The sequence below is a fragment of the Mesorhizobium waimense genome (genome assembly GCF_003601975.1).
Taxonomy (GTDB): Bacteria; Pseudomonadota; Alphaproteobacteria; order Rhizobiales; family Rhizobiaceae; genus Mesorhizobium; species Mesorhizobium waimense.
In genome coordinates this window covers 1-55,759 of record NZ_QZWZ01000027.1, presented here as the reverse complement: position 1 = coordinate 55,759, position 55,759 = coordinate 1, and the positions used below count along the sequence as shown (strand labels likewise).

At 63.5% G+C, this 55,759-nt stretch carries 53 protein-coding genes and 1 pseudogene (1 of these 54 cut by a window edge); 29 read left to right on the top strand and 25 right to left on the bottom strand.

Features of this window, described 5'->3' with window-relative positions; translation table 11 throughout:
* From D3227_RS27220 to D3227_RS27210, 3 genes are all read left to right on the top strand, one after another.
* Window positions 1-7, top strand: the final stretch of a protein-coding gene (locus tag D3227_RS27220; protein WP_120017347.1) for an NADH:flavin oxidoreductase/NADH oxidase. The gene continues 1,097 nt to the left of window position 1, outside the view; 7 of the gene's 1,104 nt are visible here — the last part of the coding sequence; the start codon falls outside the window, past its left edge; it ends in the stop codon at window positions 5-7.
* Between the two features lie 135 nt (window positions 8-142).
* Window positions 143-421 (top strand): DUF982 domain-containing protein, encoded by a 279-nt coding sequence (locus D3227_RS27215; protein WP_120017346.1) that lies wholly within the window; start codon window positions 143-145, stop codon window positions 419-421.
* 28 nt (window positions 422-449) lie between these two features.
* Entirely contained in the window at window positions 450-689 is a 240-nt protein-coding gene (locus tag D3227_RS27210; RefSeq protein WP_120017345.1) for a DUF2188 domain-containing protein, read from the top strand.
* 72 nt (window positions 690-761) lie between these two features.
* On the opposite strand, the gene D3227_RS27205 is transcribed toward D3227_RS27210, so the two are convergent.
* Both D3227_RS27205 and D3227_RS27200 read right to left on the bottom strand, forming a co-directional pair.
* Window positions 762-1,052 (bottom strand): hypothetical protein, encoded by a 291-nt coding sequence (locus D3227_RS27205; RefSeq protein WP_120017344.1) that lies wholly within the window; start codon window positions 1,050-1,052, stop codon window positions 762-764.
* A gap of 158 nt (window positions 1,053-1,210) precedes the next feature.
* Window positions 1,211-2,203: an alpha/beta fold hydrolase gene (locus tag D3227_RS27200; protein WP_120017343.1), complete on the bottom strand. Its 993-nt coding sequence runs from the start codon at window positions 2,201-2,203 to the stop codon at window positions 1,211-1,213.
* A 153-nt stretch (window positions 2,204-2,356) separates the two neighbouring features.
* Between D3227_RS27200 and D3227_RS27195 the strand changes: the two genes are divergently transcribed.
* From D3227_RS27195 to D3227_RS27175, 5 genes are all read left to right on the top strand, one after another.
* Window positions 2,357-3,106 (top strand): competence/damage-inducible protein A, encoded by a 750-nt coding sequence (locus D3227_RS27195; protein WP_120017391.1) that lies wholly within the window; start codon window positions 2,357-2,359, stop codon window positions 3,104-3,106.
* 90 nt (window positions 3,107-3,196) lie between these two features.
* The gene (locus D3227_RS27190; RefSeq protein WP_120017342.1) at window positions 3,197-4,030 is read left to right on the top strand and encodes a universal stress protein; all 834 of its coding nucleotides are present in this window, start codon (window positions 3,197-3,199) and stop codon (window positions 4,028-4,030) included.
* A gap of 215 nt (window positions 4,031-4,245) precedes the next feature.
* Entirely contained in the window at window positions 4,246-4,746 is a 501-nt protein-coding gene (gpt, locus tag D3227_RS27185) for a xanthine phosphoribosyltransferase (protein WP_120017341.1), read from the top strand.
* 209 nt (window positions 4,747-4,955) lie between these two features.
* A complete protein-coding gene (locus D3227_RS27180) occupies window positions 4,956-5,444 on the top strand; it encodes an NUDIX hydrolase (RefSeq protein WP_120017340.1) in 489 nt (162 codons plus the stop codon).
* A 107-nt stretch (window positions 5,445-5,551) separates the two neighbouring features.
* Window positions 5,552-5,863, top strand: a complete 312-nt coding sequence (locus tag D3227_RS27175) for a PilZ domain-containing protein (RefSeq protein ID WP_120017339.1) — start codon at window positions 5,552-5,554, stop codon at window positions 5,861-5,863.
* A 68-nt stretch (window positions 5,864-5,931) separates the two neighbouring features.
* On the opposite strand, the gene D3227_RS27170 is transcribed toward D3227_RS27175, so the two are convergent.
* The 3 genes from D3227_RS27170 to D3227_RS27160 all read right to left on the bottom strand — a co-directional run bounded on the left by D3227_RS27170 (window position 5,932) and on the right by D3227_RS27160 (window position 10,624).
* Complete coding sequence (locus D3227_RS27170; RefSeq protein ID WP_120017390.1) at window positions 5,932-7,737, bottom strand: ABC transporter ATP-binding protein; 1,806 nt, start codon at window positions 7,735-7,737, stop codon at window positions 5,932-5,934.
* Between the two features lie 411 nt (window positions 7,738-8,148).
* Window positions 8,149-9,825: an NAD+ synthase gene (locus tag D3227_RS27165; protein ID WP_120017338.1), complete on the bottom strand. Its 1,677-nt coding sequence runs from the start codon at window positions 9,823-9,825 to the stop codon at window positions 8,149-8,151.
* A gap of 85 nt (window positions 9,826-9,910) precedes the next feature.
* Entirely contained in the window at window positions 9,911-10,624 is a 714-nt protein-coding gene (locus D3227_RS27160; RefSeq protein ID WP_120017337.1) for a DNA-3-methyladenine glycosylase I, read from the bottom strand.
* A 90-nt stretch (window positions 10,625-10,714) separates the two neighbouring features.
* Here D3227_RS27160 and D3227_RS27155 point away from each other — a divergent pair, with 90 nt between their 5' ends.
* Both D3227_RS27155 and D3227_RS27150 read left to right on the top strand, forming a co-directional pair.
* Window positions 10,715-11,275: a DUF1003 domain-containing protein gene (locus D3227_RS27155; protein ID WP_120017336.1), complete on the top strand. Its 561-nt coding sequence runs from the start codon at window positions 10,715-10,717 to the stop codon at window positions 11,273-11,275.
* The gene (locus D3227_RS27150; protein ID WP_120017389.1) at window positions 11,275-11,871 is read left to right on the top strand and encodes a DedA family protein; all 597 of its coding nucleotides are present in this window, start codon (window positions 11,275-11,277) and stop codon (window positions 11,869-11,871) included. The genes D3227_RS27155 and D3227_RS27150 overlap by 1 nt, the downstream gene beginning before the upstream one ends.
* A gap of 3 nt (window positions 11,872-11,874) precedes the next feature.
* Here the strand turns inward: D3227_RS27150 and D3227_RS27145 are convergent, their stop codons facing one another.
* The 3 genes from D3227_RS27145 to D3227_RS27135 all read right to left on the bottom strand — a co-directional run bounded on the left by D3227_RS27145 (window position 11,875) and on the right by D3227_RS27135 (window position 13,361).
* Window positions 11,875-12,462 (bottom strand): hemerythrin domain-containing protein, encoded by a 588-nt coding sequence (locus D3227_RS27145; protein WP_120017335.1) that lies wholly within the window; start codon window positions 12,460-12,462, stop codon window positions 11,875-11,877.
* A 40-nt stretch (window positions 12,463-12,502) separates the two neighbouring features.
* Entirely contained in the window at window positions 12,503-12,862 is a 360-nt protein-coding gene (locus D3227_RS27140; RefSeq protein WP_006202019.1) for a diacylglycerol kinase, read from the bottom strand.
* 79 nt (window positions 12,863-12,941) lie between these two features.
* Window positions 12,942-13,361 (bottom strand): GFA family protein, encoded by a 420-nt coding sequence (locus D3227_RS27135; RefSeq protein ID WP_120017334.1) that lies wholly within the window; start codon window positions 13,359-13,361, stop codon window positions 12,942-12,944.
* A 342-nt stretch (window positions 13,362-13,703) separates the two neighbouring features.
* Between D3227_RS27135 and D3227_RS27130 the strand changes: the two genes are divergently transcribed.
* The 3 genes from D3227_RS27130 to D3227_RS27120 all read left to right on the top strand — a co-directional run bounded on the left by D3227_RS27130 (window position 13,704) and on the right by D3227_RS27120 (window position 16,002).
* The gene (locus tag D3227_RS27130; RefSeq protein ID WP_120017333.1) at window positions 13,704-14,774 is read left to right on the top strand and encodes a GGDEF domain-containing protein; all 1,071 of its coding nucleotides are present in this window, start codon (window positions 13,704-13,706) and stop codon (window positions 14,772-14,774) included.
* Between the two features lie 117 nt (window positions 14,775-14,891).
* On the top strand, window positions 14,892-15,275 hold the full coding sequence (locus D3227_RS27125) for an antitoxin Xre/MbcA/ParS toxin-binding domain-containing protein (protein WP_425374555.1): 384 nt from the start codon (window positions 14,892-14,894) through the stop codon (window positions 15,273-15,275).
* A complete protein-coding gene (locus D3227_RS27120; protein WP_120017332.1) occupies window positions 15,235-16,002 on the top strand; it encodes an RES family NAD+ phosphorylase in 768 nt (255 codons plus the stop codon). The genes D3227_RS27125 and D3227_RS27120 overlap by 41 nt, the downstream gene beginning before the upstream one ends.
* A gap of 9 nt (window positions 16,003-16,011) precedes the next feature.
* Here the strand turns inward: D3227_RS27120 and D3227_RS27115 are convergent, their stop codons facing one another.
* From D3227_RS27115 to D3227_RS27100, 4 genes are all read right to left on the bottom strand, one after another.
* The gene (locus D3227_RS27115) at window positions 16,012-16,716 is read right to left on the bottom strand and encodes a hypothetical protein (RefSeq protein WP_120017331.1); all 705 of its coding nucleotides are present in this window, start codon (window positions 16,714-16,716) and stop codon (window positions 16,012-16,014) included.
* A 198-nt stretch (window positions 16,717-16,914) separates the two neighbouring features.
* On the bottom strand, window positions 16,915-18,288 hold the full coding sequence (locus tag D3227_RS27110) for a class II 3-deoxy-7-phosphoheptulonate synthase (RefSeq protein ID WP_120017330.1): 1,374 nt from the start codon (window positions 18,286-18,288) through the stop codon (window positions 16,915-16,917).
* Window positions 18,289-18,446: 158 nt separating this feature from the next.
* Window positions 18,447-21,938, bottom strand: coding sequence for a transcription-repair coupling factor (gene mfd, locus D3227_RS27105; RefSeq protein WP_120017329.1), 3,492 nt, complete (start codon window positions 21,936-21,938; stop codon window positions 18,447-18,449).
* A gap of 14 nt (window positions 21,939-21,952) precedes the next feature.
* Complete coding sequence (locus tag D3227_RS27100; RefSeq protein ID WP_120017387.1) at window positions 21,953-22,240, bottom strand: FAD assembly factor SdhE; 288 nt, start codon at window positions 22,238-22,240, stop codon at window positions 21,953-21,955.
* 92 nt (window positions 22,241-22,332) lie between these two features.
* Here D3227_RS27100 and recG point away from each other — a divergent pair, with 92 nt between their 5' ends.
* The gene (gene recG / locus D3227_RS27095; protein WP_120017328.1) at window positions 22,333-24,441 is read left to right on the top strand and encodes an ATP-dependent DNA helicase RecG; all 2,109 of its coding nucleotides are present in this window, start codon (window positions 22,333-22,335) and stop codon (window positions 24,439-24,441) included.
* Here the strand turns inward: recG and D3227_RS27090 are convergent.
* The 4 genes from D3227_RS27090 to D3227_RS27075 form a co-directional block, all read right to left on the bottom strand.
* Window positions 24,393-25,151 carry a DUF502 domain-containing protein gene (locus D3227_RS27090; protein WP_120017327.1) on the bottom strand — a complete coding sequence of 253 codons (759 nt, stop codon included), beginning with the start codon at window positions 25,149-25,151 and terminating at the stop codon, window positions 24,393-24,395. The genes recG and D3227_RS27090 overlap by 49 nt on opposite strands.
* 83 nt (window positions 25,152-25,234) lie before the next feature.
* Entirely contained in the window at window positions 25,235-27,058 is a 1,824-nt protein-coding gene (gene glmS, locus D3227_RS27085) for a glutamine--fructose-6-phosphate transaminase (isomerizing) (protein WP_120017326.1), read from the bottom strand.
* A 188-nt stretch (window positions 27,059-27,246) separates the two neighbouring features.
* Window positions 27,247-28,605, bottom strand: a complete 1,359-nt coding sequence (gene glmU / locus D3227_RS27080) for a bifunctional UDP-N-acetylglucosamine diphosphorylase/glucosamine-1-phosphate N-acetyltransferase GlmU (RefSeq protein ID WP_120017325.1) — start codon at window positions 28,603-28,605, stop codon at window positions 27,247-27,249.
* Window positions 28,606-28,701: 96 nt separating this feature from the next.
* Window positions 28,702-29,448 carry a cytochrome c biogenesis CcdA family protein gene (locus tag D3227_RS27075; RefSeq protein ID WP_120017324.1) on the bottom strand — a complete coding sequence of 249 codons (747 nt, stop codon included), beginning with the start codon at window positions 29,446-29,448 and terminating at the stop codon, window positions 28,702-28,704.
* 184 nt (window positions 29,449-29,632) lie between these two features.
* On the opposite strand from D3227_RS27075, the gene D3227_RS27070 reads away from it, so the two are divergent.
* The 8 genes from D3227_RS27070 (at window position 29,633) to rpmG (ending at window position 38,779) form a co-directional block, all read left to right on the top strand.
* Entirely contained in the window at window positions 29,633-30,010 is a 378-nt protein-coding gene (locus D3227_RS27070; protein WP_120017323.1) for a COG4315 family predicted lipoprotein, read from the top strand.
* 381 nt (window positions 30,011-30,391) lie between these two features.
* A complete protein-coding gene (gene topA, locus D3227_RS27065) occupies window positions 30,392-32,998 on the top strand; it encodes a type I DNA topoisomerase (protein ID WP_120017322.1) in 2,607 nt (868 codons plus the stop codon).
* 6 nt (window positions 32,999-33,004) lie between these two features.
* Entirely contained in the window at window positions 33,005-35,311 is a 2,307-nt protein-coding gene (rnr, locus tag D3227_RS27060; RefSeq protein ID WP_120017321.1) for a ribonuclease R, read from the top strand.
* A gap of 17 nt (window positions 35,312-35,328) precedes the next feature.
* Window positions 35,329-35,763, top strand: a complete 435-nt coding sequence (locus tag D3227_RS27055; protein ID WP_425374557.1) for a DUF983 domain-containing protein — start codon at window positions 35,329-35,331, stop codon at window positions 35,761-35,763.
* A gap of 168 nt (window positions 35,764-35,931) precedes the next feature.
* Window positions 35,932-36,672: an NUDIX hydrolase gene (locus D3227_RS27050; protein WP_120017385.1), complete on the top strand. Its 741-nt coding sequence runs from the start codon at window positions 35,932-35,934 to the stop codon at window positions 36,670-36,672.
* 16 nt (window positions 36,673-36,688) lie between these two features.
* Window positions 36,689-37,864, top strand: a complete 1,176-nt coding sequence (locus tag D3227_RS27045; protein WP_120017320.1) for an MFS transporter — start codon at window positions 36,689-36,691, stop codon at window positions 37,862-37,864.
* Between the two features lie 98 nt (window positions 37,865-37,962).
* On the top strand, window positions 37,963-38,421 hold the full coding sequence (locus D3227_RS27040) for a YqfO family protein (RefSeq protein ID WP_120017319.1): 459 nt from the start codon (window positions 37,963-37,965) through the stop codon (window positions 38,419-38,421).
* A 190-nt stretch (window positions 38,422-38,611) separates the two neighbouring features.
* On the top strand, window positions 38,612-38,779 hold the full coding sequence (rpmG, locus tag D3227_RS27035) for a 50S ribosomal protein L33 (RefSeq protein WP_006201775.1): 168 nt from the start codon (window positions 38,612-38,614) through the stop codon (window positions 38,777-38,779).
* Between the two features lie 520 nt (window positions 38,780-39,299).
* On the opposite strand, the gene D3227_RS27025 is transcribed toward rpmG, so the two are convergent.
* Together D3227_RS27025 and D3227_RS27020 are read right to left on the bottom strand one after the other, a co-directional pair.
* Window positions 39,300-40,673 carry a PleD family two-component system response regulator gene (locus D3227_RS27025; protein ID WP_120017318.1) on the bottom strand — a complete coding sequence of 458 codons (1,374 nt, stop codon included), beginning with the start codon at window positions 40,671-40,673 and terminating at the stop codon, window positions 39,300-39,302.
* A 27-nt stretch (window positions 40,674-40,700) separates the two neighbouring features.
* Window positions 40,701-41,072 (bottom strand): response regulator, encoded by a 372-nt coding sequence (locus D3227_RS27020; protein WP_006201772.1) that lies wholly within the window; start codon window positions 41,070-41,072, stop codon window positions 40,701-40,703.
* A 222-nt stretch (window positions 41,073-41,294) separates the two neighbouring features.
* On the opposite strand from D3227_RS27020, the gene D3227_RS27015 reads away from it, so the two are divergent.
* Together D3227_RS27015 and D3227_RS27010 are read left to right on the top strand one after the other, a co-directional pair.
* Window positions 41,295-41,594: a DUF3572 domain-containing protein gene (locus D3227_RS27015; protein WP_120017384.1), complete on the top strand. Its 300-nt coding sequence runs from the start codon at window positions 41,295-41,297 to the stop codon at window positions 41,592-41,594.
* Window positions 41,591-42,244, top strand: coding sequence for a hypothetical protein (locus tag D3227_RS27010; RefSeq protein ID WP_120017317.1), 654 nt, complete (start codon window positions 41,591-41,593; stop codon window positions 42,242-42,244). Before D3227_RS27015 ends, D3227_RS27010 begins: the two co-directional genes overlap by 4 nt.
* An 11-nt stretch (window positions 42,245-42,255) precedes the next feature.
* On the opposite strand, the gene D3227_RS27005 is transcribed toward D3227_RS27010, so the two are convergent.
* Window positions 42,256-43,791: a hypothetical protein gene (locus tag D3227_RS27005; protein ID WP_120017316.1), complete on the bottom strand. Its 1,536-nt coding sequence runs from the start codon at window positions 43,789-43,791 to the stop codon at window positions 42,256-42,258.
* Between the two features lie 107 nt (window positions 43,792-43,898).
* Window positions 43,899-44,474 carry a GNAT family N-acetyltransferase gene (locus tag D3227_RS27000; protein WP_120017315.1) on the bottom strand — a complete coding sequence of 192 codons (576 nt, stop codon included), beginning with the start codon at window positions 44,472-44,474 and terminating at the stop codon, window positions 43,899-43,901.
* 68 nt (window positions 44,475-44,542) lie between these two features.
* Here D3227_RS27000 and D3227_RS26995 point away from each other — a divergent pair, with 68 nt between their 5' ends.
* The gene (locus tag D3227_RS26995) at window positions 44,543-45,871 is read left to right on the top strand and encodes a DNA polymerase IV (RefSeq protein ID WP_120017314.1); all 1,329 of its coding nucleotides are present in this window, start codon (window positions 44,543-44,545) and stop codon (window positions 45,869-45,871) included.
* 32 nt (window positions 45,872-45,903) lie between these two features.
* Here D3227_RS26995 and D3227_RS26990 read toward each other — a convergent pair whose 3' ends face one another.
* Window positions 45,904-46,407 carry a hypothetical protein gene (locus tag D3227_RS26990; RefSeq protein ID WP_120017313.1) on the bottom strand — a complete coding sequence of 168 codons (504 nt, stop codon included), beginning with the start codon at window positions 46,405-46,407 and terminating at the stop codon, window positions 45,904-45,906.
* Between the two features lie 201 nt (window positions 46,408-46,608).
* On the opposite strand from D3227_RS26990, the gene D3227_RS26985 reads away from it, so the two are divergent.
* Window positions 46,609-47,490 (top strand): DMT family transporter, encoded by an 882-nt coding sequence (locus D3227_RS26985; RefSeq protein WP_120017312.1) that lies wholly within the window; start codon window positions 46,609-46,611, stop codon window positions 47,488-47,490.
* Between the two features lie 10 nt (window positions 47,491-47,500).
* On the opposite strand, the gene D3227_RS26980 is transcribed toward D3227_RS26985, so the two are convergent.
* The 3 genes from D3227_RS26980 to dnaE all read right to left on the bottom strand — a co-directional run bounded on the left by D3227_RS26980 (window position 47,501) and on the right by dnaE (window position 52,446).
* On the bottom strand, window positions 47,501-48,304 hold the full coding sequence (locus tag D3227_RS26980; RefSeq protein WP_120017311.1) for a potassium channel family protein: 804 nt from the start codon (window positions 48,302-48,304) through the stop codon (window positions 47,501-47,503).
* A 58-nt stretch (window positions 48,305-48,362) separates the two neighbouring features.
* Complete coding sequence (locus D3227_RS26975; protein ID WP_120017310.1) at window positions 48,363-48,761, bottom strand: nuclear transport factor 2 family protein; 399 nt, start codon at window positions 48,759-48,761, stop codon at window positions 48,363-48,365.
* Between the two features lie 157 nt (window positions 48,762-48,918).
* Window positions 48,919-52,446 carry a DNA polymerase III subunit alpha gene (dnaE, locus tag D3227_RS26970; protein ID WP_120017383.1) on the bottom strand — a complete coding sequence of 1,176 codons (3,528 nt, stop codon included), beginning with the start codon at window positions 52,444-52,446 and terminating at the stop codon, window positions 48,919-48,921.
* 164 nt (window positions 52,447-52,610) lie between these two features.
* Between dnaE and D3227_RS26965 the strand changes: the two genes are divergently transcribed.
* Both D3227_RS26965 and D3227_RS26960 read left to right on the top strand, forming a co-directional pair.
* On the top strand, window positions 52,611-52,838 hold the full coding sequence (locus D3227_RS26965; RefSeq protein ID WP_120017309.1) for a hypothetical protein: 228 nt from the start codon (window positions 52,611-52,613) through the stop codon (window positions 52,836-52,838).
* 118 nt (window positions 52,839-52,956) lie between these two features.
* Window positions 52,957-53,295 (top strand): hypothetical protein, encoded by a 339-nt coding sequence (locus D3227_RS26960; RefSeq protein ID WP_245451896.1) that lies wholly within the window; start codon window positions 52,957-52,959, stop codon window positions 53,293-53,295.
* A 57-nt stretch (window positions 53,296-53,352) separates the two neighbouring features.
* Here the strand turns inward: D3227_RS26960 and D3227_RS26955 are convergent, their stop codons facing one another.
* Window positions 53,353-55,365 carry an acetyl-CoA carboxylase biotin carboxylase subunit gene (locus tag D3227_RS26955; RefSeq protein ID WP_120017307.1) on the bottom strand — a complete coding sequence of 671 codons (2,013 nt, stop codon included), beginning with the start codon at window positions 55,363-55,365 and terminating at the stop codon, window positions 53,353-53,355.
* A gap of 255 nt (window positions 55,366-55,620) precedes the next feature.
* Here D3227_RS26955 and D3227_RS26950 point away from each other — a divergent pair.
* A pseudogene (locus D3227_RS26950) lies at window positions 55,621-55,759 on the top strand (S-(hydroxymethyl)glutathione dehydrogenase); the annotation flags it as partial.

The window sequence follows — 55,759 nt, the reverse complement described above, 5'->3', positions numbered from 1 at the left end:
GGGTTGATCGACTGCGTCGACAACGAGCTGATCCGACTTCGTCGGCAGCTAGATGACCGCGCCGGATTGCGGCTACTGAGACGTTTGGGCGCACGCTGGCAGACACGATTGCAACCAAATTGGCTGCTTTGCGTTGGCGGCCATGATGGACAGCAAACCTTTTGAGAAGCCGGTGGTGGTCGAACTCGGCCATGTCGGCAAATATCGCCAGATCCGCAGCACCCGGGAAGCCGCGGAGTGCCTGATGACAGTGTGGCCGCTCAACCGCGGCCCTCGGCATCGTGATGCCCTCGACACTTGCCTCAAAGTGCTGGAAGGATATCGTTCGACCGCCGATGCGCGCCGGGCATTGATCGAAGCGGCCAAGGAATCGGAAGTGCTGGTTCCCGACGACAGGCTGCTCGATAGCAAGCTGCATTGAGCAACGAGCCTTTCACCAGGAGGACTTCATGGCGAAGCTGACTTACAAGATCGTCGAGCATGATGGCGGCTGGGCCTACAAGGTCGGCTCGACCTTTTCGGAGACGTTCCCCAGTCATCAGGACGCGTTGCGCGCCGCCGAGATCGCATCGGCCGAGCAGCAGATTGCCGGCACCACGGACGGCATCCAGTACGAGGACGCGGACGGCAAGTGGCATGACGAACTGGCTGACGGCCGGGATCGGCCGCAAACTGAAGTTTCCGATTAGCCCGGTATTGGTAATTGCGGCGGCTGCGGATGCCCGCGAGAGCATCCGGCCAGCCACCCGCAGTGCGGTCGATCACTTGCCGCAGTAGTGATCGTTGACGTTCAACCCGGCATTGGCGTCGGGTCCAGTCGTGTTCGAGGCACAGGGCCCGACCGGACCGTGATTGCCCAGCGTGTTCAGGCCCGAAACATCGCCGCCGACGTTGACGCTGCTTGTGGTGTTCGGATCAACGGTCATCGACTGTTCGTTCGTGGCAGCAGGGCGATGGCGGGTGTGCGATGTGTAGACGTCGCTCGATTGCGCCATCGCCGCGGTGGCGAGACCAGCAGTGAGGACCGAGGCTGCGAGAAGTCTGCTAAGCATGGAGATGCTCCATTTCGTCTAGGGTTCGATTGCGTCGCTTTGCACGACAGGGCTAGAACCCATGCACTGGCTCGAAGTTCCGCGGTAAAAGCCGTTAAAGCGCTGAAACTTCGACACCTTTTTGTGAGTGATGCGTGAAGTCGCGGCCAGCCGTTCGGTCAGGCTCGATCGGCGCCCGAAAGGCTCCTGGCGGCAAACGCGCGCTCGGCAATGCGTTTGACGAAAGTGATGACGCGCTCCGGATCGGCGAATTGCGGCATGTGGCCAAGGCCATCGACGGCCTCGAAATCGAGCCCTTTGATCCTGTCCCGCATCGGCTCGCCATGGGCAGCGATGCCAATGACGCGGTCCACAGTGCCGAACAGGATGCCGGCCGGCATGGCGATCTCGCCATAGCGCTGCTCGATGCGGCCGAGATCTTGCTCCACCGCCACGACGTCGGTCGAAGTCGCATGATAATGGGCGGGCCGCAGCCCGAGCCAGCCGCCGCCTCCGATCATGTAGTCGTCGGTAACGGCCTGTGGTGCGAAGATGAATTTCATCGTCGGCTCCGCATATTTCAAGCTTGCCGGTATCGCCACCGTATAGGCCATGATCCAGCGCACCAGGCATGAAGGAACATAGAGCAGGTCGAATTTCTGGCGCACCCTGGGTTCCAGATGCGTCAATGGCGCCAGCAGGGCTATGCCCGAAATTGTCTCGGGATGTTCCACCGCCAGGGTCAGCGCGATGGCGCCGCCAAGCGAATGCCCGACGATCAAAGGCTGCTCCAGCCCTAGCTCCTCGATGAAGCGCCGCACCAGCTGCGCCTGCTCCGGCAGCCGGCCAGTCGCTCCGCTTGCCCGTGGCGAATGGCCCGAGCCCGGGCGGTCGAGCGCGATCAGACGGTAGCCCGCGCCGAAACGCCCGAACAGCGTGTAGCGGAAATGGTGAAGCTGCGCGCCAAGCCCATGCAGGAAGACGATCGGCCTGCCCTCGCCTTCCTCGACATAGTGGATGCGGTTGCCGTCGATTTCGATGAATTTTCCGCTCGCTGGCACCAGCCTCCCGGCCTTCGCGGCAATCCACCATGTCGCCAGAACCAGGCCGGCGACCACGATCACCGCCAGCAGCAGGCCGCCGAACAGCCACGACAGAACAGACAGAAGCATTTTTCACCCGAAGCGAACGCCCCGCACCATACCTGCCGCCGGTGCCACCGCAAGGCTATCGACGCGCGATCCGTGGCGCATTGCCGCCGGCCGCCCGCCGCGCTATCTCAGGCGACCCAGTCTTCCCAAGGCGACATGTTGCCGGAGCCTCTCATGCCTGAAATCGTCACCGCCGCCATGCTTGTCATCGGCGACGAGATCCTGTCCGGCCGTACCAAGGACCGGAACATCGGCCATCTCGCCGACATCATGACAGCGATCGGCATCGACCTGAAGGAAGTGCGCATCGTTCCCGACGAGGAGGACGAGATCGTCGCCGCGGTGATTGCCGTGCGCGCCCGCTACACCTACGTCTTCACCACCGGCGGCATCGGCCCAACGCACGACGACATCACGGCGGATTCGATCTCCAAGGCCTTCGGCGTGCCGTGCGAATATGACGCCAAGGCCTATGCCATGCTGGAAGCGAGCTACGCCGCGCGCGGCATCGAATACACCGAAGCACGCAAGCGCATGGCGCGCATGCCACGCGGCGCCGACCATATCGACAATCCCGTCTCGATCGCGCCCGGCTTTCGCATCGGCAACGTCCATGTCATGGCCGGTGTGCCGTCGATCTTCCAGGCCATGCTGGACAATGTCGTGCCGACGCTGAAGGCAGGCACCAAAATGCTCTCGGCCACCGTGCATTGCCCGTTCGGCGAAGGCCTTGTCGGCGGACCACTGGGCGACATCCAGAAAGCCCATCCGGACACGATCATCGGCTCCTATCCGAAATATGGCGACGGCAAGTTCTGGACCGAGCTCGTCGTCCGCGCCCGCAGCAAAGAGGCGTTGGAGGCGGCAAGCAAGGATGTCGAAGCCATGGTGGCCGGCATCGCCGCCGGCGCAACCGAACCGTGATCCCCGGGCGGTGATCGGCCCGGAACCAAGCATGGCATTCTGACGTTTCCCTCGGGCGCACGCAGCGCCAGCAGATTTTGAGGGATTCCCATGCGCTTCAAGACCATCGTCGCGATATTGCAGAACGAACAGGATGCCGAGCGCGTGCTCGACTGCGCCATCCCGCTTGCCGACCGCTTCCAGAGCCATCTCGTCGGCATCCATGCCGAGGCGCTTCCCGTCCCCTACACCTCCGCGACGGGCTTTCCCGACACTGAGTTCCTGCAGGTCTCCGCCGAAATGAACAAGGAGCGGGCCGAAAAATTGCAGGCGCTCTTTCTCAAGCGCATCGAGGAGTCCGGCCTGTCCTTCGAATGGCGCAGCCTCGAGAGCTTTTCCGGCGACAGCGCACTGACCGGTATCTCCAACGTCCGTGCCGCCGATCTGGTTATCGCCGCGCAGCGCGACACCGGCGGCGATCCGAGCGCCGACGTCGACACGCTGGTCTACGATGCCGGCCGGCCCGTGCTCGTCGTGCCGCATGCCGGCCCTCTTGTCACCACCTTCAAGCATGTGCTGCTGGCCTGGAACGGCAGCAAGGAGGCCGCCCGCGCGGCCTTCGACGCCCTGCCCTTCATCATAGAGGCCGAAAAGACGGACATACTGGTCATCGATCCGCCGGAGACGCTGGACGAGAGCCCGGACGCCGCCGGCGCCGAAATCGCCGCCGCGCTTTCCAGGCATGGTGCCACCGTCAGCGTCTCCGTGCAGCAGTCGGGCGGCATCTCGGTCGATGACCTCATCCAGACCAGGATCGCCGAAACCGGCGCCGACCTTTTGGTGCTCGGCGCCTACAGCCACTCCTGGCTGCGCCAGCTTCTTTTCGGCGGCGTGACGCGCACAGTGCTGCGCACAGTGCAGGTTGCGGCGTTCCTGTCGCGGTAATGCCTGTCGCCCAAAAGTGCGTAGCGGTTTTTGGGATAACGACATGCACACACAAAGAACTTGAAGCGCGTCGCATAGGGCCGTTTGAATGCGACGCGCTTCAAGTCCACAGCCAATAGCTGGGACGCCCTTGCCAATGCCAGCGCTTTCCGGCTAATTCCGCCCGCATTCCATCGTGACTGCGCGCGGCCAGCGCGCCTGCGGAGTGCGCGACCATGTCTCTTCCCGAAAAAGCCTTCCCGGTCTCCTGGGATCAGTTCCACCGCGACGCCCGCGCGTTGGCCTGGCGGCTTGCCGGCGCCAACAAAGGACAATGGAAGGCGATCGTCTGCATCACGCGCGGAGGTCTGGTTCCGGCCGCCATCATCTCGCGCGAACTCGGCATCCGGGTCATCGAGACGGTCTGCGTCGCCTCCTATCACGACTACACTTCGCAAGGGCAGTTGCAGGTGCTGAAGGAGATCACGCCGGCGCTGCTCGTCGACGACGGCGCCGGTGTGCTGATCATCGATGACCTCACCGACACGGGCAAGACGGCGGGCATCGTGCGCGCGATGATGCCGAAGGCGCATTTCGCCACGGTCTACGCCAAGCCGAAAGGTCGCCCGCTGGTCGACACCTTCGTCACCGAGGTCAGCCAGGACACCTGGATCTACTTTCCGTGGGACATGGGTTTTACTTACCAGAAGCCGATCGCCGACGACCACGCCGGCTGATTCGTCGGAACCCATTTTTTCCGTCCAGCCCGCCTCGGCGAGCACCCTTTGCTCCACAAAAAGGATCGCAGGGCACGATATTCCGTGGAACCAGTCCGTCTTGCTGGAATTTAACCAATCCGAGTGAAGTTTTTTACTTTTAATGCCCAAGATACGTCGTAAGATTCATCAGGCGGCAAATGATTCTGGAGGCTGGGGCAGCTTCTCCGATGTTGACGAGGCCAACGACGCACAACCATCTGGTCGAAAGAGTCCGGCGACTCTTCGGCACCGCGCCGTGTCGCCTGCAGGTTGCTGCCCTGCCCTGGCGAGAGGCCGGGAATGGCGTCGAGATCATGCTGATCACCAGCCGCGACACCGGCCGTTGGGTGCTGCCCAAGGGCTGGCCCGAGGCCAGGGAGCCGCTTTGCGAGGCGGCGGCGCGCGAGGCCGGCGAGGAAGCCGGATTGCGCGGAACGGTCTCGCATTTCGAGGCCGGTCGCTATTTCTACGCCAAGGCGCTGGCTTCCGGCGAGGAAGTGCCTTGCGAGGTGCTGGTCTTTCCGCTGCAGGTCGACCGCGTCGCCGAGCGCTGGAAGGAAAAGCGCGCGCGCACCCGCAAATGGGTAAGCTCGGCCGAGGCCGTGCGCATGATCAACGAGCCGGACCTCTGCCAGATCATCGCCCATTTCTGCGCCGATCCGCACGGATACGCCTGATTTGGAGCTAACAACCCCGGCCAGACGTCGCCAGGCGCCGGGACGGATGCTTTGCTATTGCGGCTATTGCGCTTAGGATCGATTCGGCTGCTTTGGCGTTCTTATCGATGGCGAACAACACTCAACCACTCCAAGAGAATTCTGGCGAACACAAGCGCGAGCATCGCCAGCGCGTGCTCAAGGGTGGCACGATCATCACCGGCATCCAGAATTCCGAAGTCAGCTGCACCTTACGCAACCAGCATGTCGGCGGCGCCGAGTTGAAGCTTGCTCCCGATTCGCGGGTTCCTAATAATTTCCTGCTCTATGTGCCGGTCGATGGAATTGCCTATCGCGCGGAAGTCCGCTGGCGCCGCAATGACCGTGTCGGTGTCCGCTTCACCGGCACCGCCCCGAAGCCGAAGCTCCACTACGGCTGACGCCATTCCCGTCAAAGGCACCCGGACCATTTCGATCCGGGTGCTCTTTATCCGGGTATCAGGCGAAATCAGACCACCAGTCCCTTGGTCAGTTCGAGCGCCTGACGCTCGAACAGCCGGCGGTAGATGCCGCCATTCAGCCGGATCAGCTCGTCATGCGAGCCCTCTTCGACGATGCGGCCGCGATCGAACACCAGCAGCCTGTCCAGCGCCCGCACCGTCGACAGCCGGTGCGCGATGACCAGCGTCGTGCGGCCGACCATCAGCCGCTCCATCGCCTGCTGGATGAGCACTTCCGATTCCGAGTCGAGGCTCGACGTCGCCTCGTCGAGGATCAGGATGCGCGCATCGGCGAGGAAGGCACGCGCTATCGCCACCCGCTGGCGCTCGCCGCCCGACAGCTTCACGCCGCGCTCACCGACCAGCGTCCCGTAGCCCTTCGGCAGGTTGGCGATGAAGTCGTGCGCGCTCGCCAGCCGCGCGGCATGCTCGATCTCGGCCTGGCTGGCGTTCGGGCGGGCATAGGCGATGTTTTCCGCCAGCGACCGGTGAAACAGGATCGGTTCCTGCTGGACGATCGCGATCTGCCCGCGCAGCGACGCCTGCGCCACCGCGGAAATATCCTGGCCGTCGATCAGGATCGTTCCGACGCTCACGTCATAGAGGCGCTGGATCAGCTTGACGAAGGTCGTCTTGCCCGAACCGGAATGGCCGACCAGGCCGACGCGTTCGCCGGGCGCGATGTCCACCGAAAAGTCGCGATAAAGCGGCAGCCGGTGGCTGCCATAGTGGAAGGTGACCTTGTCGAAGGTGATGCGTCCGTCGCCGATGCGGATCGGCCCGGCGCCGGGCCGGTCCTCGATGCCGAGCGGTTCGGACTGGAAGTCGACCAGTTCCTCCATGTCGTTGATCGAGCGCTGCAGATTGCGGATATGCGTGCCGATGTCGCGCAGATAGCCCTGCAGCACGAAGAATGAGGTCAGCACAAAGGCGACATCGCCGGCGCTGGCCTCACCCCACGCCCACAGCATCAGTGCCAAGCCGATCACCGCCGTCCTGAGCAGCAAAAGCATTGTGCCTTGCGTGGTGCCGTTGACGGTACCGCGCACCCAGGTGCGGCGCGTACGCGCCCGCCACTTGGCGACCACCCTCGCAAGGCGGCCTTCCTCCCGCGCCTCGGCGCCGAACCCCTTGACCACGGCGTTGCAGCTGACAGCATCTGCCAGCGAGCCGCCGAGGCGGGTGTCCCATGTGTTGGCAAGCCTTGCCGCCGGCGCGACATAGCCGAGCGACAGCATCGCCGTGACCGCGATGAACAGCACCGATCCAACGGCCACCACCGCGCCCATCAGCGGCCAGAACCAGCCGAGCAGCAGCGTCGAGCCGACGAGCATGACCACGGATGGCAGCAGCGCGATCAGGATCGTATCGTTGAGCAGGTCGAGCGCCCACATGCCGCGCGTGACCTTGCGCACCGTCGATCCGGCAAAGCTGTTGGCGTGCCAGTCGGTCGAAAAGCGCTGGACGCGGTGGAAGGCGTCGGCTGCGATATCCGCCATCATCTTCAGCGTCAGCTCGACGATGGCCATGAAGGCGGCGTTGCGCAGCACGACGCCGGCCAACGCCAAGGCCACCAGCATCGAAAAGGCCGCGATCGCCGCATTCCACGCGACCTCGTCCGCAGCAGCACTGCTGGCAACTGCGTCGACCAGCCGTCCCGAATAGAGCGGCGTCAGCACATCGGCCAGCGTCGAGAGCAGGAAGGCGCCCATGATGAGCGAAAGCCGCCACGGCTGACGCCGCCAATGGATGAGCGTGAAGCCGAGAACACTGCGGAAGGCGTCGGCGCGCAGGTCGATTCGAAAACGAGCCATGATGTACATCCGGGCGCAAAAATGCCCGGTCCCGGTAAGGTACAAATTGAAAAAACCGCGCTGGCGCCATTGGCGTCTGGAAATGCGGAGGTTCGGCATATCTGGCGGCTCGCCCGTACAAGGGGCGGCGACCGGCAGCGGCAAATGCCTGTTCTCGGCCCAGCTTCTGTCGCGAAGGCGGACCCTCGCGGCATGCTGATCAAGACCTAGGCTTCGCGGCCTCGCATAGCGATGTCAAATCGTGGCATTCGGTTCCTCCTGAAGGGGAAGCGCGGAGGAGTTCTTATAGAGACGCCGTGGCGCATCGCCAAGGCAGGCCGCGGCCAAAAGTGCAACTGGTCCAAGCAGTGAGACGATTTTGCAACAATGGCCGGTTGCGCCGTTACTGTTCAGGCTGCACCCGACGATGATCTATCCACGGTCCCTGAATCTGTTGGTGATCGGATAGCGGCGGTCGCGGCCAAAGTTCTTCCGGGTGATCTTCACGCCCGGCGCCGCCTGCCGGCGCTTGTACTCAGCGATGTAGAGCAGGTGCTCGATCCGCGTCACCGTCGCCCGCTCATGGCCGCGCGCGACGATGTCGTCGACGCCCATCTCGTGCTCGACCAGGCATTCCAGAATGTCGTCCAGCACTGGATAGGGCGGCAGCGAATCCTGGTCGGTCTGGTTCTCGCGCAATTCCGCCGACGGCGCCTTGTCGATGATGTTCTTCGGGATCACCTCGCCGGAAGGTCCGAGCGCGCCGGGCGGCACATGGCCATTGCGCCAGCGCGACAGCGCATAGACCTGCATCTTGTAGAGATCCTTGATCGGATTGAAGCCGCCATTCATGTCGCCGTAGAGCGTGGCATAACCGACCGACATCTCGCTCTTGTTGCCCGTGGTGACCACCATCGAACCGAACTTGTTGGAGATCGCCATCAGGATCGTGCCGCGCGCACGGCTCTGCAGATTCTCTTCGGTGATGCCTTCCTTGGTGCCTTCGAACATCTGCGTCAGCGCGTGCAGAAAACCTTCGACCGGCTCGAAAATCGGCACGATGTCGTAGCGGCAGCCGAGCGCGCGGGCGCAGTCCTCGGCATCTTTCAGCGAATCCTTCGAGGTGTAGCGGTAAGGCATCATCACCGCACGCAGCCGTTCCTCGCCGAGCGCATCGACGGCAAGGGCTGCGCAGATCGCCGAATCGATGCCGCCGGAAAGGCCGAGCACGACGTTCTTGAAGCCGTTCTTGTTGACGTAGTCGCGCAGGCCGAGCATGCAGGCGCGATAGTCGGCTTCCTCCCTCTCGGGGATTTTCGACATCGGCCCTTCCGAGCAGATCCAGCCGTTGGACGTCCTCTTCCAAATGGTGACGTCGACCGCCTGCTCGAACTGGCTCATCTGGAAGGCCAGCGTCTTGTCGGCGCCGATGGCGAAGGACGCTCCGTCGAAGATCAGCTCGTCCTGGCCGCCAAGCTGGTTGGCATAGATCATCGGCAGGCCGCATTCGATGACCTGGCGGATGACGACCTGGTGGCGGACGTCCATCTTGGCGCGGTAATAGGGCGAGCCGTTCGGTACCAGCAGGATTTCCGCCCCGCTCTCGGCCAGCGTCTCGCAGACGGCGACCTCGCCCCAGATGTCCTCGCAGATCGGGATTCCGATGCGTACGCCGCGGAAATTCACCGGTCCTTGCAGTTCCGGCCCAGCCTGGAAGACGCGCTTCTCATCGAATTCGCCGTAGTTCGGCAGGTCGAGCTTGTAGCGTTCGGCCAGGATCTTGCCGCCATCGGCGACGATGATCGAATTGTGCGTGCCGCTCTTGCGCTTCAGCGGCGTGCCGATGATGACGCCCGGCCCGCCATCGGCCGTGTCCTTGGCGAACTCTTCCGCCGCCCGTTCGCAGGACTTCAGGAACGCCGGCTTCAACACCAGATCCTCCGGCGGATAACCGGCAAGGAACAGCTCGGTGTAAAGCACGATGTCGGCGCCCTGGCGGGCGGCATCCGCCCGCGCCTCGCGCGCCTTGGCGAGATTGCCGGCGACGTCGCCGACAGTCGGGTTGAGCTGGGCAACGGCGATGCGCAGTATGTCGGGCTTCTTGGTCATGTCTGAGGGTTTAGCGTGGCGGAATTGCCCGGGCAATGGCGTTTGCTTGTACCAATCGTACTCGTGTGACGGGTATCGATCAGGGCTACTCGCCCATATATTCGCGCAGCGCTTCCGGCGAATGGTTTTCGCCGATCGACATCGCCAGGATGCGCGAAATGTGCCGGCGCGGCAGGCCGGTTTGCGCGACCCATATGTTGATCTGAGCCTGGATCTTGTCGAAATCCTTCTTCGAGGTCGGGCTTTCGGCCATGTCGAGGCCGGCATCGCGCAATGCGGCCGCCATGTCGGACGAGACGATGAAGGCGTCCCACTCCAGCCAGCGCAGGAAATACTGGCCGGTGTTACCGCCGAGCCGGCTGCCATGCTTACCGAGCCAGGCCATCAGCCCGACCTGGTCGTCGGCAGGCCAAGCGGCGAGGAACTTGCCGAAACCGCCATGTTCTCTCGACACGCACTCGACGAAAGCGGCATTGTCGCGGACGGATTTGATCTTCTGCGGATTGCGCACAATGCGCCTGTCGGAGGCCAGATCGTGCCAGAAATCGTCGGGCTGGAACAACAGCCGCTTCGGCTCAAAGCCGAGGAACGCTTCCTCGAAGCCCGGCCATTTCTGCTCGACGACGCGCCAGACGAAGCCGGCGGCAAAGACGCGCTCAGCCATGGTCGACAGGATGCGATCGTCCGTCACCTTCGCTACGGCAGCGTTGTCGGGCATGGGCCCGAGCAGCGAAACCAAAGCCGCCTCACCGCCTTTGCGTTTTGCCGCACGGGCGCGGATTTTCTGGAAATCGGCCATTTGGTCCTCGCGGGTCGCGTCAATCTACCACTTCCCGTTCGAACCGGCAGCCTCTACGTCTATCGCGGACGACGCTGACGGAGGCGAGACATGAACAAGACCGTCGAAGATCTGGCAAGCCGCTGGCTGAAGCGAAGGCCGGATGCCTTGAGCAAGCTCGAAAACCGGGTGCTGCAATCAACGCTCGAACGCACCACCATATCGAAGGACACCAACAAGGCCGTCGCCTTCCATCAGACGCTCGGCGACCGCGTCGCCGACACCATCGCCCGGATCGGCGGCTCGTGGTCCTTCATCCTCGGCTTCATCGCCTTTCTGATCCTGTGGACCGCAGGCAATGTCTGGCTCTTGTCGCGCGACGCCTTCGACCCCTACCCCTTCATCTTCCTCAACCTGGTTCTCTCCATGGTCGCGGCGCTGCAGGCGCCGGTCATCATGATGTCGCAGAACCGCCAGACCGAGCGCGACCGCATCGACGCCGCCCACGACTACGAAGTCAACCTCAAGGCCGAGATCGAGATCATGGCGCTGCATGAGAAGCTGGACGAATTGCGTCACAGCGAGATCATCAGCCTGCGCGATGAGATCGTCCGGCTCGCCGAACAGGTCAAACGGATCGACGAGAAATTGTCGGCGCGGCAAGCCTCATGATGACCGAGGCGATCCACCATCTTATCGAGCAGTATGGGCTGTTCGCGGTTTTCCTGGGCTGCGTGGCCGAAGGCGAAAGTGCCGCCATCCTCGGCGGCTTCTTCGCCCATCAGCACGTTTTCGTCCTTTGGCAGGCCTTCCTGGTGGCCGCCTTCGGCGCCTTCGTCGGCGACACCTTCTTCTTCATCCTCGGCCGTAGCTTTGCCGATCATCCCTATGTCCTCAAGCTGAAGGCAAGGCCGGGATTCAGCCACGCCTTCCGTCTCGTCTCCTCGCACCCCAACATCTTCGTGCTGTCGAACCGCTACATCTACGGCATGCGCCTGGTCGGCGGCATCGCCGCCGGTTTCGCCAGCATTACGGCGACGCGCTTCATCATTCTCAACGCCGTCTCATCATTGGTCTGGGCCGCCCTGTTCGGCACTGTCGGCTACGTCTTCGGACTGGGTGCCGAGCGCATTGTTGGCCAGGCGCTGCATCGCCACGAGCGGCTGCTGATCGCCCTGGCCATCGGCCTTGCCGTGGCCGGTCTTGCCTGGTTCCTTGCCCACCATGTTGCGGGCAAGGAACGCGCCAAGGATGCCGGGGAAACGTGAACGTCAGTCGGGGTCGAGCGCGCGATCGCCCCGGTCGAGGATCAGCGGAATGATCAGATCCTCCTCGTCGGCCAGATGCCTTGCCAGCATCGCGATCAGCCGGCTGTTCTCGTCGGCATAGGCATCGGCGGCAAAGCGCTGCCTGTCCTCGCTCTCCTGCAGCGTTCGGATGAAGGCGTTCGCCGCCTCGGCATTGCGCTCCAGCCCTTCATGGATCGTGTGATGGTCGGCGTCCAGGATCTCAAAGCCGCGCTTCAGCCGGCTCTCGGCCTTGGCAAAGACGGGGAAATAGTGATGGTCCTCGACATTGTGGTGACCGTCCAGATTGCCGAGGAAATGGTTGAGGCGCGGCGCGAACCAGCGCGCGAATTCCGGCGCCGTCAACTTGCCCTCGCGATAGTCGCCAATGCCTTTGGTGAGCATGCCGCCTAGTTCGCGGAACATATCGTGCCGCTGCAGCCACGTAGTGGCCATGCCGTGGATGTTTGCGTGGCCCTGCCACATCTCGCGCGGATATCTTTCAACCAGCCAGCGTAAATCGTCCGGCAGGCCGGCTCGGTCAAGCAGTTGAAAATCGGCGGCCTCGGCCATGTCGGTCTCCTTTGGTAACCGACATATGGTGGTTGCAGCGCTAGATCGGTAGCCCCGTGATGCGCTCGATGATGGCGATGCCCCAGACGCCGGCGACGATCACCACCGAAATCAGCACCGCCAGCGAGCCGCAATCCTTGGCCAGCTGGATGTCGACGTTGAATTCGCGGCTGAAGGCATCGCACGCCGCCTCGATGCCGGTGTTGAGCACTTCGACCATGATCAACAGCAGCACCGCGCCGATCAGCAGCGCGTAGCCACGCCAGGACGTCGAAACGAACCAGCCGAGCGGCAAGGCAAGCACCAGCAGCATCAGCTCCTGCTGGAAGGCCTTTTCGCTGGCGGCCAGCTTGCGAAACGCCCGCACCGAATTATAGAAAGCATCGATCAGCCGTTGCATGCCCAACGTCCCTTTCCGAGTCACCGGCAGGGGATATCGCAACCGCTGGATCAAGGGAATAAGGCAGGCCCCGCAAAAATCATTCGTCCGCGACCCTGAGCGACGGCGTCGATTTTTCGAATTGCGGCAGCCCGTCGTCGATCGTGTAGTAGTCGCCCTTGTCGCCGACGAAGATGTGACTCTCACCTTGAAGCTCGGTTGGCGCGTCGAACAAGCCGGCCATGACCGAAACATAGGCATCCTTGTGAGGCTTCCAGAACAGCACCGAGCCGCATGTCTTGCAGAAGCCACGCCTGGCAAACGACGACGCTTCGTACCAACTGATGTTCTCGGCGCCCGCTATTGTGATGTTTTCATCGGGGACGTTGGTTGCGGCGTAATAGTGCCCGCTCTGTTTGCGGCACTGCGAACAATGGCAGTAGATCACGCCGCGCAAGGCCCCCCGTGTCCTGAAGCGCACAGCTCCGCACAGGCATGATCCGCTGTGATCGTCGCTCATCTTGGCCTCCGTCTGATTTCGCTGCCAGAGTCAGTTTCGCCGGCAGGATTCCAGTTTTGCGCCGGCCAGGCATAGACAAAAGCGACACCGCAAGGACGCGTTCCGAAATCCTCGACGCCCGCTCATGAAAAACCTCTTGCATCCTGAGGTAGAGGAAAATGCGTTGCAATGCAGGCGCATTAAGGAAACTTTAGCGCGCTCGCATCTATTGTTCCTGCAAGCGGAGGTCGTGATTTGGGGACGCATTTCTTCGCATGACTGGAATTTCGGTCGCACTCCCCGCATCGGCGACGTCCGGCACTCGCAGGTCCGCGGTGGCTCTTAGGGTAGAGTGAACAGAACATGCAGCCGGCAGCCGCCCCGACCGACAGGAACACCGACATTGCAAGCACCGTCGTGGCAACCATGCGCCAGCTTGGCGTGCTTGGCCTGCCGCGCAACTACGAGATCTTCTACGAGGCGCTGAGCGGCAGCAACCATGAGCTCAGCCTTGCCGTCGTCTCGCTGAGCAACCGGCCGACGCAGGAAGACCTCGACCGCATCGGGCGCACCTTCTTTGCCCAGAATCACGGTCCGGGCATCGTCGAGCACGCCCGGGACGTCATCGCCAAGGAACTCGAGGACATCGCCTCGCTTCTGCGAAGCGAACGCACCCATATCGAGAAATACGGCAGGATCCTCGACGAGACATCGAGCGGACTGAGCAACCGCAGCCTGCTGTCGCAGGATCTGCTGCAGAAGATCGTCGGCGCCATGTCGGCCGCCACCAATTCGACGATCGACCACGGCAGGCAGGTGGCGAGCACGCTCAGCGACAAGACGGCCGAACTCGAGAGCGTCAAGTCGAAGCTTGAGGAATACAAGCGTCTCGCCGACACCGATCCCCTGACCCATATCTGGAACCGGCGCGCCTTCGACAAGGAAATCACCAAGATCTACAACAGCAACAAGGGCATCCTGTTCAACGCCCTGATTCTCGCCGATATCGACCGCTTCAAGGACATCAACGACCGTTACGGCCACCCGGTCGGCGACAGGATCATCCAGATCATCGCCGAGATCCTCCAGACCAGCATCCGCGGCGACATGTTCGTGGCCCGTACCGGCGGCGAGGAGTTCGCGCTGATCGTCGAAGGCGCCAGCGAGGACACCACCTACGAGATCGCCGAGCGCATACGCATGCTGATCGAACAGACCCCGTTCACCAGCAGCCAGACCGGCACCAATTATGGCACGGTGACGGTGTCGATGGGCATCTGCATGGCATCCGAGGCTGAAAGCCCCGAGGATCTCTATACCAAGGCCGACCGGGCGCTCTATCGCTCGAAGGTCAGCGGGCGCAACCGCGTGACCCGGCATTCGGCGATGGCGGGCCGCGCCGGCAAGAGCTGGCTGCTCTACAAGAAGGATTGAGGCGCCGCGGGCGGCCCGTCCCCGACGAGCGAATGCCCGCCGGAATTCAGAAAAATTGTTGCCGCCACCTTTCCATGTAAATTTTTGTGGCCTATATTTTCCATGGAAATGGAAACCATGCCGATGATACAGCCTCAAATCGCTGCAAGCGCAGCCGAAAACGCAGTTCTGACCAAGGCCACGCTGCGCGCCGCTGAACTGCTCGATGTCACCGCCCGGATACTGGCTTCGATCATCGGGGTCTCGGAAGCCACGGTTTCGCGCATGCGCAAACAGGAATTCCTGCTGGAGCGCGGCACCAAGCCATTCGAGCTCGCGGTGCTGTTCGTCCGATTGTTCCGTTCGCTCGACGCCATTGTCGGCGGTGACGAGACGATCGCCCGGGCATGGCTGAAGAATGCCAACACGGCTTTCGACGGCGCGCCAGCCGAGAAAATCCAGACAATATCAGGGCTCGTCGATGTCATCGCCTACCTGGACTCCCGCCGCGCTCTCGTCTGAGGCCGTTCCACTCGACGGCAAGTACTGGCGCATGGTCGAGGCACAGCACCGCGTCTCGACCTTGAAGGTCGTCGACACGCTCGACGAACAGGCCCTGCTCGAGGACCTGATCGAGGAGACCAAGCCGCAAATCCCGCTCGAATGCCGCCATCTCCACTATCTGCTGGCGACGCCTTTCCGCTATGGCTCGGTCTATCCGCACGGCTCGCGCTTCCGCCGCGCTGGCAGAACCCTGGGCGTCTACTATGCCGCCGAGACGATGCTGACGGCGGTCGCCGAAATGGCGTTCTACCGGTTGCTGTTCTTCGCGGAATCGCCTGACACGCCCTGGCCGCGCGACGCCGCCGACTACACCGCCTTCGCCGCCGCCATCAAATGTTCCAACGCCATCGACCTGACACAGCCGCCGCTCGATCGCGACCACGCCGCATGGACGCATCCGACCGACTACAGCGTTTGCCAGTCCATTGCCGATGTCGCGCGCGAGGCCGGGCTGCAGGCGATCCGCTATCGCTCGGCGCGCGACCCGAAAGGCGCCAACATCGCGCTGCTGACCTGCAAGGGTTTTGTCAAGGCAAAGCCGCTGGAGCCGCAAACCTGGCGCATCCGCCTCGGCGCCTTCGGCATCCAGGCGATTTGCGAATTCCCGGAAAAGCGGATCGAATTTTCAAGGACGGCCTTTTCCGACCCGAGACTTGCCGGTCTACGCTGGGAACGTGGACGCTAGGAACCGGCTCTAAGCCAGAATGTTGACGGCCCGCGCGGCCACCAGCGCGATCGTCAGCAGCGAGATCATCGCCTCCGCCATCATCAGCACCTTGGCACGCTGGGTGAGCGGCAAAGTGTCGGTCGGCGAGAACGCCGTCGCATTGGTGAACGCCAGGAAGACATAGTCGACGAAACCCGGCAGCCAGCCCTGGATTTCGCGATCGGGCAGCGTCATTTGCGGGAACAGGAAGTCTGCCTGCGCACGCTTGACGAGGCCGCAGGTCGGCGGTCCGCCCCGGTCGGTGCTCCAGAACCAGAGCGCAAAGACGATGACATTGGTGACCCAGATGTTCAGCGCGTCGACGAGAAGCGTCGTTCCGGGGCCGGCATGGCCTCCCAGCAGCGCGCGCACCAGGAAGGCCAGCGAACCACAATTCACGATGCTGATGACGCCGGTCATCACCAGCGCCATCCGACGGATGAACACGCGAAACCGGCCGATCGCGTACCATTGATCATGCTCGACAGCTGTCTGGGTCGCGACTTGCGTCCAGGCCGTCGCAATCGACAACGGCAAAAGCAGCGCTGCCTCGATCGCCGGAGCCAGCCACCGCGGGCCGAACGAGAGGTCGTTGATGACGAGAAGCTGCAGGCAGATGATGACGAGGACCGCTGCGCGCGCCGACCAGAAATCAAGCCCGCGGTGGTGAATGATGGCATGCTCGTGGCGCATGGTGCTGGCGATCGCATCGAGAGGGCTCGGAGTGGCTCGTGCGTTCCACCTCAATCTTGGTTTTGCGATGGTCGTGTGAGAACACATTTTCGTAAGCGCTGATGTGATCAGCGGCCGGTCATGCGTCGCCGCGAAACGAGAAAAGCGCCGGATTTCTCCAGCGCTTCTTTCTTCAATCCATTCTGCTTGCGGACAGGATCAGCCGTTCGCGGCCTGCTTATGCTGGACCGGATGGCTCTTCTTGAGCAGATCCGAGACCAGGAAGGCCAGCTCGATCGCCTGGTCGGCGTTGAGGCGTGGATCGCAATGGGTGTGGTAGCGGTCCTGCAGCTCTTCGGCGGTGATAGCGCGGGCGCCACCGGTGCATTCGGTAACGTTCTTGCCGGTCATCTCGACATGGATGCCGCCCGGATGCGTGCCTTCGGCGCGGTGCACCTCGAAGAAGGTCTGCACTTCCTTGAGGATACGGTCGAACGGCCGCGTCTTGTAGCCGGCTGCCTCGATGGTGTTGCCATGCATCGGGTCCGACGACCACACCACGTTGCGGCCTTCCTTCTGCACCGCGCGCACCAGCTTCGGCAGATGGTCGGCGACCTTGTCGGAGCCGAAGCGCGCGATTAGCGTCAACCGTCCAGGTTCGTTCTCCGGGTTGAGCAGGTCGATCAGTTCCAGCAAGCCGTCCGGCGTCAGCGACGGACCGCATTTCAAGCCGAGCGGGTTCTTGATGCCGCGGCAGTACTCGACATGCGCATGGTCGGGCTGGCGCGTGCGGTCGCCGATCCAGATCATGTGGCCGGACGTGGCGTACCAGTCGCCCGAGGTGGAATCGACGCGGGTCAGCGCCTCCTCATAGCCGAGCAGCAGCGCCTCGTGGCTGGTGTAGAAATCCGTCTCGCGCAGCGCGAAATTGGTTTCGGAGGTGATGCCGACCGCGCGCATGAAATCCATCGTCTCGGTGATGCGATTCGCCAGCGACTCGTATTTTTCGCCCTGCGGGCTGTCGGAAACGAAGCCCAGCATCCAGCTATGCACATTCTCCAGGCTGGCATAGCCGCCCTGCGCGAAGGCGCGCAGAAGGTTGAGCGTCGCCGCCGACTGGCGGTATGCCATCTCCTGCCGGGCGGGATCTGGAATGCGCGACTTGGCGTCGAACTCGATACCGTTGATGATGTCACCGCGGTAACTCGGCAGCGTCACCTCACCCTTGGTCTCGTTGTCGGACGAACGCGGCTTGGCGAACTGGCCGGCGACACGGCCAATCTTCACCACCGGCTGCGCGCCGGCAAAGGTCAGCACCACCGACATCTGCAGGAAGACGCGGAAGAAGTCGCGGATATTGTCCGCGCCATGCTCGGCAAAACTCTCGGCGCAATCGCCGCCCTGGAGGAGGAATGCGTCACCGGCTGCGACAGCCGCAAGCTGCTTCTTTAGCTTGCGCGCCTCACCTGCAAAAACCAGCGGCGGAAAGGTGGCGAGTTGGGCTTCCGTATTCTTCAGCGCGGCAAGGTCCGGATAAGCAGGAACCTGCTTGATCGGCTTTGCCCTCCACGAATTCGGCGACCATTTCGTCATCGTTGCACCCAAACGCTCTTTCCGGCGAGCACCCTCGCCTGCCACGCAAGCCCCCTATATGGGGTGGCGGCTCCATACACGAAGCCGATTTCCTATTCTAGACCGGAATTTCAGCGCTGGCGAATGGAGGCCGGCGCCACGAAGCGGCCGGTGCCTTGCTAGGCTGCCACCAGCCGCGCCAGCTGTGTCATCACCACCGCGGACCCGGCCAGTCGCTTTTCGGCACTCGGCCAGTCGCGGCTGAAGACGACGCTGTGGTCGGGTCGGATCTTGGCCAGCGAGCCCTGCTCGCCGATGAACTTGACCAGCCCGACCGGGTTGGGGAACTCGCGCTTGCGGAAGTGAATGACGACGCCCTTCGGCCCGGCATCGAGCTTCTCGACATTGGCCCTGCGGCACAGCGCCTTGATGAAGACGATCTTGAGCAGATGCTTCACTTCCTCCGGCAGAGGGCCGAAACGGTCGATCAGTTCGGCGCCGAAAGCGTCGATCTCCTCGGTGCTTTCGAGATCGCCGAGGCGACGATAGAGCGCCAGCCTAAGCTGCAGGTCCGGCACATAGCCCTCCGGGATCATCACCGCCGTGCCGACGGCGATCTGCGGCGACCAGCCGCCATCCTGCACCTCGCCGGAATCCTTCACCTCGGCGACAGCCTCTTCCAGCATCTGCTGGTAGAGCTCGAAGCCGACCTCCTTGATGTGGCCGGACTGCTCTTCGCCGAGAAGATTGCCGGCGCCTCGGATGTCTAGATCGTGGCTGGCGAGCTGGAAGCCGGCGCCCAGCGTATCGAGCGACTGCAGCACCTTCAGCCGGCGCTCGGCGGTGTCGGTCAGCTTGCGGTTGGCCGGCAGCGTGAACAGCGCATAGGCGCGCACCTTCGAGCGGCCGACGCGGCCGCGCAGCTGGTAGAGCTGCGACAGGCCGAACATGTCGGCGCGATGGATGATCAGCGTGTTCGCGGTCGGGATGTCCAGACCGGACTCGACGATGGTCGTCGACAAAAGCACATCGTACTGGCCGTCATAGAAGGCATTCATGATGTCGTCGAGCTCGCCCGGCGGCATCTGGCCATGGGCCACCGCCACTTTCAGTTCCGGTACGGATTCGCGCAGGAAATCATGGATTTCGGCGAGATCGCTGATGCGCGGCACGACATAGAAGGAATGGCCGCCGCGGTAGCGCTCACGCAGCAGCGTCTCGCGGATGACCAGCGGATCGAAGGGCGAGATGAAGGTGCGCACCGCCATGCGGTCGACCGGCGGCGTGGCGATCAGCGACAATTCGCGCACACCGGTCAGCGCCAATTGCAGCGTGCGCGGGATCGGCGTCGCCGACAGCGTCAGCACATGGACGTCGGTTTTCAGATCCTTCAGCCGCTCCTTGTGCTTGACGCCAAAGTGCTGCTCTTCGTCGATGATCAAGAGGCCGAGATTCTTGAACGAGATCGCTGAGCCGAGCAGCGCATGGGTGCCAACGACGATGTCGACCGTGCCTTCGGCGATACCTTTCTTGGTCTCGGCCAGTTCCTTGGCGCCGACCAGCCGCGAGGCCTGAGCAACGCGGATCGGCAGGCCGGAGAAGCGCTGCGAGAACGTCTTGAAATGCTGGCGTGATAGCAGCGTCGTCGGCACCACAACCGCGACCTGGAACCCTTCCATGGCCGCGATGAAGGCGGCGCGAAGCGCCACTTCCGTCTTGCCGAAGCCGACATCGCCGCAGATCAGCCGGTCCATCGGCTTGCCGGCGCCAAGATCGTCCATGACGGAATCGATCGCCGTCTGCTGGTCGTCGGTCTCCTCATAGGGAAAGCGCGCGGAGAACTCGCCATAGAGGCCATCCGCCGGCACCAGCGACGGCGCCGAACGCATCTGCCGCTCGGCGGCGATGCGGATCAACTGCCCGGCCATGTCGAGCAGACGCCGCTTCAGCCGCGCCTTGCGCGACTGCCAGGCGCCACCGCCGAGCTTGTCCAAGTTTGCTTCGGCCGAATCCGAGCCGTAGCGCGACAGAAGCTCGATGTTCTCCACCGGCAGGAACAGCCGGTCGTCGCCGGCATAGTGGATCTCAAGGCAGTCATGCGGCGCGCCGACCGCCTCGATGGTGCGCAGACCGATGAAGCGGCCAATGCCGTGGTCGGTATGGACGACGATGTCGCCGGCCGACAAGGACGAGGCCTCGGCGATGAAGTCAGAAGCGCGCTTTTTGCGCTTCGAGCGCCGGATCAGGCGATCGCCCAGAATGTCCTGCTCGGCGACGACTACCAGTCTTTCGGTCTCGAAGCCGGATTCCAGCGGCAGCACGGCAAGTGCCGCCTGCCCCGGCTCGAGCTTGTCGGCTTCGGACAATGTCGCTACCGGCACGAGATTGCCGAGATGGTGCTCGGCCAGGATTTGTCCGAGCCGGTCGAGCGAGCCTTCGGTCCAGCCTGCAATGACGACGCGGCGACGTGCGGCGCGCTCGTCGGCGATATGCTTCACGACGACGTCGAAGACGTTGACGTTGGGGTCGGCGCGCTCCTCGACGAAGGCGCGGCCATGGCGCGAGCCGGCGTGGAAGACTTTTCTCGCACCGGCGTCGGGCGCGTCGAAGGCGGTGAAGTCGATGGCTTCACGCGGTCCCAGCGACGCAACGAGATTTTCCGGCGAAAGGTAGAGCAGGTCCGGCGCCACCGGCTTGTAGGGCACGGCGTCCTTCAGCGCGCCGTCGGCCTGTTTCCGGCGCGCCTCGTAATGGTCGAGGATCAGCGTGTGCCGTTCGGCCAGCGCCTCATGCGCCAGATGGTCGAAGACGACTGGGATATCAGGCAGGTAGTCGAACACCGTCTCCAGCCGCTCGTAGAACAACGGCAGCCAATGTTCCATGCCGGCAAAGCGGCGCCCTTCGCTGACCGCCGCATAAAGCCCGTCGTCGCGCTGCGGCGCGCCAAAGGCCTCGATGTAAGAGCGACGGAAACGGCTGATGGTCTCCGGCGTCAGCGCCACTTCGCTCATCGCCTGCAGCGCCATCGACTTGCGCTGCCCTGTGGTGCGCTGCGTGGCGGCGTCGAAGACGCGGATCGATTCCAGCGTGTCGCCGAAGAAATCGAGCCGCAGCGCCTCGGTCCACCCGGGCGCGAACAGGTCAAGAATGCCGCCGCGCACCGCGAACTCGCCAACGCCGCGCACCGTCGGTACCCGCTCGAAGCCGGAAGTCTCCAGCCGCGACACCAGTGCGTTCATGTCGATCTGGTTGCCAGGCTTGGCGTGGAACGTCTGCGCCTCGACCAGATCGGCCGGCGGAATACGTTGCAACAGCGCGTTGGCCGTGGTGAGGATGATCGCGCGGTGCGGCTTCCTGGCCAGCGCGATCATCGCGGTCAGCGCGTCGAGCCGCTTGGCGGCGGCGTCCGCGCCGGGTGAGACGCGGTCATAGGGCAAACAATCCCAGGCCGGCAGTTCCAGCACCGGCAGGCCGGGCGCGGCGAAGGCCAATGCCTCGATGATCGCCGGCAGGCGCTGGCCGTCGCGCGCCACGAACAGCACCGGCTTGTCGGGTGCGATCTCGTGCGCTGCCTGCACCAGCGCAAAGGCTTCATAGCCGTCGGCGACACCGTCGACGATGAACTGGCCGGCGCGGCCTTTCGGCAGGCCGATGGTGGGAATGAGGCTCATGAAATCACGTCGGTTCAGAATGTCATGGTCCGGCGCGACGCCAGGATCTTTTGCAGCACGGCACAATCGATATCAGGCGGAACCGCGCGTTCGCCGGTAATCAGAGGCAGGAATTCGGTGTCGGGAATGTCGAGGAGCCTCTCATATTGGTCGATCTCGTCGCCGGTCAAGGCGCCGATCTCGGCGTCGGCGAAGCTGCCGAGGATGAGATCCATCTCGCGCATGCCACGATGCCAGGAACGGAACAGAAGCTTGCGGCGGCGGGTATCGAGCCCCTCGCTTGATCGTTTCGTTCCGGTCATCGTGCCGCGTCCCTGTCTGAAGCGGCGCATATAGCGTGGATAGAGGGCGGTGTCAGCCTTGCGCAATGGCCGTCGCGACATAAGCTGACATTATGCGCCCTTCCCTCCTTGATCCGCTGTTCGTCCCGATCATCTCGCTCGCCGGCGTCGGGCCGAAGGTCGGCGTGCTGATCGAGAAGGTGGTGGCTGCCGATCTCGGCGACCGCGCCGCCCGCGCCGGCGACCTTTTGTTCGTGCTGCCGCACACCGTGATCGACCGCCGCAACCGGCCGGGCATCGCGCTCGCGCCGGCAGGCGCCATCGTCACTCTCGACGTGCGCATCGACCGCCACCAGCCGCCGCCGCGCGGCAACCGGTCGGTTCCTTACCGGGTCTACGCCCACGACGATACGGGCGAAATCGGCCTGACTTTCTTTCACGCCCACGCCGCCTATCTCGAAAAGACGATGCCCGTGGGCGAGCATGTCGTCGTCTCCGGCCGCATGGAATGGTTCAACGGCCGCCCAACCATGGTCCACCCCGATCATATCGCGTTGGCCAGTGACACCGAAGCCCTGCCGCTGGTCGAGCCGGTCTATCCGCTGACCGCCGGCCTGTCGGGGAAAGTACTGCGCCGGGCGATCGGCCAGGCGCTCGGCCGGTTGCCCGAGCTGCCGGAATGGCAGGACGACGCCTTCATGCGCCGCCAGACCTTCCCTAGCTTCGGCGATGCGCTCGCCCGCATCCACAATCCGGCCGACCCGATCGATGTCGCCATCGAGGGGGCAGCGTGGCGGCGGCTTGCCTATGACGAATTGCTGGCCGGCCAGGTCTCGCTGGCGCTGGTACGTGCAAAAGTCCGCCGCCTGTCCGGCCGGCCGCTGATCGGCGACGGCCGCATCGTCGAAAAACTTCGCGCGGCCCTGCCCTATTCGCTGACCGCCAGCCAGGAATTCGCGCTCGCCGAAATCAATGCCGATCTCGCCGATCCAGAACGCATGCTGCGCCTGCTGCAAGGTGACGTCGGCTCCGGCAAGACAGTGGTCGCGCTGCTTGCCATGGCGCGCGCCGTCGAGGCCGGCGGCCAGGCGGCCTTGATGGCGCCGACCGAAATCCTGGCGCGCCAGCACTTGGCGACGATCACGCCTCTGGCTGAAAAGGCAGGGCTGCGCGTCGCCATCCTCACCGGCCGCGAAAAGGGCCGCGAGCGCACCGACACGCTCGCCGGTCTTGCAAACGGAGAAATCGACATCGTTGTCGGCACCCATGCGCTGTTCCAGGAAACCGTGACTTTCCACGACCTCGTCTTCGCCGTGGTCGACGAGCAGCACCGTTTCGGCGTCCATCAGCGGCTTGCCATCACCGCCAAGGGCGACGCGCCCGACATGCTAGTGATGACGGCGACGCCGATCCCACGCACTTTGGTGCTGACCGCCTTCGGCGACATGGACGTCTCGAAGCTGACCGAGAAGCCGGTCGGCCGCCAGCCGATCCGCACCGTGACCTTGCCCCTCGAAAGGCTGGACGAACTGGTCGGCCGTATGCTCGACGCCGTCGCCGACGGCCAGAAGATCTACTGGATCTGTCCGTTGGTCGAGGAATCCGAAGAGATCAAGCTGATGTCGGCGGAGGACCGCTTTGCCTCGCTGAAGCCGCTGTTCGGCGACCGGATCGGGCTGGTGCATGGTCGCATGAAGGGTACGGAAAAGGATGAGGCTATGCGCGCCTTCAAACAGGGCGAGACGCGCATCCTGATCGCCACCACGGTCATCGAAGTCGGCGTCGATGTTCCGGATGCGACGATCATGGTCATCGAGCACGCCGAGCGCTTCGGCCTTGCCCAGTTGCACCAGCTGCGCGGCCGGGTCGGGCGCGGCGACAAGCCGTCATCCTGCGTGCTGCTCTACAAGGATCCGCTCGGCGAGACGGCAAAACGCCGGCTGTCGGTGATGCGCGAGACCGAGGACGGGTTCCGCATCGCCGAGGAGGATTTGAAGCTGCGCGGCGAAGGCGAATTGCTTGGCACTCGGCAGTCCGGCACGCCCGGCTTCCAGGTGGCGCGCATCGAGGCGCATGCCGACCTGCTCGAAGCCGCCCGCGACGATGCAAGGCTGCTCCTGTCGCGCGATCCGGAATTGCAGTCCGAGCGCGGCTCAGCGCTTCGGCTATTGCTTTATCTGTTCGGCCGCGACGAGGCCGTGCGCCTGCTGCGCGCCGGCTGAGGCCCGGCGCCGAGTGGTGGATTGGCAAGCGGACCGTCGATCCGCTCGCCGTTGACGGTCACGATCTTGGCCTTCCCCTCAGGCGCCACTAGCCCGGCCGAGACGATCAGCTTGGCGCCGTCCTCGATCGTCATGTCGAGCAGCACGATGTCGGATTTCAGCACATACATCAGGAAGCCGGTGGTCGGGTTCGGTGTGCAGGGCATGAACACCGCGATCAGCGGGTCACCTTCCTGGTCGAGCTTCTGGTTGATCTCGGTTTCCTTTTCGCTGGCGACGAAGACCAGCGACCAGACGCCCTTGCGCGGATACTCGACCAGCCCGACCTGGTGAAACATGTCGCCCTTGTTGGACAGCACCGTTTGGAAAATCTGCTTCAGCGAACCGTAGATGCCGCGCACCAAGGGCATGCGACCGAGCAAGCGTTCGCCGAAATTGACGATGGCGCGACCGACGATGTTGGCCGTCATGAAACCGATCAGCGTGATCAGGATCAAGGCAACGATCAGGCCAAAGCCCGGAACAGGGACCGGCAGATAGGTGTCGGGGCTGTAGCGCGCCGGAATATAGGGTTTCACCCAGGAATCGACCCAGCCGATGAACGACCAGGCGATATAGGCGGTGATGGCCAGCGGTGCGCAGACGATGAAGCCGGTCAGGAAATAATTCCGCAGCCGGGTCATGCCTGAAGTCTTGGGAGCGTCGGACATGGGTTCACCGCGGCGCGTTGATTGCAACGCGACATTAGTGAACCGCAAGGCGCTTTGGAATTGCGAAATTTTTTAAACGGCGCCTATTCCACCGTCACCGATTTCGCCAGATTGCGCGGCTGGTCGACGTCCGTGCCCATGAACACGGCGGTGAAGTAGGCCAGCATCTGGATCGGCAGCGCGCAGATGATCGGCGAGATGATTTCGGGCACGTCGGGCAGGATGATCGTCTCCATCGTCTTGACGCTGGCCTGCGCTGCACCCTTGCTGTCTGTGATCAGGATGATCTTGCCGCCGCGCGCCGCCACTTCCTGCATGTTCGACACCGTCTTTTCGAAGATGCGGTCATGCGGGGCGATGACGATGACCGGCATGTTCTCGTCAATCAGCGCGATCGGCCCGTGCTTCAGCTCGCCGGCGGCATAGCCCTCGGCGTGGATATAGGAGATTTCCTTCAGCTTCAGCGCGCCTTCCATGGCCAGCGGGAAATTAGTGTCGCGGCCGATATAGAGCACGTCCTTGTAGCGCGAGAGTTCGCGCGAGATCCGTTCGATCTGCCCGTCGAGTTTCAAAACCTGATTGGCAAAGCGCGGCGCTTCCGACAACTCGCGCACCAGCGTCTTTTCCTGCTCGCGCGAAATCGTTCCGCGCGCCACGCCGGCCCGCACCGCAAGCGAGGCCAACACCGACAGCTGGCAGGTAAAAGCCTTGGTCGAGGCAACGCCGATCTCGGGACCGGCGAGCGTCGGCAGCACCACGTCGGATTCGCGCGCCATGGTCGATTCGCGCACATTGACGACTGCGCCGATCTTCATGCCGGCCTTGCGGCAGTAGCGCAGCGACGCCAGCGTGTCGGCTGTTTCGCCCGACTGCGAGATGAAGAAGGCGGCGTCGTTCGAAGACAGCGGCATCTCGCGGTAGCGGAATTCCGAAGCGACATCGATGTCGACCGGTAGCCTTGCGTAGCGCTCGAACCAATACTTGCTGATCAGCCCGGCGAGATAGGCGGTGCCGCAGGCCGAGATCGCCAGCCGGCCGATTTTGGCGAAATCGAACGGCAGCTCGAGAGGCTTGGAGACGCCGGAGACGAAATCCACATAATGCGCCAGCGTGTGCGAGATCACTTCCGGCTGCTCATGGATTTCCTTTTCCATGAAGTGCCGGCGGTTGCCCTTGTCGACCATGAAGCTGGTCGAGAGCGACTGCTGGCGCTTGCGGTCGACCTTGTTGCCGTCCATGTCGAAGATGGCGACGTCGTTGCGGCGCACCACCGCCCAGTCGCCGTCTTCCAGGTAGGTGATCGAATTGGTGAAGGGCGCCAGCGCGATGGCGTCGGAACCCAAAAACATCTCGCCGTCGCCATGGCCGACGGCCAAAGGCGGGCCGTTGCGGGCGCCAACGATCAGGTCTTCGTCACCTTTGAACATGATGGCCAGCGCAAAGGCGCCTTCCAGCCGCTTCAGCGCCTGGTGCGCGGCCTCGACCGGCTTCAGCCCCTTGGTCAGTTCGCGCGCTACTAGATGCGCGACGACCTCGGTGTCGGTCTGCGAGGAGAATGTGTAGCCGTCGCGGATCAGTTCGTCGCGCAGCTCGGCGAAATTCTCGATGATGCCATTGTGGACGATGGCGACGCCGTCGGAAAAATGCGGATGCGCGTTAGTTTCGTTCGGCACGCCATGCGTCGCCCAGCGCGTGTGGCCGATGCCGATCGTGCCGTCCAGCGGCTCGTTCTTCAGCAGGCGTTCGAGATTGACCAACTTGCCTTCGGCGCGCCGACGGCCAAGCTCGCCATGTTCGATGGTGGCGACGCCGGCCGAGTCATAGCCGCGGTATTCGAGCCGTTTCAGCGCATCGACGATAAGCGGCGCGACCTGCTGTTGGCCGACAATTCCGACGATACCGCACATGGCGCTTGCCCCCGATTCCCTGCAGAAACCCAGCGCTATCTAGGGATTGCCGGCCTGCCGTAAAAGTCACTTTGCGTTTCGTTCCGTGTCAGCGGAACGGTCCTGCTCGCAATGCACCATGACAGACCGCTCTTGCAACCCCGGTTACTGCAATCGTTCGGTTTTTCAGGCGCTTGGCCTGCCAATATTCACTTTTTCTTGGCTGCAGCCGCCGAAGCAAAGCGTACGCGCAATTCCTTGCCTTTGCCGGGCAGCGTCCGCTGGCGGGCGCGGCCGAAGGCCAGCGCGTCGTCGGGCACGCTTTCGGTGATGATGCTGCCCGAGGCGATGTAGCCGCCCTTGCCGATCGATAGTGGTGCGACCAGCGAGGAGTTCGAGCCGATGAAGGCACCTTCCCCGATATCGGTGAAGAATTTCGAATAGCCGTCATAATTGCAGGTGATGGTGCCGGCGCCGATATTGGCGCCCGCTCCAACCCGCGCATCGCCGATATAGGTCAGATGGTTGACCTTGGCGCCCTCCTCGATGACAGCCTGCTTGACCTCGCAGAAATTGCCGACCTTGGCCTTCTGCTTGAGATCGGCCCCCGTCCGCAGCCGGGCGAACGGCCCGACATCGCAGTTGGAAGCCACGGTGGCGCCTTCGATATGGCTGAAGGCATGGATCTTGGCGCCCGTGGCGATCTTCACACCGGGCCCGAACCAGACATTGGGCTCGACGATGGTGTCGGCGCCGATCTCGGTATCGTGTGAGAAGAACACGGTCTCGGGCGCAATCAGCGTGACTCCCGAGAGCATGGCCTGACGCCGCCGGCGCCGCTGCCAGATGCCTTCGGCCTCGGCCAGCTCGGCGCGGTTGTTGATGCCGAGCGCGTTCTCGAAACTGGCCTCGGTGGCGACGACATCCAAGCCTTGGCCACCGGCAATCTCGACGATGTCGGTCAGGTAATATTCGCCCTTGGCGTTCTTGTTGCCGACCGCGTCGAGCAGTTTTAGCGCCTGGCCGCCGGCCACCGCCATCATGCCGGCATTGCAGAAGGTGATCCTCTTCTCCTCGTCGGAGCAGTCCTTTTCCTCGCGAATGGCGATCAGTTTGCCGCCCTTTTCGATCAGACGACCATAGCCAGTCGGGTTGGGCGTGCGGAAACCGATGACCACGACGGCCGCACCTTCGGCCAGCTTCAGCCGTGCAGCCGTCAGCGCGTCGGAGTCGATCAGCGGCGTGTCGCCGAACATCACCAGGACATCGTCATAACCCTTTGATATCGCATCGCGTGCGGCCAGCACAGCGTGCGCGGTGCCAAGGCGCTTTTCCTGCACGAATGTCTCGGCCTTCGGCGCAAATTTGGCCGCCGCGTTGCGCATCTCATCCGCCCCATGGCCGATGACCAGCGCCTGACCGTTCGCACCGGCAGACTCGGCCGCCTTCACCACATGAGCGACCATCGGCAGGCCTGCGATCTGGTGAAGCACCTTTGGCAATGCACTCTTCATGCGCGTGCCTTCGCCGGCGGCTAGGATGACGGACAGGCAGGATCTCTGGCTCATGAAAGGGCAACCATATGAAAGGGATCAGGAATCGAAACTATCTAGCATTGGCGCCATGCTGCACCAATGCGGTTAAATTCCGGTGAGATGGTTGGCCTACCCCAACTGTCCCAGCACCGGGAAATTCTCCAACAACCAGTAGGACGCGCTCTGCACGCCGCCGGTGAGGAAAAACACCCCCGCCACGACCAATAGCGCGCCAATAGCCTTTTCGACGCGGCCGAGATGGACGCGGAATTTGCCGAGGAAGCGCATGAAGGCGCCGGAAAACAGGGCTGCGATCAGGAACGGGATGCCCAGCCCGAGCGAATAGGCGGCGAGCAGCAGCGCCCCCTCGCCGACCGTCTCGCGGCCGCCGGCTAGCGTCAGGATCGGGCCCAACACCGGGCCGATGCAGGGCGTCCAGCCGAAGGCGAAGGCCAGCCCCATGACATAGGCGGCGATCAGGCTGGCTGGCTTGCCTTGCGACTGGAAGCGCGCCTCGCGCGACAGAAGCGGGATTCGCAATATGCCGAGGAAATTCAGGCCCATCAGGATGATCAGCACGCCGGCGGCCAGCGCCAATTGCTCCTGCCAGACGCGCAGCCAATGACCGATGGTCGAGGCGCCCGCACCTAGCGCGACGAAGACGGTAGAGAAGCCGAGCACGAAGGCGATCGAGGACGCAATCAGTGCGCCACGCGCGCCGGCTTTGGCAGTGGCTCCAGCATCGCCGCGAAAATCGTCGACCGAGACGCCGGCCATGTAGCAGAGATAAGGCGGCACCAGCGGCAGCACGCAAGGCGACAGGAACGAGATCGCCCCCGCCCCGACTGCGCTGACATAGCCGATGTCCAATGCCATTCCGTAGCTCCGATGATGCTGGCGCGCATATAGCGACGCACCGCCTTGTCCACCAATCACCATTTTGTGGCAAGCTGCACTGCCTGGAGCAACAGGCAGGGGGAAGAAACGAGCGGCCGGGCGCGTTGAACAGACGAGGCCGCGATTTCCCGCGCGTCTCTTCGTATTACCCAGGGAGATTTCCATGAAAACGATCACAGCCGGGCTCGCCGCGCTTTTGCTCAGCACTGCCGCTTCCTTCGCCGCCGAGGCGTGGAAGGAAGCCGATGTCGGCGGCACCAAGATCTACACCGATGCCAACGGCATGACGCTTTATACCTATGACAAGGACGAGAAGGGCAAGACCAACTGCTACGACAAATGCGCCACCAACTGGCCGCCCCTGAAAGCCGAGGCCGAGGCCAAGGCCGACGGTGAATGGACAGTCGTCGACCGCACCGACGGCACCAAGATGTGGGCCTATGAGGGCAAGCCGGTCTACACCTTCATCAAGGACAAGAAGGCCGGCGACATGACCGGTGACGGCGTCGGCGAGGTCTGGCACGTCGTCAAGGCCGACTGAAGTTCCCAATGGAGCGTCCTGCCTGCTGGCAGACAGCGTGCTGTCGCGAGCGGGACGTCGACTGGTCGCCGGGCACCTCCATGCGCCTGGCGGCCGGTTTCATTATGCAGGCCATTGCGCCTGCTCAGATGCGGCACTGGGCCTGATTGGCATGGTCGCCGGCGACGTATCTCCGAGTCGTTTCGGGTCGCTCGAAGCATGAACGGCCTTCCCCGAAATTCTGTGATGTTCCCCATACACTCTAAGAGTGTATTGCTGCGGACGTCCCCGCAATTTGGCCACTTGCCCTTGACCGATTGCAAAAGCGCGGCCATGTGAGCGACGAAAAGAACGCGTCGCGCAGCGGAATTCTTCTGCCGCCCACAGCTGATATGAGACCTCATGGACGTCGTCGTCGTCGAATCGCCGGCCAAGGCTAAGACAATCAACAAATACCTCGGCAAGAACTATAAGGTTCTGGCCTCGTTCGGCCATGTCCGCGATCTACCAGCCAAGGATGGCTCGGTGCGCCCGGATGAGGATTTCGCCATGTCCTGGGCTGTCGACACCGCCTCGGGCAAGCGCCTGGCGGACATCGCCAAGGCGGTGAAGGATGCCGACGGCCTGATCCTCGCCACCGACCCGGATCGCGAAGGCGAAGCGATCTCCTGGCACGTGCTGGAAGTGCTGAAGCAGAAGCGCGCGCTGAAGGACAAGCCGGTCAGCCGCGTCGTCTTCAACGCCATCACCAAGACCTCGGTGCTGGAGGCAATGGCCAATCCGCGCCAGATCGATGCGCCGCTGGTCGACGCCTATCTGGCGCGCCGGGCGCTGGACTATCTCGTCGGCTTCACGCTGTCGCCGGTGCTGTGGCGCAAGCTGCCGGGCGCCCGCTCGGCCGGCCGCGTCCAGTCAGTGGCGCTGCGCCTGGTCTGTGACCGCGAATCCGAGATCGAGCGCTTCATCCGCGAGGAATACTGGCAGATCGCCGCCATCCTCGGCACGCCGCGCACCGAGAATTTCGAGGCGCGGCTCACCGCCTTCGAGCGCAAGAAGCTGCAAAAACTCGACATCGCCAACAAGGCGCAGGCCGACGACATCAAGGCGATGCTCGAAGGCGCGACCTTCAAGGTGCTGTCGGTCGAGGCCAAGCCGACCAAGCGCAATCCCGGCCCGCCCTTCACCACCTCGACGCTGCAGCAGGCGGCCTCGTCGGGCCTCGGCTTTTCGGCCAGCCGCACCATGCAGGTGGCGCAGCGCCTCTATGAAGGCATGGACATCGGCGGCGAGACCGCCGGCCTGATCACCTATATGCGAACCGACGGCGTACAGATGGCGCCGGAGGCGATCGACGCCGCGCGCGATGCGATCGCCAAGGAGTTCGGCCCCAAATACTTGCCGGAAAAGCCACGTTTTTACACGACCAAGGCCAAGAACGCCCAGGAAGCGCACGAGGCGATCCGACCGACCGATTTCATGCGCACGCCGGCTTCGGTCAGGCAGTATCTCGATGCCGACCAGGCGCGACTCTACGAGCTGATCTGGAAGCGCGCCATCGCCAGCCAGATGCAGCCGGCCGAGATCGAGCGCACCACTGTCGAAATCGAGGCGGTCAATGGCGCCCGCACCGCCGAGCTTCGCGCCGTCGGTTCGGTCGTTCGCTTCGACGGTTTCATCGCCGCCTACACCGACCAGAAGGACGAGGACGCGGAAGACGAGGAGAGCCGCCGCCTGCCCGAAATCCGCGCCGGCGAGCAGCTCAGGCGCGAGGCGATCAACGCCACCCAGCACACCACCGAACCGCCGCCGCGCTATTCGGAAGCCTCGCTGATCAAGAAGCTGGAAGAACTCGGCATCGGCCGTCCCTCGACCTATACGGCGATCCTGAAGACGCTTGAAGACCGCGATTATGTCGAGATCGACAAGCGCAAGCTGGTCCCGCAGGCCAAGGGCCGGCTGCTGTCGGCCTTCCTCGAAAGCTTCTTTGAACGCTATGTCGAATATGACTTCACCGCATCCCTCGAGGAAAAGCTCGACGAGATCTCCGACGGCAAGCTCGCCTGGAAAGACGTGTTGCGCGACTTCTGGAAGGACTTTTCCGGCGCCGTCGCCGACATCAAGGAGTTGCGCGTCACCGACGTGCTCGATGCGCTGAACGAAGAGTTGGCGCCGCTGGTGTTCCCCGCACGCGAAGACGGTTCGAACCCCCGCATCTGTCCGAAATGCGGCACCGGCAATCTGTCGCTCAAGCTCGGCAAGTTCGGCGCCTTCGTCGGCTGCTCGAACTATCCGGAATGCTCGTTCACCCGCCAGCTTGGCGACGCCGCCAACCCCAATGGCGAGAATGGCAACGGCGACGACGGCACCAAGGTGCTGGGCAAGGACCCCTACACGGCCGAGGAGATCACCCTGCGCAGCGGCCGCTTCGGCCCCTACATCCAGCGCGGCGACGGCAAGGAAGCCAAGCGCTCCAGCCTGCCCAAGGGCTGGACGGTCGATTCAATCGACCACGAGAAGGCGCTCGCCCTATTGGCGCTGCCGCGCGACGTCGGCAAGCATCCGGAGAGCGGCAAGATGATTTCGGCCGGGCTAGGCCGCTACGGACCGTTCGTGCTGCATGACGGCACCTACGCCAATCTCGAAAGCATCGAGGACGTGTTCTCGATCGGCCTCAACCGCGCCGTGTCGGTGATCGCCGAGAAACAGCTGAAGGGCAAGAACGGCCGCAATGGCGGCACCCCCGCCGCGCTGAAGGAGCTCGGCGACCATCCGGATGGCGGCGGCAAGATCGTCGTGCGCGACGGCAAATACGGGCCTTACGTCAATTTCGGCAAAGTTAACGCGACGCTGCCCAAGGGCAAGGATCCTCAGGCGGTGACCATCGAGGATGCGCTGGCCCTGATTGCCGAGAAGGAAGCCAAGGGCGGTGGCGGCAAGAAGCCGTTCCGCAAGGCGGCGGGCGCGAAGCCCGCGGCCGCCAAAAAGCCGGCGGCGAAGAAAAAGGGATAGCAGGCCGTGGCGCGCAGGATCTCCGGACGAAGCCACGGCGATCCGCGCACCGCCGATACCCGCGCCAAGGTGAAGGACGACTACCGCCCCTCGCGCGACGAAATCCTGCGCTACATCGCCGAGAACCCGGACCGCGCCGGCAAGCGCGACATCGCCAAGGCGTTCGCGCTGCGCGGCGAGGATCGCATCTGGCTGAAGGACATGCTGCGCGACCTGCAGGACGAAGGTATCCTGACCAAGGAGCGTAAGCAGCTCGCCCGCGTCGGCGCCCTGCCCCATGTCGCGGTGCTCGACATCTTCGGCCGCGATGGCGACGGCGTGCTGCTGGCGCACCCGGCCGAGCCCCTCGGCAGCGGCGAGCCTCCTGTCGTCTCGATCCGCGTCTCGCGCGGCGGCAATGGTCCAGCGCCGGGCATCGGCGACCGGGTACTGGCCAAGACCTTCCCGACCGACGATGCGACAGGCCCTGCCTATACCGGCCGGGTGATGAAGATCTTCGAGAAGCGCACCGAGGCCGTGCTCGGCGTCTTTCGCGTGCTGAAGGACGGCACGTTCAGGATCGAGCCGGTGGAGCGGCGCCAGCCCGAACTGGTCGTCGACAAGGAATTCCAGAACGGCGCCAAGAACGGCGACCTGGTCGAGGTCGAGCCGGCGCGCGCTTCCCGCTACGGCCTGCCGCGCGCAAAAGTGCTGACGGTGCTGGGCTCGCTGACCAGCGAAAAGGCGGTCTCCATGATCGCCATCCACGCGCACGACATTCCGCATATCTTTCCGGCCGACGTCATCGCCGAATCCGAGGCTGTGAAGCCGGCGACGCTCGATCAGCGTGAGGACTGGCGCGACCTGCCGCTGGTCACCATCGACCCGGCCGACGCCAAGGACCATGACGATGCGGTGTTCGCCTCGCCCGACACGGACGATAAAAACCCCGGCGGCGTGGTCGTCACCGTAGCGATCGCCGATGTCGCGGCTTACGTCCGCTATGGCACCGCGCTCGACCGCGAGGCGCTGAAGCGCGGCAATTCCGTCTATTTCCCCGACCGCGTCGTGCCGATGCTGCCCGAGCGGATCTCCAACGACCTCTGTTCGCTGCGCGAGGGCCAGGATCGTCCGGCGCTTGCAGTGCGCATGACCTTTTCCGCCGACGGCCGCAAAGTCAGGCATTCCTTCCACCGTGTCATGATGAAGTCGGCGGCGAAACTCGCCTACCCGCAGGCGCAGGCGGCCATCGACGGCGTGCCTGACGACAAGACCGGCCCGATCCTCGACGCGGTGCTGAAGCCGCTGTGGGACGCATACGCCATCCTCAAACGCGGTCGCGACTCGCGCCAGCCGTTGGAACTCGACCTGCCGGAGCGCAAGATCCTGCTGAAGGAGGACGGCACCGTCGACCGCGTCATCGTGCCGGAGCGGCTCGACGCTCACAAATTGATCGAAGAGTTCATGATCCAGGCTAATGTCGCGGCCGCCGAAACGCTGGAGGCCAAGCGCCAGGCGCTTGTCTACCGTATCCACGATGCGCCTTCGCTGGCCAAGCAGGAATCGCTGCGCGAATTCCTGCAGACGCTCGGCCTGTCGCTGGCGCGCGGCGCCCAGATGCGGCCGGCCCAGTTCAACGGCATCCTGGAGCGCGTCAGCGGCGCCGACAATGAGGGCCTGGTCAACGAAGTGGTGCTGCGCTCGCAGAGCCAGGCCGAATATTCGCCGAAGAATATCGGCCATTTCGGCCTCAATCTGAAACGCTACGCGCATTTCACCTCGCCGATCCGCCGCTATGCCGACCTGATCGTGCATCGCGGACTGATTGCCGCACTCGACCTCGGCGCGGGCGGCCTGACACAGAACGAGGCAGACCGGCTGGAAGATGTCTCGGTGCTGATCTCCGGCACCGAGCGCCGCGCCATGGCGGCCGAGCGCGACACGGTCGACCGGCTGATCGCCGCCTATCTCGCCGAGCGCATCGACGACCGTTTCGACGCCCGCATCTCCGGCGTCACCAAATCGGGACTATTTGTCCAATTGCCGCAGTACGGCGCGGATGGCTTTATCCCGGTGTCAAGTCTGGATGGCGATTACTATATCTACGACGAGACAGCCCGATCGCTGTTCGGAGAGCGCACCGGCAAGGGCTACCAGCTTGCCGACCGCGTCGAGGTTCGCCTGGTCGAGGTGGCGCCGATGGCCGGCGCGATGCGTTTCGAGATGCTGACCGACCCGAAGCCGATGGCCGGCTCCAAACGGTCGTTCCACAAGGCCAAGGGCCGCGCCCGCGCCTCGCAATCGCGTCCGGGTTCGCGCGGCAGGAGACGATGATGGCAAGACAGTTGCAGATGGAAGACCAGGTTTTCGGCGGCGAGCTTCATTCGGGCCGGGTTGCGCGTCCGCTGTGGACGGCAATAAAGCGCGGCATGCTCGGCCGCTGCCCGCATTGCGGCGAGGGCAAGCTGTTTCGCGGCTTCACCAAATCCGTCGACGCATGCGCCGTCTGCGGCGAGGAACTGCATCACCACCGTGCCGACGACCTGCCCGCCTATCTGGTGATCGTCATCGTCGGCCACATCGTGCTTGGCGCCTTCATGGGCGTCGAGTCAACCTCCACCCTCTCCACCTGGCAGCACATCGCCATCTGGGTGCCGCTGACCATCCTGCTGGCGGTCGCGCTGCTGCAGCCGGTTAAGGGCGCCGTCATCGGCCTGCAATGGGCGCTCTATATGCACGGCTTCGGCGGCGAAAAGGATGTCATCGAGTCTCACCCCGAGGCTTGAAGTCGCGGCTGGTGCAATCGGCTTTGGCTGAACGCCACTTTCGCACAAGACAAGTTTCCGCTAAAGCGCGTCGCGTATGAACGGGTTCACGCGACACGCTTCAGATCTTATTTCCATGCAGGTCGTTGGTCCCCGAACCTTCTGGACGACATGCATCAGGTCGAGCGTATGGACGGGATGACCAAGGCCGACATCGACAAGGTTGAGCGGAGTGTTGTACCGCCACAGGCTCGGACGCTGCGTCCGCGCGACGCCGCGACGCTGATCCTGCTCGACCGCAAAGGCGATGACATCCAGGTGCTGATGGGCCGGCGCCATGCCCGTCATGCCTTCATGCCCGGGAAATTCGTCTTTCCCGGCGGCCGCACGGATCCAGCCGATAGCCGCATCCCCGTTGCCGGGGCACTCCACTTGGAGGAGCAAGCCAATTTGACCGCCGGCCTTGGCCGCACGAGCGTAGCGCGCGCCCGTGCCATTGCGCTGTCGGCGATCCGCGAGACCTACGAAGAAGCCGGCCTGCTCATCGGCCGCAAAGGCGCCTTCGCGACGACCAGGCGCGACTGGCAGGGCTTTGCCGAACACGGTGTCATGCCCTCGCTGGAGCCGCTGCGTTTCATCGCGCGGGCGATCACGCCGCCAAACCGGGTGCGCCGTTTCGACACTCGCTTCTTCAGCGCGTGGCGTGGCGACGTCGCAGTTGAGCTTCCGGGCGGCGGCCCGACCAATGAGCTGGAGGAACTGGTCTGGCTGCCGCTGGCCAAGGCCAGGGAGGCAGATATTCCCGACATCACCCGCATGATCCTGGAGGAGCTGGAAAGGCGCCTCGCCGACGATCCGCTGCTTCGTCCGGGCGGCTCCGTGCCACTCTACCGGCTTGTCCGCAACCGCTTCATCCGCGAAATTCTATAGGTAATTCAGGCATCACATGACGGTCGATACCCAGCAACAGGGCGACGAACGCGTACACTGGCTGCCGATGGTCGCTGCGATCTCCTCGATCAGCGTCGTCGGCATCGCCATCGGCCTCGGCATGCCGCTGCTCAGCGTCATCCTGGAGACGCGCGGCCACTCGGCCTCGATGATCGGCCTCAACACGGCCGTCGCCGGCCTGGCCTCGATCGCCGGCGCACCGCTCGCCACGCCATTTGCCATGCGCTTCGGCGTCGCCTGGACCATGCTAGCCATGATTGCCGCCGGCGCGCTCGCCTTCGTCGGTTTCCATTTCGCGCCGGACTTCTGGATGTGGTTTCCGCTGCGCGTCGTGCTGCATATCGCGCTCACGGTGCTGTTCATCCTGTCGGAATTCTGGATCAGCACCTCGGCACCGCCGCACCGGCGCGGCCTGGTGCTGGGCATCTATGCCACCGTACTGTCGCTCGGTTTTGCCGCCGGGCCGTGGCTGTTTTCCCATCTCGGCAGCTCCGGCTTCAGGCCCTTCGGCGTGATCATCGGGTTGGTGACACTGGCCGCAATACCGGTGCTGGCGGCACGCAACGAGAGCCCGACGATCGTGGCGGACGGCGAGACCAGCAATTTCCTGCGCTACATCTGGCTGGTGCCGACCGCCACCTTCGCGGTGCTGGTGTTCGGCGCCGTCGAGACCGGCGGCTTCGCACTGTTCCCGATCTATGGCAGCCGCATCGGCTACTCCGAAGCCGACGCCGCCCTGCTGCTGACCATGATCGGCCTCGGCAACGTGCTTTTGCAGATCCCGATCGGCATGATCAGCGACCGCGTCTCGGACCGCCGCCATCTGCTCCTGGCTTGCGCCACCGTCGGCCTCGCCGGCACCGTCGTCATGCCGCACTTCGCCGCGAATTGGCACCTGATGGCAGCGCTTCTGTTCGTCTGGGGTGGCGTGGTCGCCGCGCTCTATACGATCGGCCTTGCCCATCTCGGCTCCCAGCTCTCCGGCCATGAACTGGCCTCGGCCAACGCCGCCTTCGTGCTTTGCTATGGCGTCGGCATGGTGCTCGGGCCGCAGGCGATCGGCATCGGTATGGACATCTTCGGCCCCTCCGGCTTCGGCTGGTCGCTCGGTGTTTTCTTCGCCGCCTATATCGCTTTGGTCGGCATCAGGCTCGTCCGGAAAATCCTGTAGGTGGGCTCCATCAAGCGCCTCGACGCACGACGCTGCTGACATCACCGTGTCAGCAGCACCCCTGCTATATCGGCGCTCCACAAGCAGGGAGATATCAGATGATCGACAGTGGATTCGAAACCAGATCGGTGCGGATGGAGTTGCTGCTGCTTGTCAGCTTCCAGGCACCACCCGCCGATGTCGACCGCATCATGGAAGCGGTGGTGGCGATCAGCCCGCTAGGCATGGGCAGTTATGACAGCAACGCTTTCCAATCGGCTGGCGGCGTCGAGCGCTACCGACCGCTCGAAGGTGCTGCCGCCGGCCCCGAGACGATCTTGCGTCAGCGGCCGGGCACGGTCGAGGTGTCGTTCGAACTGCCCGACGACCAGATGCTGGCTGCCCGAATCGTCGAGGCGATCTACCAGGCGCATTCCTACCAGGAGCCGGTGATCCGCATCCAGCCGCTGCTCGCCAGCCGCTCCAAGGGCCTCGACGACCGCGCCAACCCCAACCGCTGGTGGAACACCACTGGCGCCTGGAAGAAGGCCGCTTCACTGGTAAGGGAGGACGCCTGAAGCTGGCGACGTCGCTGCCGTCGGCACGCTCCGTTGCCGGTGGGCAATATGGGCATTGGGCGCGGCAGAGGCCCGGCCGGGCTTGACTTTCCGGGCGCGTTCTTTATGTGTCGCGCCAAGTTTCCCGCGTCCGGGTGTTTTCCCCGTGCTCCAGCGGCCAAAACTCCACGAACATTAACGGACGAACATCATGGCCAAAGCCGCAAACATCAAGATCAAGCTTCTGTCGACCGCCGACACCGGTTTCTTCTACGTGACCAGCAAGAACAGCCGTACCAAGACCGACAAGCTGTCGTTCCGCAAGTACGATCCGGTCGCCAAGAAGCACGTCGAATTCAAGGAAACCAAGATCAAGTAATCGGTTTCCTCCGAGTATGCCGAAACGCCGCCCACCGGGCGGCGTTTTTCGTTTGGCGGACTGATCGCCAGCCTGCGCCAAAAACACAGGTCTTCCACCGCTCGGCGCGGAATCCTGCTGTCGTCTTTTGGAAAAAGGGGGCCGGTCGGCGTTTGGCAGCGGTACGAGGAGGCCACTATGTGCCAGCGCCGGCCGGCCGACCCCACGGACCCAGGAGATGCGGCGGACCTGAGCATCATGGGGTATTTTTCGGATCGAACCGGCAAATCTACCCTCGTGCCGGTCGTCTTGGTCTATGGCTTCACATTTGCGCAAGACCTTATAAAAATCAACAGTTTCTTAACCAAGCCTCGCGAATCGCTTGGATTAAGGTAAATTCCTAACCTTGTTGAGTTGACTGGAAAATCGGGCGCCGGCGCCCGAGCATGCCCCCCCAAAAGTGGTATCCGGTTTCGGAAAAGATCATGCTCGAACAAAAAAGATAGAGCCCTATCCCGATCCCATAGGGATGGAATAGGCGCTATGCCGCCTTGGCGACGACGCGGTTGCGGCCGCCACTCTTGGCCTCGTAAAGCGCAAGGTCGGCGCGCTTCATCAGCGCTGCGACCGTATCGTTCCCCTTCAGCACCGACGACACGCCGACGCTGACGGTGACCTCGATCGCCTTGCCCTCATGGCCGATCGCAAAGGGCAACTGGGCGATCTCGGCGCGGATGCGTTCGGCAACCTTTTCGGCCACCGCGCCGTCCGTATCCGGCATGACCACGACGAACTCCTCGCCGCCGAACCGGCAGGCAAGGTCGATGCCGCGCACGTTCTTGCGCAACCGCCGCGCGAATTCGCGCAGCACGTCATCGCCGCCATCATGGCCGTGGAGATCGTTGATGGCCTTGAAGCGATCGAGGTCGCTGATCATCACCGATAGCGGCCGACGCCGCGCCACCGCACGGTCGAACAGCGTCTGCAGATGGCTGTCGAGGTAACGGCGGTTGTGCAGCCCGGTCAGCCCGTCAGTCACCGCCATCTCGATGGTCTGGGTGACGCTGGCGCGGAGCTGGTCGTTGTAGCGCTTGCGGCGCACCTGCGTGCGCAGCCGCGCGGTCAGTTCCTGCTGGTCGATCGGCCGCATCAGGAAATCGTTGATGCCGAGTTCGAGGCCGCGAATGATGCGCCCCTCCTCGCCCCCGTCGGCCAGAAGGATAATTGGCAAGAAGCGCGTGCGATCGAGCGAGCGCAGCTGCGAGCAGAGCCGCAGCGGATCGAAATCGGCGAACGCCGTCGAGATCAGCACACACTCGTAGGGCGTCTCCGCGGCCTGGAAGAAACCGGCATGCGGATCGGTGGCGATATCGAGATCGGCCCTGCCGCGCAGCATCTTCCGGATCCGCTCGAAGGACGATTTGCGCTCGTCGATCAAAAGAACCTTCGGCGTGGTGTCGGCCGCGGTGAAATTGCGGCTCAAAAGCTCCTCAATGCCGATGTTGCGGGTGGTCGAGGCGCGCAGCCGCAGCTCGTCGGTCAGCGACTTTAGCCTGACCAGGCTCTTGACCCGCGTCATCAGCTGCAGGTCGTTGACCGGCTTGGTCAGGAAATCGTCGGCGCCGGCCTCGAGCCCGCGCACCCGATCCGAAACCTGGTCGAGCGCGGTGATCATGACGACCGGGATATGCGCGGTCGCCGGATCGCTCTTCAGCCGCTTGCAGACCTCGAAGCCGTCCATGTCGGGCATCATCACGTCGAGCAGCACGACATCGACCTTGCCGTTTTCGCAGGTCTCGATCGCGTCCGGCCCGTTGGAGGCGGTCAGCACCTCGAAATATTCGGCGAGCAACCGAACCTCAAGCAGCCTCACATTGGCAGGGATGTCGTCGACGACGAGGATCCGCGCGGTCATGTCACAAGGCTCCGGCTTGGCTGGACATCAGGCATCGCCCAGATAGGATTTGATGGTCTCGATGAAGCGCGGCACCGAGATCGGCTTGGAAATATAGGCCTCGCAGCCGCCCTGGCGGATGCGTTCCTCATCGCCTTTCATGGCAAAGGCGGTGACGGCAATGACCGGAATGGAGTGGAGGTCGTCATCCTCCTTCAGCCATTTGGTCACTTCCAGCCCCGAAACCTCCGGCAGCTGGATGTCCATCAGGATCAGGTCCGGCCGGTGCCGGCGCGCCAGGTCCAGTGCTTCCAGGCCATTGCGTGTGCGAACCGTCTCGTAACCGCTGGCTTCGATGAGGTCCCGAAAGAGCTTCATGTTGAGCTCGTTGTCCTCGACGATCATGACCTTCTTAGGCATCGATTTCCCGTCCCGACGGCCTTCTGCGTGAAGACCATCGTCATGCGTCCTTGCCGGATCGCACCCAACCCTTCGCCACTCTACGCCAATTTGATTGACGAAACGGAAACCGGCCACCGCAAAAGCTGTCCGGATTCCAAACGCGGAGACGGTGATGGCTTGCCGCAAGCGACGCTTGCCATTACTGCGGAAAGAGACTCATTCCGCACCAAGAAGGTAATGATGGCAAGCCCAGCGTCAATGCGCGAGGAAGCGGAATCCATTGCCGTCAAGGCATTGGGCTTCGTCGCGGCCGATCCGGAGCTCCTGCCGCGCTTCCTGGCGATCACCGGCATCGAGGCGCAGTCGATCCGGCGGGCGGCAGGCGAGCCGGGTTTCCTGGCCGGCGTGCTGCAGTTCATCCTTGCTCACGAGCCGACCTTGCTGCGCTTCGCCGAAGAGACCGGAACCCCGCCAGCTGCCGTCGGCAAGGCCTTGCGCGCGCTGCCGCTCGGCGACGACGATCATGAGCGTTCGATATGAGCGACGATCCCGAAACAGCGCGGCAGATCGAAGAGCTTGCCGCGGATGACCGGCCGCTGCTGGTGCTCGACGTCGACGATGTCGTGCTGGAATTCATCCGGCCCTTCCCGCATTTTCTCAAATCGCGCGGCTTCGGCCTGACGCTCGCGTCCTTTCGCCTCACCGGCAACATCGCCGAGACCGCCAGTGGCCGCCTGATCGAACAGCAAGAGGTGAGCGAACTTCTGGGTGAATTCTTCGACGCCCAGGCCGACTGGCAAAGCATCACCGACGGCGCCGCTGAGGCGCTTTCAACACTCGGCGGCCGCGCCGAGATCGTCCTGCTGACCGCCATGCCGCACAAGCACCGTGCCGTGCGCCGCGCCCATCTCGACGCGCTCGGGCTGCCCTACCCGCTTCTGACCACCGAAATGGCCAAGGGGCCGGCTGTGGCCAAATTGTGCGGCAAGAAGGGCCGGCCGGTGGTTTTCGTCGACGACCAGCCGTCCAATCTTGCGTCGGTGCAAAGTTCGGTCGCCGACGCCCATCTCGTCCATCTGATGGCCGACAACTCGCTGCGCGCCTTCCTGCCGCCGGCGGCGGACGGCGTCATCGTCGTCGAGGACTGGCGCGACGCCGCGCCGAAGATCGCGGCGGCGCTCGGACTTTAGCTCCTGAGCACTCAGGGTTTCAGCTTCGCTCCTGCTCCGCCGTCCTCGCCCGAGTCATCCTGATCGGTGCCGTCATCCTGGTCGGTACTGTCATCTGTGACAGGATCGGCCTGCTTCAGCATGGCGCCGTTGACGGTGACCGAACCGTCCGGCTTGGCGTTGATTGCCCATTCGATACGGCCGTCCGGCAGCGTCTTGCCAAATCCCTTGATGGCCAACGCGATCGGAAAATACTGCGCCGCCTCGGGCTCGGTCTTGGCCGCCTCCTGCAGGCTCGCCACGATCTTGTCATAGCCGGCGACATCGATCGTCACATTTGCATCGGGCTTCTCACCGGGGAAGGTCATCTCGCCCTCGAGCGCTACCTCGATATTGCCGTTTTTCACCGTGCTGTGCCCGATGACGAGCTTCGGCGCCTTGGCCAGGAAATCGGCCGAAATCTGATCGCCGAAATCAGCCGGCAGCGGTGGATTCTTATTGAGATCAAGGGTCTCGATAGTCTTCTTCGCCATGCTGTCGAGGTCGATATTCGCACCGCCGAAGTTGAGATCGATATCAGTGGGCAGCAAAGCCACGCTCCAGCTGGGCAGGAGGTGCGCCGGGATCGTCAGCCCCGAAGCCTTGATCGCATAATTGATCTTTCCGTCCTGGGCGATGCCGTCCATTCCGAACGCCGTGCTCAGCTGCGCTGCGCCGAAATTGCCGACCGGACTTTCGACCGCGAAATCCTTGAACCCGTAGGCTCCGTCGAGCCTTTCCCACAAGGGCAGCGCCGCCAGAAGAAGCGACTTGAGCTGCGCCTGGTTTGCTTTCAGCGCGGCCTCGTCTTCATTGGCCACGGCGAATGCCAGAAGGTCGAGCAGCGGCTTTGTCCGCATTCCCTTGCCGTTTGCATCCACCGACAGTTCCGGCGACTTCACGGTGACCGGAAATTTCATCCCACTCTCAGGATCGTCGAACTTGATCGCTTCCACGAAGCTCGACATCTTCTGCGTCATTGTCACGTCGACGCCGCCATTCGCGGACTTGGTCGCGGCAAAGTTTGCCGTGCTGGCGCCGGCGCTGACATCCATGTGCTGCTTGGCATCCTTGGACGTCATCGTCATGCCGGCCATCGTGCTGGAGCCGCTGGTGAACGCGGCCAGATCGGGATTGTAGACGCCGTTGCCTTTGCCGTCCTTGATCGTGAACTGGGTGCTTTGCAAACCTTCCGGCCCGTTGACCTCGAGGGACCCGGTCTGCGAGAAATCCATCGAGACGTCCCAGGATCCGTCACTGCGCGGCTTCACCATCATGGCGTAGGGGGCAAAGTCCAGCTTCACGAGCTTCTGTTCCGGCAAGGCTTTGATCAGCGCCTTGAGATCAAACGTTATCCTGTAAGCGTCGCCTTCAACCGAGACCTTGAGCACGCCTTTCTCGATCGCCTGTTTGCCGACATAGCGGGACAGATCTTCGGAAAGTTGCTTCGCGCCCTGGCTGTCGACGGTCTGGGCGAAGGCAGGCGCGCCGAGCGCGAGAACGAAAACAAATGGCAAAACACGCTTCACGTCGCTTCTCCCTTTGGCCTTTGCAGGCAAAAATCACATCTTGCTTCTGTTAGGGAAATACCATCACAGCCGCAAGACGAAGACCAGTACGCTGGGTGATCGCTTTCCTAAAGCACCAGCCGCATCAGCGGCCGCCCCGGCTTGCGTTCGACAAGCCGTTCGAATCCGGCCTTCTCGAACACCCGCGACGAGCCGACGAACAGGCCGATCGAGCGCGAATCGCGCGACAGGTCGATCGGGCAGGCCTCGACCAGCCGCGCGCCGTTTTCCCGCGCAAACGCGATGCCGCCCTCGACAAGGCGATGGCTGATGCCCCTGCCGCGCGCCTTGACGCGGATAAAGAAGCACGAGATCGCCCAGACGCCCGGGTCGCCGGCGTCGGCCGCATCGACGGGAGCCGACCCCCTGCCCTGATTGTTCCATTCGGGCACGTCGGCGCGCGGGCCGATCTGCATCCAGCCGACCGCCTTGCCATCCTCGAACGCCAGCAGCCCGGGCGGTGGCCCGGCTTCGATCCGCGCCTTGATATGGTCCTTGTTGCGCTCCCGGTCGCTCGCGCGGCGCACCGCCGGCGCCAGCCGGAAATGCGTGCACCAGCAGCCGTAACAGGCGCCCTGCTTGCCGAAAAGATCCTCGAAATCCGCCCACAGTTCGGGCGCCAGCGGCGCGATGGTCGTGCTCATGAACTCTCTCCCCGGCTAACCGCTTGTGGCGGCTTCCGTCCTGACGTACCATTGCATCTGTTCTCTTTATGTTCGCAGCGATGGCGGCTCCTGTCAACAATCCCGATCACGGTTTTTGCCGCGACTGCCTGACCTTTCAGCGCAGCGAGACGCGCCGCTGCGAGCGTTGCGGCAGTCCACGGCTTGCCCGCCATCCCGAGCTCTACCGGCTGCATCTTGCCCATATCGACTGCGATGCGTTCTACGCGGCCATCGAGAAGCGCGACAACCCGGCGCTGAAGGACCGGCCGGTGATCGTCGGCGGCGGCAAGCGCGGCGTCGTCTCCACCGCCTGCTACATCGCCCGCATCCATGGCGTGCGCTCGGCGATGCCGATGTTCAAGGCGCTCGAGGCCTGCCCGGAAGCGGTCGTCATCCCGCCGGACATGGAAAAATATGTCCGTGTCGGCCGCGAGGTGCGGGCGCTCATGCAGGCGCTGACGCCGCTGGTCGAGCCGCTCTCCATCGACGAGGCGTTTCTCGATCTTTCCGGCACCGAGCGCCTGCATGGCATGCCGCCTGCCGTCGTGTTGGCGCGCTTCGCGCTGACGGTGGAAAAGGAACTCGGCATCACGGTTTCGGCGGGCCTCTCCTATTGCAAGTTCCTGGCCAAGGTGGCGTCCGATTTCCGCAAGCCGCGCGGCTTGTCGGTGATCGGCGAGGCCGAGGCGCTCGGCTTCCTGGCCGAACAGCCGGTGACGCTGATCTGGGGCGTCGGAAAAGCCTTCGCCGCAAGCCTGGAGCGCGACGGCATCCGTACCGTCGGCCAGCTGCAGCACATGGAGCGCGGCGACCTGATGCGCCGCTATGGCGTGATGGGCGACCGGCTCTACCATCTATCGCGTGGCGAGGACGACCGCCGCGTCCACCCCGACAGCGACGCCAAGAGCGTGTCGGCGGAGACCACGTTCGACACCGACATTTCAGCCATGGCCGAGCTTGTCCCGGTGCTGCGGGCGCTCTCGGAGAAAGTCTCGGCGCGGCTGAAGAAGTCGGGCATCGCCGGGCGCACGGTGGTGCTGAAGCTGAAGACGCAGGATTTCAAGCTCCGCACCCGCAACCGCCACCTCGGCGACCCGACCCGGCTGGCCGACCGAATCTTCCAGACCGGGCTCGACCTGTTGCGCCGGGAAGCGGATGGGACGAAGTACCGGTTGCTCGGCATCGGCGTCAACGATCTCTCGGACGACGACAAGGCCGATCCGCCCGATCTGGTCGACATCCAATCACGCAAGCGCGCGCTTGCCGAAGGCGCCATCGACACGCTGCGCGGCAAGTTCGGCAAGAAGGCCGTGGAAACCGGCTACACTTTCGGCAAGGGTCGCAGCACCAACCCGCCCGAACCGATCGAGGATTAGCTAGGACCGCCCGGCGACGGCCTGCCTCGCGCTCAGCTACGTTGCAGATCGATGCGGCTGGTCACCACGGTCTTGCCGGTTTTGGGATCGACGTCGGTGACCGTCAGCCGCATGCCGTTGCCTCCGGTTTTCTCGACCGTCAGCCGCGCCTTGCGGTCGCCATTGACCTCCTTCGCCCAGCGAATGCCGAGATTGATCGCATTGCCGGACCGTTTGCCGGCAAGCTGCGCCGGTCCGGTGCGGGACCCGACATAGACGCCCGTGTAGCCCGCGCCGCTCGATTTCAAATCGGCGCTGATGGCACGCGTCACCACGACGAGACCGCGGCATTTGCCATCGAGCGACAGCGAAGTCGCGGTCGCGCCGGAACTGAAGGTGCAGGAAACATTCACTGTCGGCGCCTCTGTGGTCACCTTGACGGTCCCTATGCCGGCGAAGCTGCCCTGGAACGAGCGCAGGAAATCGGCATCGTCGGCACGGGCGTCCGCCGCGGCCATCAGGCCGCCGGCAAAGACGAGGCATGCAAGTGATTTCATCGAACTCTCCCCCGAGAAGTTTATCGGAAATGCGGTGCGTCCAGCGAAGCTGGTAATACGCAGACTCAAGGAACGCCTGCCAAGACTGCAGGTTCCGCCTCCAACATGACTGTTTTTTAACGCGCGGATTCCTGCGGCTGGCCCAGTCGAATGCGTCGACTAGCGGTTGCGGCAAAAGTCGTGGCTTGCGACATAGCGCGCATGGCACCCGTCCCCTCGATCCCCAAAGCCGCGTTCTGGATGGCCCTGTCGATCGCCTCGTTCCTGGCGATGTCGGTCGCGGGTCGCGCCACGACGGCCGAGCTCAACGTCTTCCAGGTTCTGGAATTGCGCTCGGTGATCGGCTTCTTCATCCTGCTGCCGCTGGTGATGACGAATGGCGGCTTTGCAGCGATGCGTACCGAGCGGCCGCTGGCTCATCTTGCCCGCAACGTGGTCCACTATGCGGGCCAGGCTGCGTGGCTCTATGCGCTGACGCTGATCCCACTGGCTGTGCTGATCTCGATCGAATTCACCACGCCGATCTGGACCGCGGTCCTGGCGGTCAGCTTCCTGGGCGAAAAACTGTCGCGGCCAAGGCTCGCGGCAATCGTGTTGGGGCTGGTCGGCGTGGTGATCATCGTTCGCCCGGGCGTCGGTTCCATCGACCCCGGACATCTTGTTGTGCTGGGCGCGGCGGTCTGCTTCGGCATCTCGGTGGTCATGGTTAAGTCGCTGACGCGCACCGACAGCGTCGTGCGCATCATCTTCTGGATGCTGATCATCCAGTCGGTGCTCGGCCTCATCCCGGCGCTCTACGTGTGGCGCAACCCGCCGATCGAGCTCTGGCCATGGATCCTGCTCGTCGCCTTCACCGGCATGTCGTCGCATTTCTGCATGGCCCGCGCGCTTGCCCATGCCGATGCCACCGTCATCTCGCCGATGGATTTCTTGCGCGTGCCGCTGTCGGCGCTGATCGGCTGGCTGCTCTACCACGAACAGATCGACGCTTTCACCGCCGGCGGCGCCCTGCTGATCCTGTTGGGCAATCTGCTCAATCTGCAGCGCAAGGCGCCGCAACCGGCCGAGGTCGCCACGTCGTAGCCCTGCCCTGTCAGTTCCCCTCGTCCGGTATGTTCAGCAGATGGCCGCAGGCCTTGCAGTGGACGGCATCCGGCTCATGCCGCTGCAACCCACATTGCGGGCAGGGAAAGAACACCTTGGTTGGACGGAAGATCGCCTGAGCCAGCTTCACGAACAGCGATATGCCGATGATCATGGTGGCGATCGCCGTCAGCTTGCCTGCTATTCCCGGCAGCACGATGTCGCCAAAGCCGGTGGTCGTCACCGTGGCGACGGTGAAATAGAGGGCGTCGATGTAACCTTCGAGACCTGCCTGGGTGCGGAAGAAGAAGGTGTAGACAAAGCCGGTAACGACGAAGAGGAAGGTCAAAAGATTGATCACCGCCTGGCTTGCCTCGCGCCACGGCTTCAGCCCGCGCATCTCGAAATGCCGCCACAGCGAGCCGCTGCGCGATAGCGACCACAGCCTGAGGATGCGCAGGAAGGCGAGATTCGCGAAGGCCGTGGGCATCAGCAGCGTCAGAAGGATGAAGATATCGACCCAGGAGGTCGGCTGCCTGATCAGCCGCAGCATGTCGTTGGAGGCAAGCAGGCGGGCGATCATGTCGGCGGCGACGAGTGCTGCCACCGAATAGTCGAGCCAGAGGAACGACGGTTTGTCCTGCAGGACCGGCGTGGCGATGAAGAAGGCGATGATGGCGAGGTCGATGATCACCGCCACCAGCTGGAAACGGAAGGCGGCCGGAGTGCGCCCGTGGTAAAGCCTGCGCAGCTTGTCACGCAGGCGCGCCATCGCTGAGCTTTGCTGCAAGCCGTCCTTGTCCGCCGCTTTCATGACGATTGCGTAGCGTCCGCAGCCAAGGCCGTCCAGTGGTTAAGGCTGCCGGAGATCCTCAGCCTTCCACCGCCGCGCCGTCAGGCCCGACAAGACGCCAGGCCGTGGCGGTATCGTAAACGAACCGCTCCTCGGCGATCCGGTCGCCGCGCCAGCGCTGCAACGCCACCTCTTCCAGCCGCCGCACAGTCCCTGTCTTGTCAATCCTGTCGAAAGTCCATCGGATGGCGACATGGTCGCCATCGACCAGGAACGTCTGAACCGGATGCGTGTGCATCTTCTCGATCCGGTCCAGCGCTGCTTGCTCATGCGCCATCAGTATATCGATCCCGCGCCGCGGAACGCCAAGATTCTCCTGCATGGTCGCATCCTCATGGTAGAAGTCGGCGATCGCCTTGACATGGCTGCCTTCGACCACCTCCTTGAGGAAGGCTTCAACGCGTTCGCGGCTGGGCATGATTGTTCATTCCTTTGTCGTTCTTTCGGGCGTGCTCAACGCATGTGGTTCAAACCGGTCCCACTTCAACCACGCCCTGCACGCTGGGCCTATCAGCCACGATGTCAGGCCCAGAGTCCGTTCATACCGTCGGCAAACGGGTCGCCCCGAAGATCCGCTAGACCAGTTCGACCTCGACCACGCCCTGCACCGCGCGCATGGCGGATGCGATTTGCGGCGAGACGCGATAGCCGCCTGGCAAGGCGATCTCGACCTCGCCCTGCGCCTCTCCCTTGAGGACAATAATGCTGACCTGGCTGTCGCCACGCTGTTTGAGCTGCGATTGAATGATCGATGCTGGCCCGTCGTCTCTGACAAAGACGCGCAGCGCCTTCTGGATGCGGCTGGCCTCGTCTTCCAGCGACTGCACCGAGTTGATCCGCAAATTGACGCCTTCCGGCCTGTCTTCGGCCGAAACGGTGATCACCACCGAGCGGCCGGGTTCCAAAAGGTCGCGAAATTGTGCCAGCCCCTCGGAGAACAGCACCGCCTCATATTGGCCCGACGTGTCGGAAAACTGGACGACGCCCATCTTGTTGCCGGTGCGCGTCTTGCGCTCCTGCTTGGTGGTGACGGTGCCGGCAAGCCGGCCGGCGGCGGCACCGCGTTTGACGGCGGCCGAGAACTCGCCCCAGTTCTGCACCCGCATCTTCTGGAGTGCGGCCTTGTACTCGTCGAGCGGATGCGCCGAGAGATAGAAACCGACCACCTGGAATTCCCTGTGCAGCCGGTCGGCGGCCAGCCACGGTTCGGTCGCCGGCAGGTTGAGCGCCTGCGACTGGGCGCCGAGCGAGACACCGAAAATGTCGGCTTGACCGGAAACGGCATTCTGCAGCGCCAGCGACGCCAGTCCCATCATCCGCTCGACACCGGCCATCATGGCGGCGCGGTCGTGGCCGAAACAGTCGAGCGCGCCGGCCATGACCAGGCTTTCGAAGACGCGCTTGCCGACGATCTTCGGATCGACCCTCTCGCAGAAATCGGCAAGGTTCTTGAACGGCTTTTCGCCGCGCATCGCGACGATGTGCTCGACCGCCGCATCGCCAACGCCTTTCAGCGCCGCCAGCGAATAGAAGATCTTGTTCTCGCCGACCTCGAAGTCGCGGAAACTGGTCATCACCGACGGCGCCAGCACCTGGATGCCAAGGCGCAGCGCGTCCTGGCGGAAATCCGCGAGCTTGTCGGTGTTGCCCATGTCGAGCGTCATCGACGCCGCCAGGAATTCCACTGGATAATGCGCTTTCAGATAGGCCGTCTGGTAAGACACCACGGCATAGGCCGCGGCGTGCGACTTGTTGAAACCATAGTCGGCAAATTTTGCCAGCAAGTCGAAAATGAAGTCGGCTTGCGGCTTGCCGACGCCGCGCTCGACGGCGCCCGAGACGAAACGCTCGCGCTGCTTGTCCATCTCGGCGCGGATCTTTTTGCCCATGGCGCGGCGCAAAAGGTCGGCTTCGCCGAGCGAATAGCCGGACAGTTCCTGCGCGATCTGCATGACCTGTTCCTGGTAGACGATGACGCCTTGCGTCTCCTTCACCAGATGGTCGATCTTGGGATGGATCGAGGCCATCTCCTCCTCGCCATGCTTTCTGGCGTTGTAGGTCGGGATGTTCTCCATCGGGCCCGGACGGTAGAGTGCGACCAGCGCGATGATGTCCTCGATGCAGTCGGGCCGCATGCCGATCAGCGCCTTGCGCATGCCGGCGCTTTCCACCTGGAACACGCCGACCACTTCGCCGCGCGACAGCATGGCATAGGTGTCGGGGTCGTCGAGCGGGATGCGGGCGAGATCGATCTCGATGCCGCGGCGGCGGATCAACTTGACCGCCGTCTCCAGCACCGTCAGAGTCTTCAGGCCGAGGAAGTCGAACTTTACCAGCCCGGCCTGCTCGACATATTTCATGTTGAACTGGGTGACCGGCATATCCGAGCGCGGATCGCGGTACATCGGCACCAGTTCCGACAGCGGCCGGTCGCCGATGACGATGCCGGCGGCGTGCGTCGAGGCGTGGCGGTAGAGCCCTTCCAGCTTCTGCGCCATGTCGAGCAGTGTCTGGACGATCGGCTCCTTTTCCGCCTCCTCGGCAAAGCGCGGCTCGTTGGCGATGGCGTCGGCGAGCTTGACCGGATTGGCCGGGTTCTGCGGCACCATCTTGGAGAGCTTGTCGACCTGGCCATAGGGCATCTGCAGCACGCGGCCAACGTCGCGCAGCACGGCTCGCGCCTGCAGCGTACCGAAGGTGATGATCTGGCCGACCTGGTCGCGGCCGTATTTCTGCTGGACGTAGCGGATCACCTCCTCGCGCCGGTCCTGGCAGAAGTCGATGTCGAAGTCGGGCATCGAGACGCGGTCCGGATTGAGGAAGCGCTCGAACAGCAGCGAGAAACGCAACGGATCGATGTCGGTGATGGTAGTCGAATAGGCGACCAGCGAGCCAGCGCCCGAACCACGGCCCGGGCCGACCGGAATGCCTTGCGCCTTCGCCCATTTGATGAAGTCGGCAACGATCAGGAAATAGCCGGGGAATTTCATCTTCTCGATGATGCCGAGTTCGAAATCCAGCCGTTCGCGATACTGCTCGGCCGTGTAGCCGGCGGTGGGTCCATGCGCCGCCAGCCGCGCATCGAGCCCTTCATGGGCCTGGCGGCGCAGTTCGTCGGCCTCCGCCTTCAGCGCCGTTTCATTGTCGGCGCCATCGCCACCGGTAAAACGTGGCAGGATCGGGTTGCGGTTCTTGGGATAGTAGGAGCAGCGCAGCGCGATCTCGACCGTGTTGTCGATCGCTTCCGGCAAGTCGGAAAACAGCCTGGCCATGTCGGCCTGGCTGCGCAGGCAATTGTCCGGCGACAGCCGGCGGCGGTTGTCGGCCGCAACGACCGAGCCCTCGGCGATGGCGATCAACGCATCATGCGCCTCGTAGTCGTCGCGGGCGGAGAAGAACGCCTCGTTGGTGGCAACCAGCGGGAGATCGTGGCTGTAGGCAAGATCGACCGTCGATTTTTCGATTGTCCTGTCGTAGCCGGAAACCCGCTCCAGCTCGACATAGAGCCGGTCGCCGAACAGCGCCTTCAGCGTCAGCAGTCGTGCCTCGGCAAGATCGCGGCGATCTTCCTTCAAGGCGCTGCCGATCGGACCGCGTGGCCCGCCGGTCAGGCAGATCAGGCCATCGCATTGTCCCTGCAGCATGTCGGTCGTCAGGTGTACAGGCTCGCCGGGCGGCGTGTGGAGATAAACCCGGCTGACGAGGCGGACCAGATTGGCATAGCCGGCCTCGGTCGCGGCAATCAGCACCACGGCGCGCATCTCCGGTCCCTGCCGCCGGCGGTCGCGCTGGCCGTCGCTGTTTTCACCGGAAAATGCGAGATCGATCTGACAGCCGATGATCGGCTGGATGCCGTCCTTGACCGCCTTCTGCGCGAACTCCAGCGCCCCGAACAGATTGTTGGTGTCGGTGACGGCGATCGCCGGACATTCGTCCTCGACCGCGTGGCCGACGATCTTGCCGAGCTGCAAGGCGCCTTCCAGCAGCGAATAGGCCGAATGCACGCGCAGGTGAATGAAGGGCCGCGCCGGCGCCTCCGGCCTCGACGCCTTCTCATAGGCCTCACGCAGCAACGGATCGCGCGTCATTTTCTCGTCTGCCACCCGGCCTGCCTTCAATCTGATCCGCGAATCTTGGTCTGTCGCCCTAATCTAGGCGTCCCGGCAACGAGCCGCCAGCGTTCCGTGTGAAGAGCTTCATGGTTGATCTGCAACAGCTCCCACAAACTGCCGGATGTAGAGGAAGTTTTTTTACGAGGAGAATTTCCATGGCTAGTCGTTTTGTCGTCGATCTATCCGGTCTCAAGCTCTCCAAGAGCATGGACGAGAAGCTGGCAAAGACCATTCAGCAGGCGGTGCTGGCGTCGATTGCCGACACCCGCGCACAACCGGACGTCGTCCTGCGCTTCCCGAAGGAATGGCTCGGCCTGGTTGCGCATATCGACCAGCTCAAGCTTCCCTCCGTCGAGAAAGAGATCGGCGGGTTGATCCGCTGACGCAATGTCATTCGCGCAGGCAAATGGCAAAAAGGGCACGGCGAGCCCGAAGATCGCCGATCACGGCGAAAAGTCATGTCCAAGCGCTCGCGCCGAGCCGGGAGCCCTTTTGATAGGCGTGGTCGGAGCCGACGGCCTTGTGCAGCCGATCCCGACCCGGCTCGAGATCGACGAGGATTTCGTCGAGCAGGCGAGCAAATCGGGCGTGCCCGAAGCGCGTTTCCGATTTGGCGGACGTTGCGTCGAGGGCAAGTGCAAGCAATGGACCGGCAATTCCTGCGGCGTCATCGAAAAGGTGCTGACAGGGATGGCCGACCAGAATATCGCGCCGGCCGAAAACCTGCCGCGCTGCATCATCCGCGGCACATGCCGCTGGTACAGCCAGCGCGGCGCGGACACCTGCCGTGCCTGCATCTATGTCGTCACCGATCAGAGCGCGCTGGTGGCACACGCCTGATGTGACCTCACGGGGGGCGGGCTTTCCGGGCCTGCCCTCCTTCATTCCGTTGCGAAATCAGGCGAATTCCATGATCACTGCGTCAACGGCGAGGCTGTCGCCGGGCTTGGCGTTGAGCTTCGACACGGTGAGGTCACGCTCGGCGCGCAGCACATTTTCCATCTTCATCGCCTCGACCACGGCCAGCGTCTCGCCGGCCTTGACCTCCTGCCCCTCGGCGACGGCGATCGACACGACAAGACCAGGCATCGGGCAGAGCAACATTTTCGACGTATCAGGCGGCACTTTTTCCGGCATCAGCCTTTCAAGCTCCGCGATGCGCGGCAGCATGGCGCGAGCCGTCACCGACATGCCCTTCCAGGCGATGCGCAGACCATTCGGCACCGGCCGGACCTGTGCGGCAACCCTGCGGTCGTCGACCGTACCCCGCCAGATGAGATCGCCCGGCCGCCAGTCGGAGGCCACGGTCAGCGCCTTGCCGCCGTCGATCGACAGGTCGAGTTCCATCGGGATCGAGATCATGCCTTCGATGATGGCGGCCGAAAGATAGTCGGCGCCGATCTTCACCACCCAGTCCCGCTTCAGAATGCCGGAATGCGGCGCCAGCCGCCCGCCCAGCCGGTCGAGCCGGTCACGACGCAGCAATTCAACGGCGGTCGCGATCGACGCCAGCACCGCCTTTTCCTCGCTATCGGGCACGATCGGCGCGAAGCCATCGGGATATTCTTCCGCGATGAAGCCGGTCGACAGCCGCCCCTCCCGCCAGCGCGGATGCTGCATGAGCGCGGCCAGGAACGGAATGTTGTGCTCGATGCCGTCGACGACAAAACTGTCCAGCGCTTCCGACATGGCGTCGATGGCCTTGAGCCGCGTCGGCGCCCAGGTGCAGAGCTTTGCCACCATCGGGTCATAGAACATCGAAATCTCCGACCCCTCAGTAACGCCGGTGTCGTTGCGAATGACGGTATCGCCGAATGTCCCCTCCTCCGGCGGCCGATATCTGGTCAGCCGGCCGATCGACGGCAGGAAATTGCGGTACGGATCTTCGGCATAGAGCCGGCTTTCCACCGCCCAGCCGTTCAGCTTCACTTCGCTTTGCTTGATCGCGAGCTTTTCGCCGGCCGCCACGCGGATCATCTGCTCGACCAGGTCGATGCCGGTGACGAGCTCCGTCACCGGGTGCTCGACCTGCAATCGCGTATTCATTTCAAGGAAATAGAAGTTCTTGTCCTTGTCGACGATGAACTCGACCGTGCCGGCGCTCTGGTAGTCGACCGCTTTGGCCAGCGCCACCGACTGCTCGCCCATGGCCTTCCTGGTCTTGGCGTCGAGGAACGGCGACGGCGCTTCCTCGGCGACCTTCTGGTTGCGCCGTTGGATCGAGCATTCGCGCTCGCCGAGGTAGAGCGCGTTGCCATGCGCATCGGCCAGCACCTGGATCTCGATATGGCGCGGATCCACCACGAACTTCTCGATGAAGACGCGGTCGTCGCCGAACGAGCTCTTGGCCTCAGACCGCGCCCGGTCGAAGCCGTCGCGCACCTCCGCTTGGCTCCAGGCGATACGCATGCCCTTGCCGCCACCGCCGGCCGACGCCTTGATCATCACGGGATAGCCGATCTCGCCGGCGATCTTTTCGGCATGGTCGGCATTCTCGATGACGCCGAGCCAGCCAGGCACGGTCGACACCTTGGCGGCGCTGGCGAACTTCTTCGATTCGATCTTGTCGCCCATCGCCTTGATCGCTTTGGGCTTCGGGCCGATGAAGACGATTGCTTCCTCCTCCAGCGCCTCGCAGAACGACGCACGCTCCGACAGGAAGCCGTAGCCGGGATGCACGGCCTGCGCCCCGGTTTGCTTGCAAGCGGCAATGATCTTTTCCGGCACCAGATAGCTCTGCGCCGCCGGCGCAGGCCCGATATGCACCGCTTCGTCGGCCATCTCGACATGCACGGCGTCGCGATCGGCATCCGAATAGACCGCGACGGTGGCGATGCCCATCTTGCGCGCCGTCTTGATGACACGGCAGGCGATCTCGCCGCGATTGGCGATCAGGATCTTCTTGAACATACTGAATTCATGTCCTCCGGAGGAACCAGTTCTATGGACTCTCCAGCCATGTCTCAAGTGCCCCGGCAGTCCACCCAGCGCCTTCAGGCCGGTGCGTCGAAAAACGTCGCAAGGGAAGTTGGCCACTATCGCCGAAGCCTATAAGGTGGTGTGGGCTCACTGCGGAGGGCTGGCGGGCATTTCGCCTCGCCGGGCAGGCTCAACAAGCCGGCCACAACCTGAAATTCTGTCGATTGCCTTGGGAGGAACTGCCTGATGAAAACCCGCGCCGCTGTCGCTGTCGCCGCCGGAAAGCCGCTGGAGATCATGGAGGTCGACCTCGACGGCCCGCGCGACGGCGAGGTGCTGGTCGAGATCAAGGCGACCGGCATCTGCCACACCGACGAGTTCACGC

Excerpts from the sequence above, each read along its gene's own strand:
- D3227_RS27215 (WP_120017346.1), top strand. The coding sequence starts at position 143 with ATGATGGACAGCAAACCTTTTGAGAAGCCGGTGGTGGTCGAACTCGGC.
- D3227_RS27210 (WP_120017345.1), top strand. The coding sequence starts at position 450 with ATGGCGAAGCTGACTTACAAGATCGTCGAGCATGATGGCGGCTGGGCC.
- D3227_RS27205 (WP_120017344.1), bottom strand. The coding sequence starts at position 1,052 with ATGCTTAGCAGACTTCTCGCAGCCTCGGTCCTCACTGCTGGTCTCGCC.
- D3227_RS27200 (WP_120017343.1), bottom strand. The coding sequence starts at position 2,203 with ATGCTTCTGTCTGTTCTGTCGTGGCTGTTCGGCGGCCTGCTGCTGGCG.
- D3227_RS27195 (WP_120017391.1), top strand. The coding sequence starts at position 2,357 with ATGCCTGAAATCGTCACCGCCGCCATGCTTGTCATCGGCGACGAGATC.
- D3227_RS27190 (WP_120017342.1), top strand. The coding sequence starts at position 3,197 with ATGCGCTTCAAGACCATCGTCGCGATATTGCAGAACGAACAGGATGCC.
- gpt (WP_120017341.1), top strand. The coding sequence starts at position 4,246 with ATGTCTCTTCCCGAAAAAGCCTTCCCGGTCTCCTGGGATCAGTTCCAC.
- D3227_RS27180 (WP_120017340.1), top strand. The coding sequence starts at position 4,956 with ATGTTGACGAGGCCAACGACGCACAACCATCTGGTCGAAAGAGTCCGG.
- D3227_RS27175 (WP_120017339.1), top strand. The coding sequence starts at position 5,552 with ATGGCGAACAACACTCAACCACTCCAAGAGAATTCTGGCGAACACAAG.
- D3227_RS27170 (WP_120017390.1), bottom strand. The coding sequence starts at position 7,737 with ATGGCTCGTTTTCGAATCGACCTGCGCGCCGACGCCTTCCGCAGTGTT.
- D3227_RS27165 (WP_120017338.1), bottom strand. The coding sequence starts at position 9,825 with ATGACCAAGAAGCCCGACATACTGCGCATCGCCGTTGCCCAGCTCAAC.
- D3227_RS27160 (WP_120017337.1), bottom strand. The coding sequence starts at position 10,624 with ATGGCCGATTTCCAGAAAATCCGCGCCCGTGCGGCAAAACGCAAAGGC.
- D3227_RS27155 (WP_120017336.1), top strand. The coding sequence starts at position 10,715 with ATGAACAAGACCGTCGAAGATCTGGCAAGCCGCTGGCTGAAGCGAAGG.
- D3227_RS27150 (WP_120017389.1), top strand. The coding sequence starts at position 11,275 with ATGACCGAGGCGATCCACCATCTTATCGAGCAGTATGGGCTGTTCGCG.
- D3227_RS27145 (WP_120017335.1), bottom strand. The coding sequence starts at position 12,462 with ATGGCCGAGGCCGCCGATTTTCAACTGCTTGACCGAGCCGGCCTGCCG.
- D3227_RS27140 (WP_006202019.1), bottom strand. The coding sequence starts at position 12,862 with ATGCAACGGCTGATCGATGCTTTCTATAATTCGGTGCGGGCGTTTCGC.
- D3227_RS27135 (WP_120017334.1), bottom strand. The coding sequence starts at position 13,361 with ATGAGCGACGATCACAGCGGATCATGCCTGTGCGGAGCTGTGCGCTTC.
- D3227_RS27130 (WP_120017333.1), top strand. The coding sequence starts at position 13,704 with ATGCAGCCGGCAGCCGCCCCGACCGACAGGAACACCGACATTGCAAGC.
- D3227_RS27125 (WP_425374555.1), top strand. The coding sequence starts at position 14,892 with ATGCCGATGATACAGCCTCAAATCGCTGCAAGCGCAGCCGAAAACGCA.
- D3227_RS27120 (WP_120017332.1), top strand. The coding sequence starts at position 15,235 with ATGTCATCGCCTACCTGGACTCCCGCCGCGCTCTCGTCTGAGGCCGTT.
- D3227_RS27115 (WP_120017331.1), bottom strand. The coding sequence starts at position 16,716 with ATGCGCCACGAGCATGCCATCATTCACCACCGCGGGCTTGATTTCTGG.
- D3227_RS27110 (WP_120017330.1), bottom strand. The coding sequence starts at position 18,288 with ATGACGAAATGGTCGCCGAATTCGTGGAGGGCAAAGCCGATCAAGCAG.
- mfd (WP_120017329.1), bottom strand. The coding sequence starts at position 21,938 with ATGAGCCTCATTCCCACCATCGGCCTGCCGAAAGGCCGCGCCGGCCAG.
- D3227_RS27100 (WP_120017387.1), bottom strand. The coding sequence starts at position 22,240 with ATGACCGGAACGAAACGATCAAGCGAGGGGCTCGATACCCGCCGCCGC.
- recG (WP_120017328.1), top strand. The coding sequence starts at position 22,333 with ATGCGCCCTTCCCTCCTTGATCCGCTGTTCGTCCCGATCATCTCGCTC.
- D3227_RS27090 (WP_120017327.1), bottom strand. The coding sequence starts at position 25,151 with ATGTCCGACGCTCCCAAGACTTCAGGCATGACCCGGCTGCGGAATTAT.
- glmS (WP_120017326.1), bottom strand. The coding sequence starts at position 27,058 with ATGTGCGGTATCGTCGGAATTGTCGGCCAACAGCAGGTCGCGCCGCTT.
- glmU (WP_120017325.1), bottom strand. The coding sequence starts at position 28,605 with ATGAGCCAGAGATCCTGCCTGTCCGTCATCCTAGCCGCCGGCGAAGGC.
- D3227_RS27075 (WP_120017324.1), bottom strand. The coding sequence starts at position 29,448 with ATGGCATTGGACATCGGCTATGTCAGCGCAGTCGGGGCGGGGGCGATC.
- D3227_RS27070 (WP_120017323.1), top strand. The coding sequence starts at position 29,633 with ATGAAAACGATCACAGCCGGGCTCGCCGCGCTTTTGCTCAGCACTGCC.
- topA (WP_120017322.1), top strand. The coding sequence starts at position 30,392 with ATGGACGTCGTCGTCGTCGAATCGCCGGCCAAGGCTAAGACAATCAAC.
- D3227_RS27055 (WP_425374557.1), top strand. The coding sequence starts at position 35,329 with ATGGAAGACCAGGTTTTCGGCGGCGAGCTTCATTCGGGCCGGGTTGCG.
- D3227_RS27050 (WP_120017385.1), top strand. The coding sequence starts at position 35,932 with ATGGACGGGATGACCAAGGCCGACATCGACAAGGTTGAGCGGAGTGTT.
- D3227_RS27045 (WP_120017320.1), top strand. The coding sequence starts at position 36,689 with ATGACGGTCGATACCCAGCAACAGGGCGACGAACGCGTACACTGGCTG.
- D3227_RS27040 (WP_120017319.1), top strand. The coding sequence starts at position 37,963 with ATGATCGACAGTGGATTCGAAACCAGATCGGTGCGGATGGAGTTGCTG.
- rpmG (WP_006201775.1), top strand. The coding sequence starts at position 38,612 with ATGGCCAAAGCCGCAAACATCAAGATCAAGCTTCTGTCGACCGCCGAC.
- D3227_RS27025 (WP_120017318.1), bottom strand. The coding sequence starts at position 40,673 with ATGACCGCGCGGATCCTCGTCGTCGACGACATCCCTGCCAATGTGAGG.
- D3227_RS27020 (WP_006201772.1), bottom strand. The coding sequence starts at position 41,072 with ATGCCTAAGAAGGTCATGATCGTCGAGGACAACGAGCTCAACATGAAG.
- D3227_RS27015 (WP_120017384.1), top strand. The coding sequence starts at position 41,295 with ATGGCAAGCCCAGCGTCAATGCGCGAGGAAGCGGAATCCATTGCCGTC.
- D3227_RS27010 (WP_120017317.1), top strand. The coding sequence starts at position 41,591 with ATGAGCGACGATCCCGAAACAGCGCGGCAGATCGAAGAGCTTGCCGCG.
- D3227_RS27000 (WP_120017315.1), bottom strand. The coding sequence starts at position 44,474 with ATGAGCACGACCATCGCGCCGCTGGCGCCCGAACTGTGGGCGGATTTC.
- D3227_RS26995 (WP_120017314.1), top strand. The coding sequence starts at position 44,543 with ATGTTCGCAGCGATGGCGGCTCCTGTCAACAATCCCGATCACGGTTTT.
- D3227_RS26990 (WP_120017313.1), bottom strand. The coding sequence starts at position 46,407 with ATGAAATCACTTGCATGCCTCGTCTTTGCCGGCGGCCTGATGGCCGCG.
- D3227_RS26985 (WP_120017312.1), top strand. The coding sequence starts at position 46,609 with ATGGCACCCGTCCCCTCGATCCCCAAAGCCGCGTTCTGGATGGCCCTG.
- D3227_RS26980 (WP_120017311.1), bottom strand. The coding sequence starts at position 48,304 with ATGAAAGCGGCGGACAAGGACGGCTTGCAGCAAAGCTCAGCGATGGCG.
- D3227_RS26975 (WP_120017310.1), bottom strand. The coding sequence starts at position 48,761 with ATGCCCAGCCGCGAACGCGTTGAAGCCTTCCTCAAGGAGGTGGTCGAA.
- D3227_RS26965 (WP_120017309.1), top strand. The coding sequence starts at position 52,611 with ATGGCTAGTCGTTTTGTCGTCGATCTATCCGGTCTCAAGCTCTCCAAG.
- D3227_RS26955 (WP_120017307.1), bottom strand. The coding sequence starts at position 55,365 with ATGTTCAAGAAGATCCTGATCGCCAATCGCGGCGAGATCGCCTGCCGT.